Origin of the sequence: Actinomadura miaoliensis, assembly GCF_039536785.1 — a bacterium.
Lineage (GTDB): Bacteria > Actinomycetota > Actinomycetes > Streptosporangiales > Streptosporangiaceae > Spirillospora > Spirillospora miaoliensis.
The window spans coordinates 57,672-113,809 of record NZ_BAAAZG010000055.1 but is presented as its reverse complement, the minus strand read 5'-3'; the positions used below and the strand labels follow the sequence as shown (position 1 = coordinate 113,809).

56 protein-coding genes (2 of these 56 cut by a window edge) are annotated in these 56,138 nt (G+C 69.2%); 28 read left to right on the top strand and 28 right to left on the bottom strand.

Going from position 1 to position 56,138, the window contains the following annotated elements; all coding sequences use genetic code 11:
* On the top strand, window positions 1–538 hold the 3' portion of the coding sequence (locus ABD811_RS34865) for a response regulator transcription factor (RefSeq protein WP_344956291.1). It extends 173 nt beyond the left edge of the window; only the last 538 of its 711 coding nucleotides appear in the window; its start codon lies beyond the left edge, outside the window; its stop codon occupies window positions 536–538.
* Here the strand turns inward: ABD811_RS34865 and ABD811_RS34860 are convergent.
* Together ABD811_RS34860 and ABD811_RS34855 are read right to left on the bottom strand one after the other, a co-directional pair.
* Window positions 495–1,250, bottom strand: coding sequence for a hypothetical protein (locus ABD811_RS34860; protein ID WP_344956289.1), 756 nt, complete (start codon window positions 1,248–1,250; stop codon window positions 495–497). The two genes, ABD811_RS34865 and ABD811_RS34860, sit on opposite strands and share 44 nt — an antisense overlap.
* 11 nt (window positions 1,251–1,261) lie before the next feature.
* Window positions 1,262–2,038: a hypothetical protein gene (locus ABD811_RS34855; protein WP_344956287.1), complete on the bottom strand. Its 777-nt coding sequence runs from the start codon at window positions 2,036–2,038 to the stop codon at window positions 1,262–1,264.
* A gap of 439 nt (window positions 2,039–2,477) precedes the next feature.
* On the opposite strand from ABD811_RS34855, the gene ABD811_RS34850 reads away from it, so the two are divergent.
* Window positions 2,478–3,407, top strand: a complete 930-nt coding sequence (locus ABD811_RS34850; RefSeq protein ID WP_344956285.1) for a sigma-70 family RNA polymerase sigma factor — start codon at window positions 2,478–2,480, stop codon at window positions 3,405–3,407.
* The gene (locus ABD811_RS34845) at window positions 3,404–4,060 is read left to right on the top strand and encodes a hypothetical protein (protein ID WP_344956283.1); all 657 of its coding nucleotides are present in this window, start codon (window positions 3,404–3,406) and stop codon (window positions 4,058–4,060) included. The genes ABD811_RS34850 and ABD811_RS34845 overlap by 4 nt, the downstream gene beginning before the upstream one ends.
* A gap of 141 nt (window positions 4,061–4,201) precedes the next feature.
* On the opposite strand, the gene ABD811_RS34840 is transcribed toward ABD811_RS34845, so the two are convergent.
* The 5 genes from ABD811_RS34840 to ABD811_RS34820 form a co-directional block, all read right to left on the bottom strand.
* Window positions 4,202–4,864 (bottom strand): hypothetical protein, encoded by a 663-nt coding sequence (locus ABD811_RS34840; RefSeq protein ID WP_344956281.1) that lies wholly within the window; start codon window positions 4,862–4,864, stop codon window positions 4,202–4,204.
* Window positions 4,861–6,759, bottom strand: a complete 1,899-nt coding sequence (locus tag ABD811_RS34835; RefSeq protein WP_344956279.1) for a type IV secretory system conjugative DNA transfer family protein — start codon at window positions 6,757–6,759, stop codon at window positions 4,861–4,863. The genes ABD811_RS34840 and ABD811_RS34835 overlap by 4 nt, the downstream gene beginning before the upstream one ends.
* 28 nt (window positions 6,760–6,787) lie before the next feature.
* Window positions 6,788–7,057 carry a hypothetical protein gene (locus ABD811_RS34830; RefSeq protein ID WP_344956277.1) on the bottom strand — a complete coding sequence of 90 codons (270 nt, stop codon included), beginning with the start codon at window positions 7,055–7,057 and terminating at the stop codon, window positions 6,788–6,790.
* Between the two features lie 91 nt (window positions 7,058–7,148).
* Window positions 7,149–8,336, bottom strand: coding sequence for a hypothetical protein (locus tag ABD811_RS34825; protein WP_344956275.1), 1,188 nt, complete (start codon window positions 8,334–8,336; stop codon window positions 7,149–7,151).
* Window positions 8,337–8,438: 102 nt separating this feature from the next.
* The gene (locus ABD811_RS34820) at window positions 8,439–9,011 is read right to left on the bottom strand and encodes a hypothetical protein (RefSeq protein WP_344956273.1); all 573 of its coding nucleotides are present in this window, start codon (window positions 9,009–9,011) and stop codon (window positions 8,439–8,441) included.
* 101 nt (window positions 9,012–9,112) lie between these two features.
* Between ABD811_RS34820 and ABD811_RS34815 the strand changes: the two genes are divergently transcribed.
* From ABD811_RS34815 to ABD811_RS34805, 3 genes are all read left to right on the top strand, one after another.
* Complete coding sequence (locus ABD811_RS34815) at window positions 9,113–9,769, top strand: hypothetical protein (RefSeq protein WP_344956271.1); 657 nt, start codon at window positions 9,113–9,115, stop codon at window positions 9,767–9,769.
* A 349-nt stretch (window positions 9,770–10,118) separates the two neighbouring features.
* Window positions 10,119–13,628, top strand: a complete 3,510-nt coding sequence (locus ABD811_RS34810) for a hypothetical protein (RefSeq protein WP_344956268.1) — start codon at window positions 10,119–10,121, stop codon at window positions 13,626–13,628.
* A gap of 211 nt (window positions 13,629–13,839) precedes the next feature.
* Window positions 13,840–14,409, top strand: a complete 570-nt coding sequence (locus ABD811_RS34805) for a hypothetical protein (protein WP_344956266.1) — start codon at window positions 13,840–13,842, stop codon at window positions 14,407–14,409.
* Between the two features lie 120 nt (window positions 14,410–14,529).
* On the opposite strand, the gene ABD811_RS34800 is transcribed toward ABD811_RS34805, so the two are convergent.
* The gene (locus tag ABD811_RS34800; RefSeq protein WP_344956264.1) at window positions 14,530–18,414 is read right to left on the bottom strand and encodes a hypothetical protein; all 3,885 of its coding nucleotides are present in this window, start codon (window positions 18,412–18,414) and stop codon (window positions 14,530–14,532) included.
* Window positions 18,415–18,566: 152 nt separating this feature from the next.
* Entirely contained in the window at window positions 18,567–21,095 is a 2,529-nt protein-coding gene (locus ABD811_RS34795; protein ID WP_344956262.1) for an ATP-binding protein, read from the bottom strand.
* Window positions 21,096–21,242: 147 nt separating this feature from the next.
* On the opposite strand from ABD811_RS34795, the gene ABD811_RS34790 reads away from it, so the two are divergent.
* Both ABD811_RS34790 and ABD811_RS34785 read left to right on the top strand, forming a co-directional pair.
* Window positions 21,243–22,856 carry a CpaE/TadZ family protein gene (locus tag ABD811_RS34790; RefSeq protein WP_344956261.1) on the top strand — a complete coding sequence of 538 codons (1,614 nt, stop codon included), beginning with the start codon at window positions 21,243–21,245 and terminating at the stop codon, window positions 22,854–22,856.
* A gap of 579 nt (window positions 22,857–23,435) precedes the next feature.
* Window positions 23,436–24,251, top strand: coding sequence for a hypothetical protein (locus tag ABD811_RS34785; protein ID WP_344956259.1), 816 nt, complete (start codon window positions 23,436–23,438; stop codon window positions 24,249–24,251).
* Between the two features lie 146 nt (window positions 24,252–24,397).
* Here the strand turns inward: ABD811_RS34785 and ABD811_RS34780 are convergent, their stop codons facing one another.
* Both ABD811_RS34780 and ABD811_RS34775 read right to left on the bottom strand, forming a co-directional pair.
* Complete coding sequence (locus ABD811_RS34780) at window positions 24,398–24,901, bottom strand: hypothetical protein (protein ID WP_344956257.1); 504 nt, start codon at window positions 24,899–24,901, stop codon at window positions 24,398–24,400.
* A gap of 42 nt (window positions 24,902–24,943) precedes the next feature.
* Window positions 24,944–25,951, bottom strand: coding sequence for a hypothetical protein (locus ABD811_RS34775; protein ID WP_344956255.1), 1,008 nt, complete (start codon window positions 25,949–25,951; stop codon window positions 24,944–24,946).
* A gap of 224 nt (window positions 25,952–26,175) precedes the next feature.
* Between ABD811_RS34775 and ABD811_RS34770 the strand changes: the two genes are divergently transcribed.
* Window positions 26,176–27,336 carry a hypothetical protein gene (locus ABD811_RS34770; RefSeq protein ID WP_344956254.1) on the top strand — a complete coding sequence of 387 codons (1,161 nt, stop codon included), beginning with the start codon at window positions 26,176–26,178 and terminating at the stop codon, window positions 27,334–27,336.
* A 96-nt stretch (window positions 27,337–27,432) separates the two neighbouring features.
* On the opposite strand, the gene ABD811_RS34765 is transcribed toward ABD811_RS34770, so the two are convergent.
* Both ABD811_RS34765 and ABD811_RS34760 read right to left on the bottom strand, forming a co-directional pair.
* The gene (locus tag ABD811_RS34765) at window positions 27,433–27,927 is read right to left on the bottom strand and encodes a hypothetical protein (RefSeq protein ID WP_344956252.1); all 495 of its coding nucleotides are present in this window, start codon (window positions 27,925–27,927) and stop codon (window positions 27,433–27,435) included.
* Window positions 27,928–28,354: 427 nt separating this feature from the next.
* A complete protein-coding gene (locus ABD811_RS34760) occupies window positions 28,355–29,413 on the bottom strand; it encodes a DNA polymerase domain-containing protein (protein ID WP_344956250.1) in 1,059 nt (352 codons plus the stop codon).
* 104 nt (window positions 29,414–29,517) lie between these two features.
* Here ABD811_RS34760 and msrB point away from each other — a divergent pair, with 104 nt between their 5' ends.
* Window positions 29,518–29,919, top strand: coding sequence for a peptide-methionine (R)-S-oxide reductase MsrB (gene msrB / locus ABD811_RS34755; RefSeq protein WP_344956249.1), 402 nt, complete (start codon window positions 29,518–29,520; stop codon window positions 29,917–29,919).
* Between the two features lie 57 nt (window positions 29,920–29,976).
* On the opposite strand, the gene ABD811_RS34750 is transcribed toward msrB, so the two are convergent.
* From ABD811_RS34750 to ABD811_RS34730, 5 genes are all read right to left on the bottom strand, one after another.
* Entirely contained in the window at window positions 29,977–30,606 is a 630-nt protein-coding gene (locus ABD811_RS34750; RefSeq protein WP_344956247.1) for a hypothetical protein, read from the bottom strand.
* Window positions 30,607–30,716: 110 nt separating this feature from the next.
* On the bottom strand, window positions 30,717–31,421 hold the full coding sequence (gene hemQ / locus ABD811_RS34745) for a hydrogen peroxide-dependent heme synthase (protein WP_344956245.1): 705 nt from the start codon (window positions 31,419–31,421) through the stop codon (window positions 30,717–30,719).
* A complete protein-coding gene (gene hemG, locus ABD811_RS34740; RefSeq protein ID WP_344956243.1) occupies window positions 31,321–32,856 on the bottom strand; it encodes a protoporphyrinogen oxidase in 1,536 nt (511 codons plus the stop codon). Before hemG ends, hemQ begins: the two co-directional genes overlap by 101 nt.
* Before the next feature lie 76 nt (window positions 32,857–32,932).
* Window positions 32,933–33,958 carry a uroporphyrinogen decarboxylase gene (gene hemE / locus ABD811_RS34735; protein ID WP_344956462.1) on the bottom strand — a complete coding sequence of 342 codons (1,026 nt, stop codon included), beginning with the start codon at window positions 33,956–33,958 and terminating at the stop codon, window positions 32,933–32,935.
* A gap of 204 nt (window positions 33,959–34,162) precedes the next feature.
* Window positions 34,163–34,486, bottom strand: coding sequence for a hypothetical protein (locus tag ABD811_RS34730; protein ID WP_344956241.1), 324 nt, complete (start codon window positions 34,484–34,486; stop codon window positions 34,163–34,165).
* Between the two features lie 167 nt (window positions 34,487–34,653).
* Here ABD811_RS34730 and ABD811_RS34725 point away from each other — a divergent pair, with 167 nt between their 5' ends.
* Window positions 34,654–35,235, top strand: coding sequence for a DUF3000 domain-containing protein (locus ABD811_RS34725; RefSeq protein ID WP_344956239.1), 582 nt, complete (start codon window positions 34,654–34,656; stop codon window positions 35,233–35,235).
* A gap of 175 nt (window positions 35,236–35,410) precedes the next feature.
* Window positions 35,411–36,652: a ribonuclease D gene (locus ABD811_RS34720; protein WP_344956460.1), complete on the top strand. Its 1,242-nt coding sequence runs from the start codon at window positions 35,411–35,413 to the stop codon at window positions 36,650–36,652.
* 69 nt (window positions 36,653–36,721) lie between these two features.
* Here the strand turns inward: ABD811_RS34720 and ABD811_RS34715 are convergent, their stop codons facing one another.
* From ABD811_RS34715 to ABD811_RS34690, 6 genes are all read right to left on the bottom strand, one after another.
* Window positions 36,722–37,051: a tetratricopeptide repeat protein gene (locus ABD811_RS34715; RefSeq protein WP_344956237.1), complete on the bottom strand. Its 330-nt coding sequence runs from the start codon at window positions 37,049–37,051 to the stop codon at window positions 36,722–36,724.
* Window positions 37,052–37,149: 98 nt separating this feature from the next.
* Window positions 37,150–37,512 carry a hypothetical protein gene (locus ABD811_RS34710; RefSeq protein ID WP_344956236.1) on the bottom strand — a complete coding sequence of 121 codons (363 nt, stop codon included), beginning with the start codon at window positions 37,510–37,512 and terminating at the stop codon, window positions 37,150–37,152.
* 58 nt (window positions 37,513–37,570) lie between these two features.
* Window positions 37,571–38,788: an ABC transporter permease gene (locus ABD811_RS34705; protein WP_344956234.1), complete on the bottom strand. Its 1,218-nt coding sequence runs from the start codon at window positions 38,786–38,788 to the stop codon at window positions 37,571–37,573.
* Complete coding sequence (locus ABD811_RS34700) at window positions 38,785–39,474, bottom strand: ABC transporter ATP-binding protein (RefSeq protein WP_344956232.1); 690 nt, start codon at window positions 39,472–39,474, stop codon at window positions 38,785–38,787. Before ABD811_RS34700 ends, ABD811_RS34705 begins: the two co-directional genes overlap by 4 nt.
* A complete protein-coding gene (locus ABD811_RS34695; protein WP_344956230.1) occupies window positions 39,471–40,520 on the bottom strand; it encodes a peptidoglycan-binding protein in 1,050 nt (349 codons plus the stop codon). The genes ABD811_RS34700 and ABD811_RS34695 overlap by 4 nt, the downstream gene beginning before the upstream one ends.
* Entirely contained in the window at window positions 40,517–41,026 is a 510-nt protein-coding gene (locus ABD811_RS34690; protein WP_344956228.1) for a hypothetical protein, read from the bottom strand. The genes ABD811_RS34695 and ABD811_RS34690 overlap by 4 nt, the downstream gene beginning before the upstream one ends.
* A 239-nt stretch (window positions 41,027–41,265) precedes the next feature.
* Here ABD811_RS34690 and ABD811_RS34685 point away from each other — a divergent pair, with 239 nt between their 5' ends.
* The 3 genes from ABD811_RS34685 (at window position 41,266) to ABD811_RS34675 (ending at window position 43,151) form a co-directional block, all read left to right on the top strand.
* A complete protein-coding gene (locus tag ABD811_RS34685) occupies window positions 41,266–41,487 on the top strand; it encodes a hypothetical protein (protein WP_344956226.1) in 222 nt (73 codons plus the stop codon).
* Window positions 41,480–42,070 carry a DUF2637 domain-containing protein gene (locus ABD811_RS34680; protein WP_344956224.1) on the top strand — a complete coding sequence of 197 codons (591 nt, stop codon included), beginning with the start codon at window positions 41,480–41,482 and terminating at the stop codon, window positions 42,068–42,070. The genes ABD811_RS34685 and ABD811_RS34680 overlap by 8 nt, the downstream gene beginning before the upstream one ends.
* Before the next feature lie 550 nt (window positions 42,071–42,620).
* The gene (locus ABD811_RS34675; RefSeq protein WP_344956222.1) at window positions 42,621–43,151 is read left to right on the top strand and encodes a GIY-YIG nuclease family protein; all 531 of its coding nucleotides are present in this window, start codon (window positions 42,621–42,623) and stop codon (window positions 43,149–43,151) included.
* Between the two features lie 81 nt (window positions 43,152–43,232).
* Here the strand turns inward: ABD811_RS34675 and ABD811_RS34670 are convergent, their stop codons facing one another.
* On the bottom strand, window positions 43,233–43,964 hold the full coding sequence (locus ABD811_RS34670) for a helix-turn-helix domain-containing protein (RefSeq protein ID WP_344956220.1): 732 nt from the start codon (window positions 43,962–43,964) through the stop codon (window positions 43,233–43,235).
* 170 nt (window positions 43,965–44,134) lie between these two features.
* On the opposite strand from ABD811_RS34670, the gene ABD811_RS34665 reads away from it, so the two are divergent.
* From ABD811_RS34665 to ABD811_RS34645, 5 genes are all read left to right on the top strand, one after another.
* Complete coding sequence (locus ABD811_RS34665) at window positions 44,135–44,428, top strand: hypothetical protein (protein WP_344956218.1); 294 nt, start codon at window positions 44,135–44,137, stop codon at window positions 44,426–44,428.
* A gap of 447 nt (window positions 44,429–44,875) precedes the next feature.
* Window positions 44,876–45,343, top strand: a complete 468-nt coding sequence (locus ABD811_RS34660; protein ID WP_344956216.1) for a GntR family transcriptional regulator — start codon at window positions 44,876–44,878, stop codon at window positions 45,341–45,343.
* A gap of 49 nt (window positions 45,344–45,392) precedes the next feature.
* Window positions 45,393–45,968, top strand: coding sequence for an HD domain-containing protein (locus ABD811_RS34655; protein ID WP_344956214.1), 576 nt, complete (start codon window positions 45,393–45,395; stop codon window positions 45,966–45,968).
* A 301-nt stretch (window positions 45,969–46,269) separates the two neighbouring features.
* Complete coding sequence (locus tag ABD811_RS34650) at window positions 46,270–47,490, top strand: hypothetical protein (RefSeq protein ID WP_344956212.1); 1,221 nt, start codon at window positions 46,270–46,272, stop codon at window positions 47,488–47,490.
* Window positions 47,487–49,256: an ATP-binding protein gene (locus tag ABD811_RS34645; RefSeq protein WP_344956210.1), complete on the top strand. Its 1,770-nt coding sequence runs from the start codon at window positions 47,487–47,489 to the stop codon at window positions 49,254–49,256. Before ABD811_RS34650 ends, ABD811_RS34645 begins: the two co-directional genes overlap by 4 nt.
* Before the next feature lie 23 nt (window positions 49,257–49,279).
* On the opposite strand, the gene ABD811_RS34640 is transcribed toward ABD811_RS34645, so the two are convergent.
* Both ABD811_RS34640 and ABD811_RS34635 read right to left on the bottom strand, forming a co-directional pair.
* A complete protein-coding gene (locus ABD811_RS34640; protein WP_344956208.1) occupies window positions 49,280–49,756 on the bottom strand; it encodes an NUDIX domain-containing protein in 477 nt (158 codons plus the stop codon).
* A 3-nt stretch (window positions 49,757–49,759) separates the two neighbouring features.
* The gene (locus ABD811_RS34635; protein WP_344956206.1) at window positions 49,760–50,503 is read right to left on the bottom strand and encodes a helix-turn-helix domain-containing protein; all 744 of its coding nucleotides are present in this window, start codon (window positions 50,501–50,503) and stop codon (window positions 49,760–49,762) included.
* Window positions 50,504–50,679: 176 nt separating this feature from the next.
* Here ABD811_RS34635 and ABD811_RS34630 point away from each other — a divergent pair, with 176 nt between their 5' ends.
* The 8 genes from ABD811_RS34630 to ABD811_RS34595 all read left to right on the top strand — a co-directional run bounded on the left by ABD811_RS34630 (window position 50,680) and on the right by ABD811_RS34595 (window position 55,213).
* Complete coding sequence (locus ABD811_RS34630; protein ID WP_344956204.1) at window positions 50,680–50,889, top strand: hypothetical protein; 210 nt, start codon at window positions 50,680–50,682, stop codon at window positions 50,887–50,889.
* Window positions 50,890–51,061: 172 nt separating this feature from the next.
* On the top strand, window positions 51,062–51,250 hold the full coding sequence (locus tag ABD811_RS34625; RefSeq protein ID WP_344956202.1) for a hypothetical protein: 189 nt from the start codon (window positions 51,062–51,064) through the stop codon (window positions 51,248–51,250).
* 29 nt (window positions 51,251–51,279) lie between these two features.
* Window positions 51,280–51,624, top strand: coding sequence for a hypothetical protein (locus ABD811_RS34620; protein ID WP_344956200.1), 345 nt, complete (start codon window positions 51,280–51,282; stop codon window positions 51,622–51,624).
* Window positions 51,621–52,946 (top strand): cell division protein FtsK, encoded by a 1,326-nt coding sequence (locus ABD811_RS34615; protein ID WP_344956198.1) that lies wholly within the window; start codon window positions 51,621–51,623, stop codon window positions 52,944–52,946. The genes ABD811_RS34620 and ABD811_RS34615 overlap by 4 nt, the downstream gene beginning before the upstream one ends.
* A 28-nt stretch (window positions 52,947–52,974) precedes the next feature.
* Complete coding sequence (locus ABD811_RS34610) at window positions 52,975–53,421, top strand: hypothetical protein (RefSeq protein WP_344956196.1); 447 nt, start codon at window positions 52,975–52,977, stop codon at window positions 53,419–53,421.
* Between the two features lie 154 nt (window positions 53,422–53,575).
* Window positions 53,576–53,755 (top strand): helix-turn-helix domain-containing protein, encoded by a 180-nt coding sequence (locus tag ABD811_RS34605; RefSeq protein WP_344956194.1) that lies wholly within the window; start codon window positions 53,576–53,578, stop codon window positions 53,753–53,755.
* A gap of 155 nt (window positions 53,756–53,910) precedes the next feature.
* Complete coding sequence (locus ABD811_RS34600; RefSeq protein WP_344956192.1) at window positions 53,911–54,090, top strand: CopG family ribbon-helix-helix protein; 180 nt, start codon at window positions 53,911–53,913, stop codon at window positions 54,088–54,090.
* Window positions 54,068–55,213 (top strand): site-specific integrase, encoded by a 1,146-nt coding sequence (locus ABD811_RS34595; protein WP_344956190.1) that lies wholly within the window; start codon window positions 54,068–54,070, stop codon window positions 55,211–55,213. The genes ABD811_RS34600 and ABD811_RS34595 overlap by 23 nt, the downstream gene beginning before the upstream one ends.
* 82 nt (window positions 55,214–55,295) lie before the next feature.
* Here ABD811_RS34595 and ABD811_RS34590 read toward each other — a convergent pair whose 3' ends face one another.
* Window positions 55,296–56,138 carry the 3' portion of an ABC transporter substrate-binding protein gene (locus tag ABD811_RS34590; RefSeq protein ID WP_344956188.1) on the bottom strand. It continues 159 nt past the right edge of the window, so 843 of the gene's 1,002 nt are visible here — the last part of the coding sequence; its start codon lies off the right edge, out of view; its stop codon occupies window positions 55,296–55,298.

The following is a 56,138-nucleotide window of genomic DNA, read 5'->3' as shown; positions in this document are numbered from 1 at the left end:
CGACGGGCTGTCCCTCGTCGACCAGTTGCGCGACGGGGGGAACACCACGCCGCTGATCCTGCTGACCGTCCGCGGCGAGCCGCACGAGCAGGCGCTCGGACTGCGGCTCGGCGCCGACGACTACGTCGCCAAGCCGTTCGAGCCGGAGGTTCTGCTCGCCCGGATCCAGGCGGTGCTGCGGCGCAGCGCGACCCCCACCGCCGGACGGACCGACGACACCCGCGGTGCCCTGCTGGACATTCCGCCGGTGCGGGTCGATCTCGCCGCGCGGCAGGTCTTCCGGGACGGGACAGTGGTGCGGCTGGCCCCCATGGAGTACGCCCTGCTGGAGTTCCTGGCCACCAACCGTGGCCGGGCGATCTCCAAGGAGGAGCTCATGCTGCATGTGTGGGGCACCAGCCAAGGCGTGTCCCGGACGCTCACCGAGCACGTCTCCCGGCTGCGCCGCAAACTCGGCGAGGACGTGATCGTGACCGTGACCGGGTTCGGATACCTCATTCCGGCGGCTCCCGAGAGTTCCGCAGCCACAACTCCGTGACGAGGGTGTGCTCCCCTTCCACCCGGCACCACATCTGGTCGCCGTTGGCCTGCATGGTCGCACGCCACCGGGCCAGCCCCACATGGTCGCCGAGCCCGTTGTCGACCCTGGTCGGCCAGGGCAGCCCGATCCGGGTTCGCGCCCGCTCCAACTCCGGCCGTGTCAGGTCCTCGGAGAAAGAACGCACGGTGCGGACCGTGAAGTCACCCCGCCGGCGCACCGTCACCCGCTGACGGGTCAGCCCGCCCAGCAGCGCGCCATGGGTACGGATGGTGTCGGCCACGATCCGGTCCGCCCGCTCGCCGCTGATCTGGGGCTCCTGCATGGCGACGAGCAGCCCGGCGAGCCCCTCGACCGCCGAGCCGAACAGTTCCACGTCCTCGTCCCGCCTTCGTCCGGCCGTCTCGGCGAGCAGCCCGGCCGTCACCGACAGAATGGTGAGCTCGCCCGCCATCCGATGCACCGCGCCCCGGGCGAACCTGTCGTGCCACTGCTCCGGCTCCCTGCCCGCGACGGCGTCGACGAGCACCGCGGTCGCCGCGGTCAGCGGGATCGCGGCGACCGGACCGCAGGCGAAGGCCGCCCGCCAGGTCAGCGCCTGGCCGGCGGCGACGAGCGAATCCCGGTCCAGGCACGTCCCGCCGGGGCCGCTGAGATCCTCCACGCCGCGCGGCGGGATCCCCGCCCGGGCGTACACGACCACGGGTTGCAACGCGGCGGACCTCAGCCGCTCACCGCGGTGCCCGCGCTGGACACGAGCTCGTCGAGCGCCGCGCGCAGGTCGGTGCCGGCCCTGACCACCCGGACGTAGTGCCCGGTCAGCCGCCCGGCGAGCTGGGCGTTCAGCCCGCCCTCGCCGATCCCGCCGGAGATCTGGTGCTCCTCGACCGCCACGATCGCGTTGTCCCGGTGGACGAGGACGTCGGTGACCTGGATCGGGTTCATGGCGTTGGTCAGGAAGGTCACCGGGTCGGCGGAGTACTCGATGATCTCCAGTCGTTCCTTGCCGAAGCCGCGGTTCAGCAGGCTCTCGGCCCCCCGGAGCCGGCTCGCCCCCCGGCCGATACAGGCTCCCCGTGCGTCGACTCCCCTGGTGGTGGGCGCCACGGCGATCTTCGTCTTGGTACCGGCGACACGCGCCACGGCCTTGATGACGACCTTGCCGGTGAGCAGTTCTTCGACGAAGCCCGCCAGGACGCGCTCGACCAGCTCCGGCGCGGTGGCCGACAGCAGAAGCCGCTCACCGCCCTGCCGGCCCTCGCCGGACACGCCGACGACCAGCGCGATGACGCTGTCCCCCACCGCCAACTCGGGAGCGGTGGCCCCCGCCGGGAGTTCGTAGGCGTCTGCGCGCGGCAACAGCGCGTCGCGGGCCTGGAGGGTGGCGACGTCGTACACGGTGCAGCGGAACCCGTCGGGATCGCTCGAATTGATGTGCGCCGTCACCGTCGTCCCGACGACCGCAGGTTCGAGACCGAAGTCGCTCAGGATCGTTCGCACCGCTGCTGGTCCTTTCGTTTGTGAAGCGGGGCCAGGCGGCCGGTCTCACTCCGCGCCGGGTCGCCTGCCCCTGACCTTTACAGTCCGCGCGTTCCAGAATCCGCAACCCAGCGTTTGCCGGGTCACGTGAGATTACCTCGGGCGCGTGCACCGAGAGCGCACCGGACGACCACCGCCGATTCGACGTGCGCACCACGGGCGATCAATTCTGTGTCAACGCGGCCGCCGGGTCCCCGCGGTCAGACGGATTCGCGACCTCGCGCGGGCACGGCGCTCATCTAGGGCTTTGCCGCGCGGTTCATCCGATCGACGCGAACCCGCGTGTATCCGCGGCCGGTTCAGGAGGGTCATGGGCATGTCAACGATCTTGATTGGTCCGAGCATTCCCGGCATCGTGCGCGTCTAATCTCGCATCAGCCACCAACGGCGAGGGAGACGTATGGAGAACGTGCAGCCGCTCGGCGGCGGGCGCCCCACCGCCGAGGAGTTCCGCAGCCGCAACGACATGCTCTTCGCGCGTCGCAAGGAGCTACAGCAACAGCTCACCGGCCTGCGCGCCAGGGCCGACGCAGACGAGTTGGACATGCTCTCGGAACTGGCGTTGCGCCGAGCCGAACGTGAACTCGAGGACGTGACCCACGAAATACTGAACATGAACTTCGGTCTCGTTCGCAGATACGTCGCCATGTTCACGTCGAGGTCCAGTGAGCACATCGAGGATTTCGAAAGCGCCGGCAAGGTCGGGCTTTTGTGGGCGATCTCCTCCTATGACCCGGACCGTGGGCCGTTCGCCAGCTGGGCGTTCAAACCGATCCAGCGGGAGGTGCTGCGCGCGGTGCGGGACGCCGACCACCCCAACCTCAATCCCGGGGACTTCGAGAAACGCCCCGCCATCCTGGCCGCGGAGCGGGCGTATCTGGAGGAGGCCGGGCCGGACGCCCCGGTGGACCACGCCGTCATCGCCCGGCGTGCCGGGGTGACCGAGGCCCAGGTGCGGCGGGTTCTGGACGCGCCACGGCTCGACAGCCTGCACGCGCCCGCGGGGGGCCAGGCCGAGGACGAGGCTCCGTGGGAGGAGCGGCTGGCCGACTCCTCCCCGAGCATCGAGACGGAGGTGCTGCTGCGGTTGGATCTGCGCGCCATCAGCAGCCGCGGCCTGCCCAACCTCGACTCCCGCGAACGGTACGTGCTGACGCGCCGATTCGGGCTGGACGGCGATCCGGAGCAGTCGCTGCGCGTCATCGGCGAACGGCTGGGGCTGTCGCGCGAAGGGGTCCGGCAGATCCAGCAGAAGGCGCTGGCCAAGCTCGTCGAGCCCATCATGGAGGCGTCGGACGATCCGGGAACGTTCCAGGGACGGGCGGGATGAACGACGAGCGGGAGCCGAGGCCGGTCGACGGGAACTGGGCACAGAACCCGTGGATCATCATCGACGACACCGCGGACGCCGCGGAGGAGCCGGCGCCGGCCGGCGCCGACGAGCCGCCGGTGGCGCCGCGCGGCGGAGCCGGCCCCGGTGGCGCGAGCACGGATGCGGCCGACGGTCGTCCCTCTTCCGTTGGCCCTGCGCAGAGCAACGGCTGGGAGTCTTCCGGGACGTCGCAGACCTGGAACGGCATGAACATGGCGCCTCCGGGGGCCGAACCGAGGACGACGATCGCCTTCGAGGCCGCGCCCGGGGCAGGCGGCGGGGGCCAGAGCGGCGCGGGCCAGAGCGGCGCGGCGGCAGCCTGGGAGGCTCCTTCCGGCGACGCCGTCCAGGCCCCTCCCACCGGTGGCGCGCAGACCGCCTGGTACACCGACGACCTCGCGAACGAGGGCTACGCCTCTCGGCCCGTCCTCGACGACCGACCCGCTCATGATGACGATGCCCCCCGACGGCCGGCCCGCCGTGCACTGGTGAACCGGCTGCCACGACCCGGCGGCATCGCCCTGGGGCCGGCCCTCGTCACCTTCGTCATCACCTGCCTGAGTGTCCTGCTGGTGGTCTCGTCGATCATCTGGCGTCCGCACACGCCCTGACCCGCCCGCCGCCGATCCGGGACGACCGTCGCCGCGGCCATGACTCTCCTGGGCTTGACGTCTCGGCCCGATCCGGCACGGCGCGCATGGACCCGGATCAGACCCTGGTCAGACCCGGATCGGACCCGGGCCGGGTGTGGGTCAGGTGCGGCTGCGCAGTCGCGTGCGACGGGCGCGTTCGGCGTCGGCGCGGCGGGGTGTCGGCCGCCCCTTCGGTTCCCGCGGGTCGCGTCGCGGCCCGTCCGGCCTCCGCCGGCCGACGCGCACGGCCCGGCGCCGCCGCGCGCCGCCCAGCGTCCTGATCCAGATGACGCCCTGCGCAGTCCCGTCACTGATCACCCCCCAGACCGCTCCCGGGAGCGCCCGCACCAGCCGCACGAACGCCAGCGTGAGCCCGGCGGCCCCGAAGTTGACGACCGCCCCCAGTCCGGCCACCTGTCCCCAGGCCGCCGCCTCACGCACCCCGCACCGGCCCGTACTGAACAGGCCGCCGGGGCACTCGCTCGGAATCAGGACCACGAGCGCCCCCACGACCCCGGCCAGGGCGCACAGCGCGGCGGCCGCCGTGAACCGGCCGATCGATTTCTTCCAGCGGCGGTGCAGCCGCACGGTCACCCGCACCACCGAGGCGGCCGCGACACCCGCCGCGGCGGCGATGAGCAGGTCCGTCGTCCCGAACCGGAGCGCCCCGCCGTACTGGAGGACGAGCAGCCCCAGCGAAACGCCCGCCAGCGCCACCCCGAGGGACACGACGATCGCGACCTCGACCGCCACCGCCCGTGGTCTCACCCGGATCGCGGTCATGACACTCGCTCCTCGTACCAGCGCAGTTCCTGCGTCCGCATCGGCACGACCACGTACTCGACCCTGCTCTCGGGCTTGTTGACCCGCAGGTACGCCTCACCGGTGCCCAGGTCCCGCAGTTCCTGGGTGGAGACGATGAATTCCTCCTCCTCCATGAGGTTGAACTGCTGGGGATGCCCGGAACGGCCGAGGCGCTCGGAGAACTTGTTGTTGTCCCGCATGCCGAGGAACTCGGCGCACTTCTCGGCGGACTCGGGCGACGACTGGGCCATGGCGATCAGCCAGTTGATGTTCTGCGTCAGCCGGGACCAGTCGTCGCCGTCCTTGTCGATCCAGTCCGTCGGCCCCTGGGTGCACAGGATCATGTTGAACAACGCCGACCGGACCCGGGAGAGCATGTTCATGGCGATGGTCCGGTCGATGAAGTTCGCCTCGTCCACGACGATCAGCCGAGGCCGGTCCTTGGGAGCGCGGCCCTGGATGCGCTGCGCGGCGTACACCGACAGGCGCTGCAGCGCCGAGGAGGAAAGGATCTTGGCCATGTCGGGCTGCCCGAGCGAATTGAGCCCGACATAGGTCAGCCCGTCGCGCCGGACGTCGATCATCTGCCGGTCGCCGCCGGGGACGAGGACGCGCCGCCCCACGCCGGAGTCGTACAGTCCGGTCAGCTTGGTGCCGAAACTGGCCGCCGAGTTGGCCTCGTCGCGGGACGGCCGCAGCACGTTGGGGTAGCGTTCCACGCAGTAACCGGCACCGTGCACCCGGTCGATCGCGAGGACCCGCTCCTTGACCGCGCCCCTCATGTGCTCGCCCTGCTCCATGATCTTGCCGATGTCCAGCATGGTCGGCGGGGGGAACCGGTCCGGCGCCACCTCGCCGGCCTGGTAGCACATCTGGACGACCTGCTGCAGAACCTTGCGGTTCAGTGCCTGCCAGTACGCGTCGTCGAACTCGACCATCGTCATGATGGTGTCGAACGCCTCGTCGGCGGACATGCCGGCGAGCGCGTTGAACCAGTAGCCCGGCCGCTCGTCGCCCAGGGCGATCTCCTGCATGGGCACGCGATGCATCCGCGCGTAGGCGCGCAGGAAGTCGCGCAGGCCGCCCGGCTCGGTGTCCTCCTTCATGTCGATGACGGTGACGTCGAACCCCATGTCGAGCGCCGCCCCGATGATCCACATCAGGGTGACCGTCTTTCCGCTGCCGGTGGAGCCGACGACGGCGCCGTGCATGCCCAGTTCCTGGACGCTGAGGAACACCGGCCGGTCGCGGCGCCCCAGTCCGATCGGGAGGGCCTTGGCCTTGAGTGGCGTCCTTCTGGCCTTCTCCGTCGCGTGCGGACCGCGCACCGCGGGGATCTCGCTCAGGGGCACCCTGCCGGACACCCGCCGTTTCAGCATGTCCCGCCGGACCTTCGTGGGCGTGATCGGATCGTCGACCGACTCCTTGCGGCGCATCCACGTCCCGTCGAGCACCGCGAGGAACTTGGTCTTCATCCGCAGGAACGAGCTGAGCGCGGCGACCGGTGAGCCGATCGCCCGGCCCATGATCATGCCGGTGCAGCCCGCCAGCACCGCCGCCACGCACAGCACCACGGTGACGGGGACCCGCAGGGGGTCCCCCGGGCCGCGGTCGGCGAAGCTGAGCAGCCAGTAGCCGTAGCTCAGCGCGTTCGCCCTGGCGTACACGGCGAATCCGGCCACGCCCGCCAGCGTCAGGATGGCCCAGTCCCGGCGCGCCAGGACCCGGCGCAGCACGAGGAAGACGACCGCCGCGCAGACGGCCGGGACGAAGGCCACGAGCAGGAACGCGAGTGCCACCATGACCACGGTCGTGAACAGGTAGCCGCCACTGTCGTCTCCGGCCCCGGACCCCGACCCTCCGCTGTACGCCATATTCACTCCCTGCGCTGCGGCAACGGCGTCAGTTGTCGTTGTTGCTGTTGCTGACGGTGGTGATGCTCTCGAAGACCTTGCCGACGATGTCGCCCATGGCCCTCACCCCAGAGGTGGTGAGGTTGAGATTGAACAGCAGCCCGCCGATCAGCAGACCGAACGTGAGCGACCTGAACGCCTCGCCCGGCCTGCCCCGGCCGATGCCGTTGACCATCCGGAACACCGCGAACACCACGATGACGACCGCGAGCGCGCCGCAGATCGCCACGAGCGCCCTGCCCGCCGGCGAGTCTTCCAAGAAGCTGTTGGCACCCTCCTCACCAATCGGCGCCGCAAGTACGTCAAGACCAGGGAGTGACATCGTGATTCCTCCGGTTGTGGGTTCCCGGTCAGTTGGTAAAGGCGTTGTAGTAGGGCTCCAGCTCCGCGGCGGAGCCGGCCGGTCCCCAGGCGAGCACCGGAGGCTGGGCTCCGGTCGCTCCCACCAGCAGGTCGAAATCGGCGAAAGTGGTGAACCGCTGGTCGGCGCCGTTCTGGCCCGGCACGGTTCCGGCGGGCGCCGCTCTGGCGAGCAGGATCCGCACCCGGACGATGACCTGGCCGTTCCCGGATTTGATCGCCGACAGGATCTGCACGGCCTGGGGGGAATCGGCCAGGGAGAACCCCGACAGCCCCGCATAGCGGTGGGAGTCGTTCTGGTCACCGGTGACGGCGAGCAGGCCCGCCGAATCACCCGTGGAGTAGGCCCCCGCCCACCGCAGGATCTGGTTCTTGGTCGCGTTGCCGACCTGTGTGGTCAGGCCGCTGAAGTTGGTGTAGTCGGCCCTTCCCCCGACCTTGCCGACCCCGTTCTTCCAGACTGACAAGGAGGGCGAGGCCGCCAGAAGCGGTCCCTTGGGGTCGAGCAGTACGGGGACGTCCAACTGGAGCACGTTCGATGCCGGCGCCGCCGCTTCCGCACCCCCGCTCGCGGTCGCGGTCGCGGTCGCGGTGGGACTGGCGGAGACCGGAGGGCCGGTCTGTGGGGAGACCGTCGAGCTCGCAGATGGCGAGCCGGCGGTCCCCGGTACGGACGTCTGCCCGCTCGGCGCCGTGGCCGGTCGGCCGCCCGGCTGCGTGGACGGCCGGCCACTCGGCGCTCCGGACGAAGCCTTCGGGGTCTGTGAAGGCTGTTCCCCGGGGCTTCCCAGGACGACGAGGAAGTGGTGCACTTCGAAATCGGTGTAGCCGAGCTTCTCCGAGCCGAAATGCTGGGGGCTGAACCCCACCCAGCTCAGCGACCGGTAGTCGAGCGGAGTGCTGCGCCCGTCAGCGGTCTGGTTGACGGCCGTCTCCGGCTTGAAGGACTCGGCATGGGGCACGTTCTGCCGGGTGCCGGCCAGGAAGTTCACCGCCGCCGTGTAGGCCAGGTCGCGGCCTTGCGGGTCGACCGATGACAGATCGGGCTTGGTGCTCCCCTTGGCGAGGGCGACGACCGTGGCGACGACGCTGAGTCCCGCCGCGAGGAAGAGCGCACCCAGGATTCTCCTGGCCCGCCTGCGAGCGGTCGGCTCGCTGGAACGCCGGGCGGGCACCATGGTGAAGCGGGTGGGTGACTGTTCCGGCATCGTCCTCTCCCCATTTGTCACGTCGCAGGCAGGACCGTGCGGCCGTACCGCCGATGCGCAAGTAGCGGAGGCTCAGTCGCGCCGGACGCGCCTGCGGCGGGCGGGTTTCCGGGAGGACGCGGTCGACTCACGGCCCTTGCGCGGGCGGCCGGGCAGCCGGCCTTCGCCGGGCATCTCCTGCTGCGGGTAACCGCGCGGGTCCCAGCGGACGGCGTCCATCGGAACGCCGCCCGGCAGCATCCGGATGGTTCCCGCGGCGGTGCGGCGCAGTGGAGCGATGCCGACGTAGAGGCGGACGGGCCGGCCGTCGAGAACGAGCTTTCGGTTGCGGGTCTCGTTGATCTGCAACCCCAGCCACTTGGCGAGCGACTCCCCCGGCAACGGTGAGAAGTTGACGACCCCCCAGCCGACCGCCCCGCCGAGCGTCGGACCGTACATCAGCGCCTTCAGGCCTGGACCAGCGATGAGGAAGGCGGCCAGGAAACCGAGCGTCGCTCCGGCGAGCATCCCGATGAGCGTGGTGAGCCTGACCGTACGGGGCAGTGTGACCTCCTTGTTCACGCTGCCGATCACGGTCGGTGGCGGCTTCAGCATGTTGGTCGCGGCCAGCATCGCCGGTCCTTTGACGGGCTCGTCCTCGCTCATGCCTGGGACCGTGCGCGGTCACGTCCCGGACGCCAGACCGATTCGCGATTGGTCACCGCGCGCCGGTTGCCCGCGCGCGTCCGGCGGCGACGGTCACCGGTATGCCGAAGTTGACCGACTACGTCCGTGCGGGCTACCGGCGGCGGCAACGTCCGTGGGACCGCACCGAACTGCCCGAATGGTGGGATGTCGCGGTCTGGGTCGCCGTCGGCGGCATCGTCATGATGCTGGCGGTCGGCGCGGTGGTGGGGCGCGGCGAATCCTCCGGCGGCGCCACCACCGGGAGCAAGCCGCCACCGTATGCCGTCGAGACGCTGAACCCCCGCGGTTCCGGCACCACGCCCGGCGCGGCGAGCGCGCCGTCCACCACGTCCACGGCTCCCTCTCAGACGCCTCCCGCGGGAGTCTCCGCCAAGGACTTCACCGCCTCCGCCGCGATGAGCGTCCCGGTGACCGGTGGCGGCACGACGGTCGTCCCGGCCGGTGCCCGGAATGTGGCCATGGCCGCCGCCAAGGCCACGGCGACCGGAGACTGGACCGGAATCCCCTTTGTCGGCGCGGCGCGGCCCACCCCGGCCAGGACACCGGCACCGCCGGGATCGGTGGTGGGAGAGATCACCGTCACGGACCCCTCGGTGACCGGAAACAGCCAGTACCGGTTCAGCGCGACGATCAGACATGGCGGAACGGCGAAAACCCACGTCGTGGAGATCCTTGTAGAGCGGGACGAGTCCGGTTACGCGATCCGCGCACGCTAGCGCGGCGCCCTCTCTGGTATCCCCCCCGGCGTCCCGTCTCCTTGCCCTCTCGGCGCAGCGGCGGACGGTCATTGGCGATCACCCCGATCCAGGGAAGCCGCAGAGCTGAGCGAGGTACCGCGTGGACGAGCCGGACAGGAGCCCTCGGCAGCCGTCCGACCCGGCTGGCGCCCCCGAGCCGCTGGACGATCCGGACCTGCTGGACGATCTGGAGCCCCCGGACGACCCCACCCGCCATCCGCCCGTAGTCGTCCCCCTGTCGGAGGCCGATCCCCGTGCGCTCTCGGCGGCTCAGCGGCCCCCACACGTCGACGACATCCTCGCCGCGCAAGCGGTCGCCGACCGGGGCGTGGACGGACTGGGCAAGGCCCCGTACGGCGAGGCCGGGCTGATGGGCGGAGCCGTCGAGCTTCCGTCCACGGCCAACCCTTTCGCCACGCAACAGGCGCTGGACGCGGCCGCGAAGGCGGCCCAGGGGCCCGCCGCGGGTGACGAGCCTGAAAAGGGCCTGACGCGGCGGATGGCGGATCAGGTCGTCGACGAGGCGACCCAGGCCGCCGACGCGACTGTGACCCGAGCCGCCGAACAGCACCTCGGGGCGCCGCTGAAGGGCGACACCCTGGGAGACAAGGCCCTCGACGCTGGGGGGCAGGGAGTGGGTCAGGCGCTCGCCAGGGGCCTCAGCTTGTCCACGCGCGGTGTCTCCGACAGGGTCAAGCGTTCCGCCCCGGCCCAGGGATTTCTGGACAGAGCGCAAGGGTCTCGCCTCGGGAAGCTGGCGCCGGAATCGGCCTGGCGCGGTTTCCGGGCCGGGGGCGGGGGGACCGGCAGGGGCGGCACACAGGACAAGAGCAAGCAGAACAAGAGCGAACAGAACAAGAAGGCCGGCGGCTCGGGGAAGGGCTCGGGGTCGAGCCACGGGAAGCTCCGGGTGTTGATGACCGCCGCCCTGCCGGTGCTGGCTCTGCCCCTGGTCATCATCCTGCTCCTCGCGATGATCCTGGGCATCGGAGTCACGTCCGATGACGAGCAGGTCCAGCCTGAGGAGGCCTCGGACCGTAAGGTCGCCGAGTACTTCCCCGAGGGATGGCAGAAGATCCTCAAGAACGCCGCGGACCGGGCCGCCGAGGGCGGGGCGGAGGACTACGCCAAACCGCCGTGGACCATCCTGGCCGGCATCGCCAAGACGCAGACCGACTTCGCCCGCTACAGCCCGTACGACAACATCGACCGCGACCCCGGGCGCAAGGCGTCGGAGGTCCCTTCAGGGGAGGGCGGCGGTGGCGCCGTGGAGGTCGGCAACACCAGCGGCGCGGGGCCGGGGCCCGTCCGAGGCGTCGAAGGCCCCGGTTCGACCGCCGCCGTACGCGGTTCCGGCGGCCATTCCACACCGCCGGCCGGCGACCTCAGCCACCAGCTCGGCTGGTTCCTGTACGCGCTGCGCAAGCACGAGTCGAACGGCGACTACAAGGCCCGGGCCGGGACGAGCGAAAGCGACGCCTGCGGCGCCTACCAGGTCATCTCCAGCACCTGGAACAAATTCGGCGGCTACCAGACCGCGTGCGAGGCGCCGCCGAGCGTGCAGGACCGCTGGGCGACCACGAACATCCTGGCGAAGTGGAAAACGTACAGGAAGTGGCAGCAGGTCGCAGCTGCCCACTTCTATCCTGTGTGGGCGAATTCGCCGAGGATGTGGGACGAGTGTCCGGCAGCCTGCTCCTTCAACCCGACGGTGTGGGAGTACGTCGACGACGTGATGTCGAAGATGCGGGATGCCGCCAGGAAGTACCCGCCCAGAGGCGGCGGGGCGCAGCCCGCCTCGTTCCGTGCCGGGGCCGACGGGACCATGGGGCGGCCCGCCACGTCCCGTGCGGAGGCCGGTCCGCCCGCCACCGGCATGGACCCCGCCGACATGGGCGCCGCCGAGGGCACCGGCCTGTACGCCGACGGTTGCGCGGTCGGCAATCCCACCCCCGGCATCGGCGGCAAGGACAACCAGGGGTCGGGACCGTACCTGATCAGCCCCGCGGCGGCGGCCCAGATGCGGATGGACGGCCTCGATCCCCAGAATCCGTGCGACTCCTCGCTCTTCGTCGCCCGCGAGCTCACCAAGACGGCCGAGCGGGTCCACGCCGATCCCGAGAGCCCGGAGTGGAAGCCCAACGGGTCGGCCAAGGACCAGGAGAACGCCCGGAAGTACTGGGGCAAGATCATCGAAGTCGCCGGGATCTTCGTGGACCGCTCCGCCGATCCCGACCGGCCGTGCACCGTGCCCCCGCCGGACGACCCCGACAAGCCCTGGTCGATCAGTTTCAAGATCATCTCCGTCTGGCGTTGTGAGGCCACCCGCTTGCAGGACCTCTATCTGGTCACCGGCGGCAGGTACAAGGGGAAGGAGTTCGCGTACTCCGTCGAGACCGACCGGGCCACCGCCGTCAAGACCCTCGTCAACGAGGCGATGTCGGTCAGCTACGGAGCCGGCAAGTGGAAGACCAAGGGCTGTGACGACGACAAGGACAAACGCCAGGGCATCTTCCCGATGACCAAGAAGGAGGCGAAGGCGGCCGGGGTCAGGGACCGGTGCGATGTGGACGAGAACATCGCGGGCGCCGCCAAACTCGTGCTCTCCGTCGAGAGGATCGAGCCGAAGAAGCGCCCGCAGGACCTCGGCGTCTTCCAGCCCATGGTCGGCGGCTGGGCGAAGCTCGGCATCGCCATGGGCACCGACCTGCGGCTGTTCTCGACGATCGGACCGGGAACCGAGTTCACCACGTCTGAAGAGTGCACCCAGGTGATGACCGGCTTCCTGACCGCGATCGCCCCGCATGCCAAGGACTTCGCGGACCTCGAGGATCCCCCGAGCAGGGAGAAGGTCTACAGCGAGTGGGAGCCGAAGCTGTCGGATCTGGCAGCGGCCAATGGCCTGACCGACCCGAGTTCGGACAGGGCCTGTGTCATCGGATCCTGGGCTCCCGGATTCAACACCGCGCTCGCGCAGATCGCCACCGGTCTGGCCGCAAGCGACAGTGCGAACGGGGACAATCTCAACGGCCTGGCCAACTACTACCAGGGCAGGGAGGACGCCAACGAGGCGACGCCCCCGGTCGTCGGTCAGGACACCCTGGTCATTCCACGGCTGGCGCTGCGCCCGCTGACGGCGATCGGCGCCCCCATCGCTCCGGACGCCACCAAGGCGTGGAGCTGGCTCGGCAGCACGGAGGGGGTGACCATCCCGCTGGAGCAACGCGCCGTCGAGTACGCCTGGTTCTTCGGCGGCGTCATCCCCCCGTTCGACAGCGCCGGCAAGCCGATCGGCTCCCTCGCCGAGGGTTCGGAGGCGGGCTCCGCCCCCGGTGCCACGCAGGTCGAGGTCGGTCCGGACGGCTGCCCCAAGAAGGCCCCGAAGAACACCCTCCGGCAGGGCGCCGCGGAGATCGGCGTCCACAAGCTGTGCGTCGACTCGGTGGCCAAGGCCCGCACTCCAGAGGCGGCGAAGGCCATCAAATGGGCGCTGACCCATCTGGGCCTCCCTTACTGCATGTGCGATCCACAACGTAACTGGGAAAACTACGCCGACTGTTCGAGCTTCGTTTCCCGTGCCTACCGGAGCGCGGTTCCGAACCTCTACCGGGGCAACGCTCCAACCACCCACACTCTGCGGGCGGTTCCCTGGATGCGGAAGATTCCGCTCAGCCAGGCCAAGCCGGGAGACCTGGTGGAGCCGAATGACGGTCACGTGGCGATGCAGCTGGCCGACGGCTACAAGGTGCACACCAATACCAGCAAGGACGTCTCCCGGGTCGAGCGCGACTACGGCAAGGCCACCTGGGTCGGCTGGTTCGATCGCAGCAAGGTGTGACCCCGGCAGACAGGCGGCACCGCGCGTATCCAAGCAGATTGAATCTGAAGATGCCGCGGACCGATTGCGAGAGCGAGGCGGTCTGGGCGAGAATTGACCGGCACACACAAACAGAGCCGAACCCGGCCCTGTAGACGTCTTGTCAGGCGGCGCACAGGGGTCGGGTTCAAGGATCCGGTCCCGCGCGCCTTCGTAGCGGAAGGAACTGACCGTGAAACTGCGCGCGAAGCCGGAAACGCGACGGCGAATCCTGACCGTCCTCGGCCCCGTCGTGACGGTACTGGGCGTGGTCGTGGCCCTGCTGGCCGGGGCCTTGACCAGTGGTCAGGACGACCCCACGGGAGGTACTCCTGGGAAGAACCAGGCCTCCTCTCAGACGTACATCTTCACCCTCATACGTGAAGAGGAGCACAGGAAGCTTCGGCTGACCGTCTCCGGCTCCTCGGGGTACATCGATGGCCAGTACATTCTGGTCGCCTTCTCCGAGGAGTCCGGGAAGCCGGGCGGCCTGCCTCGTCCAGGTGTCAGGGACAGGAGGCATTTTACCGGCCGGAGCAGCGGCAACTGGTTCCGGTTCGACGGCCTTGACCAGGACGGGCCCATCACGGGCATTCTCAACGAAGGTGTTCTCACTGTGGACCGCGCCTTCGCCGCAACCGAGTCGAAGAAGTGGACGCAGAGCTCCGAAAAGGCCTTCAAGCAGGCGCTCACGGACTACGCCGAGGACCATCCGCTGGGCACCTGCCCGACGGACCCGGAATACGTGGTCTGCCCGGAATAGCGAGTCCTCCCGGAAGACTCGTTCGATCCGGCCGGCCTCCACCCCACACCGGGGTGGAGGCCGGTTTCATATCCGGTTCTCTGTCCGGATCACCGGGTCCGGCTCACCGGATTCCGCACGCTAGTTCCTGGTGACCTCACGCTCGTACATCTCCCTCAACAACTGACGGATGTCGACCGGACGGCTCGACGTCAGCCGGGGGTCGATCTGGGTCATCCGCCGGCTGCTCTCAAGGGACTGCCGCATGTCCTCCAACCTGTCGAACACCTCCCTGTTGTCCCGTTCCTCGCTGTCGACGCGCCGCCTGATCGTGTCCCTGAACTCGTCGAGGGCGTCGATGAGGGCATCGGTGTCGGCTGTGGTGTGGGGCGTCCGCGTGATGGAGCCGGCCAGCCTCTCGATCGTCTCGTGCCAGTCCTGCTGTGCCCGCCGCGTCTGTGCGGTGATCTGCTCGGCGACCCGTTCCAGCTCCTCGGTGTCCATGACGGTGCTCGGATCGGCGAGTCGTACCCGCAGATCGCAGACGCCGCGCGCCGACGCGGACGCGTCGACCGCGTCGCGCAGTTGCGCGCTCAGCCGGTCGATGTTCGCGGCGACCTCCTGCTGCAGGCCGGTCAGCCGTTCGAACTCCGCCGGGAAGTCGCCCGCGAACCCCGCGGCATTCGCATCATGAAGATCCTGCACCTCCGCAACGACGCTCATCAGTCTGGTGAGGTCCTGCTCAAGCCGAAGATGGAGTTCTTCGGCCGTCCCGGAACTGCCGTCCGGCATCTCCACCCGGATCTTCCGGAAGTCACCGATCTCGCGCTGCGCGGCCTCCGCCACTCTGTGCACCGCCTCCATGTCACGCTGCCGGCGGATATCGGTGCCCGGCAGCTCCGCCTGGGCCCATTCTTCCCGGGCCGTCCTTACGGCGGTGTCCTCCGACCGGCGAGCGGTGATGGTGATCCTGGAAATCTCCTCGTCCGTGCCCCCGCTGATGAAGTGCGCCACCCGCTCCCGCACCTCGGGACGGCTCGTGTCGATTCCGTGGGCGGCCAGTACGTTGATGTACTCGCCATTGTCGTTGATGTAGCCGCGTTCCCGCGCCTGCGCGGCGAGCCGGGCGATGAACTGGTCGTCGTTCTCTGGGACTCCGTTTACCATCTTGCGCTGCAGGGTGTACGGGTCGAAGAAGTTGTACGGGTTGGTGGCGAAGTCATCGACGGTCATGTCTTCCGGGTACACCACCCGTCCGGTCGTCCGGTCGAACCGCGGTGGAACGGGGATGGCCAGGCCATGGTCGCCGATCATGATCTGGTCGGGCTTCAGCCCCATCCTCCTCGCCATTTCGGCGCGCGCCCGCATCTTCTCCTCGTCGTTGGCGAATCCGGTGAACTCCGGGTTGAGGCCATCGGCGTGCGCGGCACCCCATTGCCGGGCGCGCAGCATGTTCAGCCCGTCCAGGGTGTGCTCCCTGATCAGCCTCTCGCGCTCCTCGTCATCGCTGACCCGGATGATGTTGCGGTGCCAGTCATCGGCCTGTCGCTGGCCCGCCCGCCAGCTCTTGGCCACCGGCATCCCCGCCGCCGCACCCGGTTTCAGGCCCGCCCCCCCGCCTCCCGCACCGGATCCGCGGCGCCCGCCGCCGAACATGGCCTGGCCGCCGCGCAGGGCCGCTGCACCGCCGGTGAAGGCCATCAGCGGCAGCGTCGCCAGCACGGCGGGCGGCGCCAGCATCGTCAGCCCGGCCATGCCCGCGGTCAGCCCGGTGTACGCCGCGGCGCGCTGTGCGGGCGATCCCGACACAGCTCCGCGTTGCAGGGCCATGGTGCCCCTTCGCAAGCCCGCGCGACTGGCGTCGTACCTGTCCCGCACCCAGTCGGTGAGCGGCCGGGTGGCCCTCCGCACGCCTCGTCCCGTGGCTCTGGTCATCCCACGCGTCGCCCGGTTGTTGATCATTCGCCGCTGCAGCGACCGCTCGTCCAGGGCGCCCAGCCGCATCCGGCCCATCCCGAGCCGGCCGAGTCCGCGGGACAACTGCCGGTCCGAGTTGCGCGCCAGCCTCCGGTCGCCGCTGCTCTTCAGCACCGCTGCCGCGGCGAACCCCACGGCCCCGGTCGTGGTGGAGATGTCGCCGATGCCGAGGATCCTGCTGATCTTCCGGAACAGGAACAGTGCCACCAGCGGAGCCGCCCCCTGCGCGATCTGCTCGAAGAAGTTCGGAGTGGAATCGCCGAAGGTCGCATGAATGGCCTGATAAGTGGTGTCGGTGAACATCGTCAGGAATGTCAGGCCCATGGTGAAGAGAAAGTCACCGGCCGCCGCCGCACCGGTGAGCCGGAGCAGTCTCATGCCCTGCGGCAGGCCCATGCCCAGCAACAGCAACGTCATGGGAAGAATCATCACAAGACCCGCCAGTCCCACGCCGGAGACCGTCATACCGATCGCCATCGGACCGAGGACGAACAGGAAGACAAAGGCGACGATCAACGACATCAGGCCCTGGGTGAGCCGATCGACCTGATTGGCCCCCAGCCAGGCACTGACGAATTTATAACTGTAACGGCAGGCTTCCTCGGACGTGTAGCACTCGCCGAACTTGTCGTCGAGCTCATCACCGCCGTTGAAATAGAAGGTGTCGACCCCGTCATGCAGTCGGCTCAACGACCAGATGTCGCCGGTATCGACCGTGGGTGCGCTGCTGTAGAGGTGCCCGCATGATTCCGACTTGTCATCCAGGTCGTCGTCTTTGGCCTTGTCCCATTGCGGGATCGTGTGGTTGCTGCCGCGCCCGTCGTCGTTCCCTTTGCAGGCACCCCAGGCGACCATGATGATCTTCTCGTCCCCGGGCGGATCGAGGTAGAACCCGCGCGGCATCTCGGTCGTGGTGGTGCCGATCTCGTTGCCGGTCGACAGGTCGTAGGCCGCCAGTTTCTGCAACGTGTGCACACTGGAGTTGGCTTCGAGCTGACGGCAGGACGCATGGGCCGGAGAGGGATATTTCTCGGTTCCCTCACCGAACTGCGCGGTCTGCCAGGAACGGATGAGCGACATCTCCCAGATCTTGCTCACCTGCACCATCGCCTGGCTGCCCGACAGGCCCAGCGAAGTTTTGTCCCCGTTGTCGGACATATACCGGTCGTACAGTGCCTTGTCGAGAGCCGCACAGGTGACTTTGCCCGCCCATTTCGGCTTGGTGTCATAGAAGACCGGGTTCGTCTCCGCGCCGTCGTCGAACCGTCCGATCTTCTGCAGGTCGTACAGCGAGTCCGACGCGCTGCCGAACCAGCCCTGCACCGTCTTGGCCATCCACGGCACCGTGTACGCCGCCGTCGGGTCGTCCCGGTGCTGGTCGGACTGGTCGCCGATGAAGAAGATCGTCCCCGTCGCCAGCAGAAACCCCATGATCATGCGCATCGCGGACGCGGGCCCCTTCCGCTGGTTTCCGGTCCACCGTTTGACCGCCGCCATCAGAACGAACAGCCATGCCGGGATCAGGAACCAGGACGCGTACAGGGAGAAGCTCCGTACGACGGAGTTGATCGGATCGGCCGCCCTGCAGATCATGTCGAACGAGTAACCGAACCCCATGAGCGTGCCGATGATCCGCCAGGCCAGCCCCGCCGCCATGAACATCAGGCTGGCGATCATCGAGATGAACAGCCGGGTCTTGAGGATCCAGGCGTTGTCCACCGTGTGCAGGCTGAGGGAGGTCCACCGGTTCAGCGGCAGGAAGTCCCGCTTCTCGTTGTACGCGGCACAGCCATTCTCTTCGACCTCGAGCTCTTCCCAGCCGTTGTCGGTCGACTCGCCGTCGGGAGGGGCCATGGGGGCCGCGACCACGTGGCCCCCCGTATCCGTGGTGGCCGGGGAGCCCGTGACCGTCGAACCGGGAGCCGCCGATACCGGCGTGGCCGCTCCGGCGGCTCCGGAGGCCGTCTTCTCGGATCCGGACCCGGATCCGACGGTGTGCCCGGAGAGCACGGCCAGCCCGCAGAACACCGTCAGCGCGAGCGCCCACACCAGCAGTTGAAGCCCACGCCGCGGTCCCGAAGGCCGCGGTCTCGAAGGTCGCGGGCCCGAGGGCCGCGGCCGTGTGGAGCCGGACGGGGCGCCGGTGCGGAGCCGCGCGGAGCGCGGCGTACGCGCGGGCGCCGGACGCCGCGTCGGTCGCCTCAGTCGACGAGCCATGAATCCGTTCCCTCCTGGCCCGAGGCCGCGGCGAACACCGCCGCGTCGTGCTCGGCCCGTTCGGCGCGTTCCAGGGCCAGGCGCCGTTCCTCACGCCTGCGGCGGTCCTCGGGGTTGGTGCTGTAGGCCGCCGCGGCGGCGGGGGGTGTGGGGCCCAGCACGACCTGGGCGTGCTGGCCGACCAGATCACGGAAGATGCCGCGCGCCCAGCGGGCCGGCCGGTCGCCCTCCGGCGGCAGCGGGCCGAACTCGCGGATCTCGGCGAGCCGCCGGGGAGTCGGCTCCAGGCCGCACAGCCTCAACGCCGTCTCCGCCTCCCTGGCTTCGTTCAACTTGAGCACCAGGACCCGGCTGAGGTAGGACTCCAGGTCCTTGGTCACCACGTCGGCGATCCGCTGGGTGAGGAACACCGGCAGGATGTTCAGCGACCGGCCCTCCCGGGAGATGCGCTGCAACGAGGCCAGGCCCTCGGCCTGCGACAGGAACGTCCACGCCTCGTCCACGATCAGCACGCCGGACCGGTTGGCGATGAGGATCTCCAGTGACGCCCGGATGACCAGGCGGACGGCCGCCAGCGCGATCCGCTCCGAGGCCGAGTACTCGCTCGGGGTCTTGCCCTCGGGCAGCCCCAGGTCGCGGTCGAAGTCGACCAGCGTCAGCCGCTGCTGGACGTCGAGGCGGGGCAGCGGCCGGAGCGCGATGCCGAGGGAGAACATGCTGGACGCCTCCATCTGCTGCTCGATCAGGCCGCGCAGCCGCTCCGCCTCGTCACCGGGGACGTACTGCAGGGCTTCCCAGACGCAGCGGGCGCCGTTGAGGGCACCGCGTTTCAGGCCCGAGCCGAGGGCCAGCCGCTCCGGCAGCGACAGGCCGTCCCGGTAGTCGTCCAGCGCGGACAGGATGTGCACGTTGGCGATCTCCGCCGCGATGGTCGGCGGCGCGTACCGGAACGGGTCGAAGGCGCCGGGGGTGTCCTCCAGTGCCGACATGGACACCCGCCCGCTGGGCACGCCCAGCCCCTGGGCGTAGTCCACCATTCCGTACAGCGAGTCGCCGCCCTTGGGGTTGACGAAGATCACCGGCAGGTCGTTGAGGGCGGACTGCACGGCGACGGACTGGGCGAAGAACGTCTTTCCGCTGCCGGGATCACCGAAGATCCCGAAGACGGGCGGGAGGTTCTTGCGTGGGGCGCCGAGCGGGTCGACGAAGAAGGGGGTGCCGTCCGGGTCGATGAGCCCGCCGAAGACCCCGGTGTCGTCGCCCAGATGGGAGAACGACTGCAGTCCGGCGTGCGAGACCATCGGCACGTTCACGTCCTGCAGGAACGGGTTGACCCGTACCGAGGAGCACGGCAGGGTCTCCTCCAGCGCCTGGATCTGCCGGTGCTCCAGGGGCTTCATCTGGATCCCGTAGTTCTGGGAGAGGAAGTCCAGGTAGGTCTCGGTGGCGTCGGTGACCTCCCGCGCCATGACGAAGCTGCAGTTGGCCAGCATGGGCTGCCTGGAGCCCGCCAGGTAGTCCTCGACCTCCTTGGCCTGCTGGTAGGTCTCCGACAGCTCCACCTTCTCCAGGTCCTGGGTCTTGCGCTCCTCCTCCATGTTCGACATGATCCGCCGCTGCGCCCGGCGGGCCCGCGCCCGCGTCAGGTTCGGCGGCTCCAGCTCGGCGCGGATCGAGACGACGTGCGGGGCGTCGCCGGGGTGGCTGATCGCCTCCAGCGCCCACTGGGCGTACGGGGACGGCATGATCGGCTGCTCGAAGCGCATGACGGCGGACATCTCCAGCTCCCCGACGCCGGACACGGCCAGCCGGGTGGGCAGTTCCTCGATCACCGCGTCCGGGCCGCGCCCGAGGTTGTACCAGGACTCCAGCTGGTCGAGCTCCTGCCGCGTGGGCGGCTGCGCGTCGGCGCGGTCGAACAGGGACGTGACGAGTTCGAGATCCCGCTGGTAGGGGGCCAGGTCCGGGACGTCCTCGGCGATGGACTCCTTGACCAGCTCGGTCAGCGACCTGAACATCGACATGCCGCCGCCGGAGCGCCGGTCGGCCTTCGCCGCCTGGTCCCGCAGCGACGACCGCAGCTGCACGCCGACGAACAGAACCCGCTTGGGCGCCAGGAACCCGAAGGCACCCGCCTGGTAGGCGCGCAGCATCTCGGTGTTGTCCCTCGGCGGCGTGACGAGGTCGTCCCAGGTGATCGACACCAGGTGGACACGCCGGTTGTTGGACAGGGTCGCCAGGCCGCCGATGGGCTGGCGCGAGGTCCCGCCGAGGTCGTCCAGGAGCCGGGCGAGCGGCGCGGCCAGCGACAGCTGCTGCTCGGGGTCCTCCCACTTCATCGGTGACAGCCGCACGGTGCGGTACATCCACACCTCGCCGTTGTGGCCGACGTAGACGCCGTCGGCGGTCCGCCATGCGTACGGGGTCGTCCACATGGTGGCGGTGTCGGCCTCGGAACGACCTGCGCGGCTGGCCCCGGTGAGCCGCCCGAACGTGGCCCTCAGGTTGACCATGCGTGTCATCTCCCAGGTTGTGTGAGCTCTCCGGGAGACAGTCCGGCATTCATGGCTGGCGGCAGCCGCCGTTGTCCGCACAGTCGGACTAGGAGACTCCGGTCGCCTCGTCGGCCGGTCGACAACCAGAGCTCTGAGGACACTGTGATGGCAACTGCCCCGAACCTCGTCGTGGCGGGGGCCCCGGGCGTCGCGCTGAAGTTGCGGGAGACCGGCCGGTTCCCCGCGGTGTTCGACGCCGCCTCCGCGGCGGAACTTCGCGCCCTGTCCAAGAGCGGGCGGGTCAGTCCCCCCGCCGCGTTCCTGTTCGCGCCGGGGTTCGTCGAGGACGTCCCCGGTGCCGGGGTGACGGTCCTGGCCAACGGACTGGCCGGCAGCGGGTTCACCGTGCTGGTGCACGGTTTCTTCGCCGAGCGCGGTGATGTCTTCGACCCGAGGGTGCGGGTCACCGGCCGGCAACTGAGGCTGTCGGAACTGCTGGCGATGTTCGGTGTCCCCGAATCGGCGCCACCCCAGGCCACGGCCCCGCCCGCCGCGGCAGCCCCCGCCCCCGCCGCGGCCCCGGCCCCAGAGCCCGCCGAACACGCCCAGCCGTCCCCAGGGCCTCAACCCGAATCGGGGGCCCAGCCCACGTCCTGGTCCCAAATCGCGCCATGGCCCCAGCACGAACGAGGGCGCCGGGACACGTCAGCCCCCCGGCAAGGGACGAGCCTCCACGCCGCACCGGATGGCCCGCGGTCCCAGCCAGGGCCACACCCCCCGGCAACGCCCCATTCGGGGCAGGAGCCGCACTCCGCGCCCGTGTCCGAACCGAACACGGGTGCGGCGTCCTCCCCGGCCTCCTCGAACGGCTGGCCGGGCCCGCCGGCGGCGCCCGTTCGGCCGCCGGCCGCGACGGCGGCACCGGCGGCCGGCCGCGTCATCGCCGTCGCGTCGGCGAAGGGCGGCGTGGGCAAGACCAGCACGACCGTGAGCCTGGCGGTCCATGCGGCCGAGCACCTTCAGACGGTCGGCCGCGGCGGAACAGTGGTGGTGATGGACACCAACTTCCAGCAGGCCGACGTCGCCCGCTACCTCAACCTGGAGTCCCCCACGATCCTGGACCTGCTCCGGGAGAGCGGAACGCTCTCGGCACAGACGGTGCGCAACCATCTCGCGCACGTCCCCGACATCGGCCTGTACGCGTTGCTCGGGCCACCGGACGTCGTCAACGCCGACCCCGCCTTGATCAACTCGGCGCTGTACCGGCGGATCCTGGCGGTGCTGCGAACGGCGTTCGACTTCGTGTTCGTCGACACGCCGGTCGCCGAGCTCTACCACACCACGTTCACCGACCTGATCCTGCCCGAGGCCGACGCGATCCTGGTTCCCGTCGAACCCAACCGGGTGACGCTGGAGGCCGCCCGTTCCTGGCTGCGAGCGATCACCCTCCCGCAGCACTCCCGGGGCGGCGGCGTCGCCCCGGAGAAGCTGTCGCTGATCCTCAACCGGGCCCGCGCCGACGTCGGCTGCGGCCCGGAGGACGTCATGGACCTGCTGCCCGGATGGCGGTTCGTCGGGCTGATCCCGGACGACCGGGAATGGACGCAGGCGGCGAACGATCGCCGGCTGGGCGCGCTGCGCGCCGCTCCGGAGCTGGCGGCGACGCTTCGCGAGATCCTGCGGGTCGTCACCGCGGACCCGGTGTTCGAAACGGCCCCGGCGCCGGCGGACGGTCAGAACGGCCGGTTGCGGAGACTGCTCGGCCTGGGGTCCCGATGATCGACGCCCCTGACCGGCACATCTCTCACCAGTCGCACGGATCGCACGATCGTACGGAAGGAAATGATCAAAATGGCGGCTGATCAGGCCCCCGCCGCGGGGTGGGATTTCTGGGCGGCCCTGGGCGTCACCCCGGAGGTCGAGTACCCGCCGGACGCCGAGGCCTCGCAGGACAAGCCCCCCGCCCCGGCCGAGCGGAAGGCGGTGGCCGGGGCGGCGGCCTCCTCTTCACCCGAGCCGAAGGCCGCGCAGCCGGGGGCAGAGGACGAATGGGCTTCGCTGTTCTCGTCCTGGGACTCGGTCGCAGGAACCGCCCCTGGTCAGGCCACCGGAGCCACGCCACCACAGGGCAAGACGGCACCCGAGGCGCCCCCAGCGCAGCAGCCTTCCCCGCCTTCCGCTCAGCCCATCGCACAGGGCCCAGCACAACCTCCGGCGCAGCCCTCAGCACAGGGCCCCGTACAAGCCCACGTACAAGCCCACGTACAGACCCGGCCCCCGGCGCAGATTCCAACGCAGGCGCCCCCGCCGTCCCCGGCACAGGCTCCGGCACAGGCCGGGGCACCGGCGGACGTGGCGATGCCGAAGGCGCAGGAGCCCGCGGATCCGGACGGGCCGGGACTCCCGCCTGCGACGGAGCCGGTATGGGTCGCCGCGGAGCGGATCGCGCAGTCCCTCCGGCCGCGGATGGCCGCGATCTGGATGGAGGTCCTCACCCACTACACCGACGGGGACCGGGCGATGGCCGGCCGGGTCTACGACGTGCTCAGCGGCAGCCACATGCTCGGTGAGCTGTGGCGCGACGAGCGCGTCGACGAGGTGCACATCCAGGGCACCGAGGTGACCGTCTGCGGCAGGCACGGCGTGTACCAGGTCCCCGGGTTCCCCAACCTGGCCACGGCCCGCCGGGCCATCGAGACGATCAAGGCGTCACGGGAGCGGACGGGTGCGGTCGTCTCGCGGATCGGCGGCTCGGTGGTGGTGAGCCGCCGCAGCGGCACGGGCCTCGACGCGACCGCGCTCCTCGCCGGCGGGATTCTCACTGAGGAGCAGCTCGCACAGGTCAGGCGGACACTCGAGGGCATGGGAGCGGTGACCGTGACGGGACCGGCCGCGCGGATCGTGGTGCGTGCGCTCGCCTCGCTCATACCGGTCGGCAGCCGGGTCTACCTGGGGGCGTACGCGACGCTGCCCACGGGGTGCGTCACCGCGGCGAACGCCATGGAGGCCGACTACGTGGTGGGCGTCCGCCCCGGGGCGGTGGCGGAGGGGATGGCGGCGGCGGGCCAGGTCGGCGCCCTCATCGCCAACCCGGAGACGCGGATTCCGACGGCACTGGGGTTCGCCGTCTCCGGGCCGTCCGCGGCCCCTGGCAGGCTCACGCCGCTGACCTGACCACCCGGGCCGCGGCGGCGGCCCGCTCGCGAAAGGCGCCGGGCGCCGCCCGCCACATTTCCGGCGAGCGGCGCCCGCACCCGTGCCCACCTCCGACGAGACGTTCGGTGTCCGCGCCCGCACAGCCGCTCGGCACACGCGTCCGCTCAGGTGTTCAGCGCCCGGTGCTCCCGCTGGTGCACCTCCAGCACCTGGGCGCGGGCCGCCGCCTCGGCCAGTGGTGTGATGAGACGGGCCAGCGGGGTTCGCCGAGCGGTCCCGCGCGGCTCGGCCAGTTCGGTGACCCGCCGCACGCCGTCGGCCCCGTGCAGTTCGAACCCGCGGACAGGATGCGCCCAGAGCCTGCCCTGGGGCGTGTCCAGCACCGGCTCCGGCTGCTCACCGGGGGCCACGGCGATGTCTCCCAGCGTCCAGCCGGTGCGCCGGGCGGCGTCCGCGAAGGCGATGACCTGGTCCAGGTCACGCCGCAGTCGCGCCACGTCGGCGCCGGCGAAAGAGGCCGGCGGGCCGCCCAGCGCCATGGCGCCGCGGCAGCCCAGCCGGTCGGCGATCTCGGCCACCCGGTCCAGCACGCTGCGGTGGATCAGGCCCATGTCCCGCCCGTTCACGGTCAGCAGGACCATGTTCGGGCGGTCCTGTGATCGCGTCATCGGATCTCCTCACCGGGTAGCCCGCCGATCGGCGGCGTTCGCTCAGGCGGCACGCGGGTCGACCACGCGATCGGAGTCCAGGATGAAGCTCGCGGCCTCGTCGGGGGTGACTCCGAGCACGTCGACGGCCAGGCGGACCGGCCCGATCCGCTCGGCGTCGCAGCGGTGACATCTGGCCCTGCCGTTCTCGTACACCTTCATCGACGGGCGCTCGTCACCGTTACTGTGCCGGCGCGGACGCGGGCAGTGCCACATGTCCTCCTCGTCGGCGGAGGAACCGAGCCGACGGAGCAGCGTCCGGACGTCCACCCCGTTGGCTTCGGCGATCCGCCGGTCGTGCGGCGAGAGGGGGACCGGCGGGACGATGTCGGCGCCTCTGCGCGCGATGCGCAGTTCCTGCCGGTACCGCACCGCCTCCTGCCGGAGCCTTTCCAGGTCGATCCCCTGGTCCGGAGCGTTCTTGCCGACCGGGACAGGCTCGGTTCCGGTGGACAGGAAGGGGAACCGGTCGTCCGCCCGCCGCCGCAGAGCCGCGACGAGTACGAACATCGCCAGCGCGTCCCTGGCCGAGTCCGGCGGGACCATGCGCAGCCGCGCCGCGTACCGGATCACCGTGGCGGCCTGCGGGCTGACCATTTCCTGCCCGGCCGAGCCGAGGTGCACGGTGGGGATCCCGTCCGCGACCGGACCCCCGACCTGGGCCCACAGCAGGAACTCGGACGGACGTCCGGCATCCGGGAAGGACGCACCGTCGTCGCCCAGCCGGGAGAACGCCAGAACGGTACCTCCCGCATAGGCGTCGACGCGCCGGCCGGAGAACCCGCACAGCGCCGCGTACGTCACCAGGCCGGCGGGGCCGTCGGGCGCGAGGAAGATCGCCCGGGAGCGGAAGTCGGCGGCCGTCAGCCCGCTCGCGCGCAGGCCGCCGAGCGTCGCGGAGATCACGTCGTCGCTCCCGGTCGGGACCAGGTCGACGGTCTTGACTCCCGCGGGCGCCGGCGGCGAGCCGGTGGTGCGGATGGCGAGCAGGTAGTCGGTCAGCTTGTACATCGATCTCCCCAATGGTCGGCCGCCGTCCTATCACGCATGACTGTCCCAGCCGACGGGCGACCCGCAGGTGTCTTCCGTTACTTGCCGATCAGGCCCGCCCCGAAACGGTAACGCAGGAAGCAGCACCGGCCTGGGCGACCGGTGCCACGCCTGGGCCGGACGCGGCCAGGCGACGACGTTGCCGCCGGCCGCCCAGCCGGCGGCCGGATGCGGAAGAGGCGCACGTGACTTCCAGCACGCAGGTGAAGGAAGAGTTCTATCTCCGGCGCGAATTCGGCGACGACGTCCCGGTCTTCGTGGATGCGACGCGATACGTCAGGCAGGCCATCCCCTATCCGCTCAGCGCCAAGAAGGCGCTGAAGGCCACCTGTGGCGTGCGGACGGACGAGGAGGTGGTGGCGTTCAGCCTGCGCGACTACACCGCCAGGCAGGCCGAGCGGGAGGTCGAGCACATCGAATCCGGCTTCGGCGGCCAGACCACCACACAGAACGTGCTGCGGCCGCGAATGCCCCGCAGGACCCTGCACGAGCTGAGCGAGACCGCCCGCGCGCTGTCGGCCGTGCTCGGCGACGACGTGATCGCCGAACTGGACGGCGAACTGTACGTGCTGACGCTGACCCGCGCGCACAACGAGGGCGGCCTGAGCCTGGCCGGGAAGCTGACCAGGACCGAGGACGGATACGCCCGGTCCGAGATCACCGACACGGACGCCGAGTTCGCACTGCCGGTCGCGGGCCTGCGGCTGCGTGTGTTCATGCGCTCCCCCGTCCGGGAGCGCGTCATCGCCTACGGCTTCGGCGGGTACCTGGCCCGCAAGCCCGGCGAACCGGAGACGGTGACCCGGGCGACGGCTTTGGCCCTCAACCGCGTGCTCGACCTGGCGACCTTCCGGATGCTGTCCGGGCTCGACCACGTCGAGGTCCCGCCCCCGCCGGGAGGCATCGCCACGCCCCGGCCGCGCGAGGCGGCCGATCGCGTGACCTTCACGGTTCCGGTGCTGCTGTTCACCGACGACGGGACCCCGGCGGCCCGGGGTCACCTTGCCGGGGAGATCGATCTGGACCATGTGGACCCGGTGACCGGCGGGTTGCGGATCCATCTCGGCGGAGGCGACGGGCTGGAGTGGAACCCGGCGGTGGCCGGCTCGGTGCGATTCGAGACCTACGAGCGGGTGCTGATCGAGACCATCGCCGGGATGATGCACTCGTCTCTCGGCCCGGCCGCCATGCGCGACATCGCCTACGACATCATGCTGGGCGACCTCGGGCGGGTCCACGTCGCCGGCCTGCGCGCCGCCGCCGGCGGCCTGCCGGGCCTGGCCGCCATGCCCGACCGGGCCGAACCCCGCCCGCGGCAACCGGAGGGCGCCCGGCCGACCCCCTGAGCTCGCTGACGGCGACAGTATCCGGCAGGTCAGCCGGCTTCCTCTGCGAAGCCGGCTGACCTCTGTGCCGGTCGTGCGAGACGGCGCCGGGCCGTCTCAGACGTTCCCGCTGCGGCGCCGTGCTCCGCCACCCGCACGCAACCGTGACAGCTCGCCGGTGGACGCCTCGAACGTGAGAGTGAGCGGGGGGACACCGGCGCACGAGAGATCTGGTTCGGTGAGCTTGCGGATGACCGCCTTCCGCAGCAGCAGAGTGCCGTGCCGCATCTGATACCGGTCGTCACCCGGGCCGGCGAGTACGGCGAGCCCGCCGCCGGTCTGGTAGACCGTCGCGTCATCGTTGAGGATCTCGTCGAGGCGGCCGACGAGAAGACGCAGCACCTTCACGGCATGCTCGTCGTCGAGCCTCGCGAGTTCCACCACGTGCACGGTCACCAAAGCCCAATGGCCCGCGCGGCCGGATGCCAGCACCCGGTGGAGGGCTCGCCCGTCCGGCAGGCCGATGTACCTGCCGCCCACAGGCTTCGGTGCGGTCCTCTTCGGGAACAGGACGTCCAGCAGGGAAGTCCCGGCTCTATCGAGTTCCAGCATCGGCTTCTCCACGTCTCTGGGGGTTCGACAGTGTGCGCCGCCGCGGATCGACGAGTCGATCCGTCGGATAAGCCCGCCGCGTCGCAGACCTCCCAGCCCCGGGTTTCCACCCCGCTGTGCTCCTCTCCTGGCCACGCCTGTGTCCAGCGAGGCGGGGGGCCTGAGGTTCAGGGAGAACCGTCCTGCCGATGCGCCGCTCCGCAACAACATCGGGACACCGGATTGCCGGGCCCGCCGACCGCCGGACGAATTCAGGACATGGCACACTCCGGCTTCACCCGCGACAGGCCTCTACCGGCGCCGCCCCCTCTACTGGCACCGCCCCCTCTCCCGCCGCCGTCCCGCGACCACCGCCACTGACCACTCAATCCACCTGACGAGTCAAAGCCGCCGCCCTTGACGTTGTAAGGCGTGGGCGGGACGCGGGTCAGGAGCGCAGGTCGGTGTCCTTGCTGGGCTGGACGCGCTTGGGCTCGCCGGGCATCTTCGGGTAGTTGGGCGGGTACGGCATGTCGCCCAGGCCGTGGTCCTTCTCGTCCCGGTCGGCCATCTCCAGCAGCGGCTCCAGGGAGAAGGCGCGGTCGTCGATGGCCGCGTGCAGGTCGCCGACCTCGGCGAACCGGGCGGGCATCGTGGCGATCGTGAAGTCCTCGGGCGCCACGTCGGCCAGCTCGTCCCAGGTGACCGGCGCCGAGACCGGGGCGTGCGGCAGCGGCCGGACGCTGTAGGCCGAGGCGATGGTGCGGTCGCGGGCGTTCTGGTTGAAGTCGATGAAGATCTGCTCGCCCCGCTCCTCCTTCCACCACTTGGTGGTGACCAGGTCGGGGACGCGGCGTTCCACCTCGCGGCCGAACGCCAGCGCCGCCCGGCGGACGTCGGTGAACGTCCAGCGCGGCTCGATGCGCACGTAGATGTGCACGCCCGCCTTGCCGGAGGTCTTGACGAAGCCGGTGTAGCCGAGCTCGTCCAGCAGGTCGCGGGCCGGGCCCAGCGCCACCCGCACCGCGTCGGCGAACCCGGTGCCGGGCTGGGGGTCCAGGTCGATGCGCAGCTCGTCGGGGTGGTCGACGTCGGCGCCGCGCACCGGCCAGGGGTGGAAGGTCAGCGTGCCCAGGTTGGCGGCCCAGGCGATCACGGCGACCTCGGTGGGGCACACCTCGTCGGCGGACCGGCCGCTGGGGAAGTCGATGCGCGCCGACTCCACCCAGTCGGGCGCCCCCTTGGGCAGCCGCTTCTGGTAGAACGCGTCGGCGCCGCGCGGGTTGTCGCGGGTGGCCAGCCGGGCCCCCTCGAACACCCCGCCGGGCCAGCGCTCCAGCGTGGTGGGCCGGTTGCGCGTGGCGCGCAGGATGCCCTCCCCGACGGAGACGAAGTACTCCACCAGCCGCCGCTTGGTGTAGCCGGGCTGCGGGAAGTAGACCTTGTCGGGATTGCTCACCTTGACGAGACGATCCCCCACCGGGATCTGGATGCTTGGCGCGGCCATGCTGGCACGCTAACCCACGCCACCGACAACCCCCAGGCCAGGCACCGCCTCACCCGGACGAACGCGGCGTGTCACCCCATGCCGCGCCCGGGTACCGTCGAAGCATGGAGAAGATCCGCAAGAGCGACGAGGAATGGCGGGCGCAGCTGTCGCCGGAGGAGTACCACGTGCTCCGCGAGGGCGGGACGGAACGGCCGTTCACCGGCGAGTACACCGACACCAAGACGGTGGGCGTGTACCGCTGCCGCGCCTGCGGCACCGAACTGTTCCGCTCGGAGACCAAGTTCGAGTCCCACTGCGGCTGGCCGTCGTTCTTCGAGCCCGCCAAGTCGGAGGCGGTCACCCTGCTGGAGGACCGGTCCCTGGGCATGGTGCGCACCGAGGTGCGCTGCGCGACGTGCGACTCCCACCTCGGCCACGTCTTCCACGGCGAGGGCTACCCCACCCCGACCGACGACCGGTACTGCATCAACAGCATCAGCCTCACGCTCGAACCCGCCGAGTGATCTCCCGCCCCTGCCCGGCGGCCCGGGCGGGGGCACGCCGCCGCGTCCGGGCCGGGGTCAGCGGGTCTCGCCCACCTTGCAGTCGTCCTTGTCGTTCTGCTTGTTGGCCAGCACGACGCTGCCGTTGTCCTCGCTCTTGCCGTGGACGAACACGCGGGGCTCCTCGTCCCCGCCCTCCTCGAGGAACTCGGTGGTCCACTCGCACAGCGACACGGCGGGGTCGGAGTTCTCGTCGCCCTCCTCCAGGTCGGTGTAGACCCGCAGGAACTCGCCGCTGCGCCGGACGTCCTCGACATGCTTGGTGATCTTCTTGTCGGGGTCCTTGCGCTGCAGGTACGGCAGCGCGTCGGGCACCTCGTCGGGGTCGCCCGCCGACGCCGTGGCCGAGGAGCCGGCCGACGCGGACGCGCCGGGCGTCCTGGCGCGCGTCGCGCCGTGGGCGCCCGTCCCGCGCTCGGCGGCGACGGCGGCCCGGGGCGCCTCCTCGCCGCCGCCGGTGGCCGACATCACGACCACGGCCGCCACGCCCATCAGCGCCAGTGAGGCCGTCCCGGCCCCCGCCGCCCGCAGCTTGCGTCTGCCCGACTCCCCCAGCGCCTCCTTGACCATCCGGTCCCATCGGACGGCCAGCTCGGACGGTGGTTTGGCGTGCCTGCCACGGGCGTGCTTCGGGGGAGCCTTGGTCACGGGCCGCACTCTACAGGCACTTCGCCGAACGTTCCGTCCAGACGGGACAACGGGGGATCCTCCGGTCGTCGCCTCCGATCACGGCCGCGCCGCCCCGGGGCGCACGAGGATTACGGAAGGCCGGCGACCAGCTCGGTCAGCGGCTTGCGGCGGCCGGTGTAGAAGGGGACCTCCTCGCGGACGTGCAGCCGGGCCCTGGAGCCCCGCAGGTGCCGCATGAGGTCGACGATGCGGTGCAGCTCGTCGGCCTCGAACGCCAGGATCCACTCGTAGTCGCCCAGGGCGAACGAGGAGACGGTGTTGGCGCGCACGTCCGGGTAGCCGCGGGCCATCTGGCCGTGCTCGGCGAGCATGGCGCGGCGCTCCTCGTCCGGCAGCAGGTACCAGTCGTAGGAGCGGACGAACGGGTAGACGCACACGTACCCGCGCGGCTCCTCCTCGGCCAGGAACGCCGGGATGTGGCTCTTGTTGAACTCGGCGGGGCGGTGCAGCGCCATCACTGACCACACCGGCTCGCTGGCGCGGCCCAGCGCGGTGCGCCGGAACCGGGCGTAGACCTCCTGCAGGTCGTCGGAGCTAGGGGCGTGCCACCAGAACATGTAGTCGGCGTCGGCCCGCAGGCCCGCCACGTCGTACACCCCGCGGGTGGTCACGTCCTTCTGCGCGGCCTGGTCGAGCAGGTCCTGCACCTCGGCGGCGTGGCCCTCGGCGACCTCACCGGGGGTCCTCACCCGGAATACCGACCACATCGTGTAGCGGATCACCTGGTTCAGGTCCCGCGCCTTGGGCCTGCTCGCCTTCTCCGTCGCTGCCATGACTCAATTCTCCCCGACTGTCGAGATGCTCCAGCACCCGGGTCGCCGCCGCGCGGGCGGTGGCGATGCAGGCCGGGATGCCCAAACCGTCGTACGCGGCGCCCGCCACGGCCAGCCCCGGCTGACCTGCGACGGCGGCGCGGATCCGGGCCACCACGTCGGCGTGGCCCACGTTGTACTGGGGCAGCCCCCCGCCCCAGCGCGTCACGCGGCAGGCGATGGGCAGCTCGTCCAGCCCGCAGGTGACGGCCAGTTCGGTGACGGCCGCGGCCCGCAGGTCGTCGTCGGAGCGCTGGAGCGTGTGCTCCTCTCCGTACCGTCCTATGGAGCAGCGTACGGCGATCAGGTCCGGTGCGCTTTCGCGCAGGTGCGGCCATTTGACCGAGCTGAACGTGACGGCCTTCACCTCGCGGCCTTCGACCGCCGGGACGAGGTAGCCGCTGACGCGCGGCAGGCGCGGGAACGCGCTCACCGGGTAGACCAGCGTGACGATCGCCATGCTGGCGTAGTCGATGCGGGCCAGCTCCCGGGACGCGGCGGGCACCTCGTCGGCGAGCAGCCGGGCGGCCGGCGCCGCGGGCACGGCCACCACGACCGCGTCGGCGTCGAGGTACTCGGGCGAGCGCGCCGGGCCGACGGTGAGCCGCCACCCGGTGGGCGTGCGGCGCAGCCCGCGCACCATGGCCCCGGTGCGGACCGTCCCGCCCCCGGCGGTGATCGCGTCGGCCACCAGGTGCGGCAGGGAACCCAGCCCGCCGGCCAGGGTGGCGAACACCGGGCCCGGGTTGCCGGGCGCGGCCTGCCGGATGCCGCGGACGGCGGAGATCAGGGACCGGTGGCTGCGGGAGGCGACCGCGACCGACGCCATCGTCGCCTCGAACGACAGCTCCTCCACCCGCCCGGCGTACACGCCGCCCAGCAGCGGCTCGACGAGCCGGTCCACCACCTCGCGGCCGAGGCGGGCGCCGACGTAGTCGGCCACGGACACGTCGGAGGCGCCGCGCGGCGTGGCCGGGAGCACCAGGTCGAGCGGCACGCGGGCCAGCCCCATCGGGGACAGCACCTGCGCGCGGGCCAGCGCCGCCAGGTCCGACGGCACGCCCATGACCTGCCCGGACGGCAGGGGACGCAGCGCCCCGTGGCTGAAGATCGCCGACGAGGTCGTCCCCGGGTGCACCAGGTCGCCGGCCCGGCCGAGGTCGCGCACCAGCTCCAGGCCCTCGGGACGGCGCGCGAGCATGGCCTCGGCACCCTCGTCCACGGGGATCCCGCCGACCTCGCTGACCCGCAGCTTGCCGCCGATGTCGGGCGAGCCCTCCAGGACCGTCACCCGCGCCCCGCCGCGCAGCAACTGCCGTGCGGCCGTCAGGCCCGCGATTCCGCCGCCGATCACGACGGCGTGCGGCCGCCCCCCGTTTGCCTCCCGCTCGGTCATGCCTCCACGATTCCAGATGGTCTCCGCGAACCGGCAGCAGGGTCGTCCCAGGGATCACCCTGGGACGCACCTCGGGTCAGGACGCGGACGCCTCGTGGACCAGGTCGGCCAGGCGCGCCAGCACGTCCGGGTCGGTGGAGGGCAGCACGCCGTGGCCCAGGTTGAACACGTGGCCCTCGGCGGTGCGGCCCCGGGCCAGCACGTCGCGGGCCCGCGCCTCGATCACGTCCCACGGCGCGAACAGCAGCGCCGGGTCGAGGTTGCCCTGCAGCGCCTTGCCCGGCTCGACGCGGTGGACGGCCTCGTCCAGCGGAACCCGCCAGTCGACGCCCACCACGTCGGCCCCGGCCTCGCCCATCAGCCCGAGCAGCTCGCCGGTGCCGACGCCGAAGTGGATGCGCGGCACGCCCAGGCCCTCCAGGGCCTGGAAGATGCGGCGGGTGTGCGGCAGCACCGAGGCCCGGTAGTCCTGCGGGCCGACCGCGCCCACCCAGGAGTCGAACAGCTGCACCGCGCTGGCCCCGGCCTCGACCTGCACCTTCAGGTAGTCGATGGTGATGTCGGCCAGCCGTCCCAGCAGCCGGTCCCACAGCTGCGGCTCGCCGTACATCATGGCCTTGGTGTGCTCGTGGTTCTTCGACGGGCCGCCCTCGATCAGGTACGAGGCCAGCGTGAACGGCCCGCCCGCGAACCCGATCAGCGGGGTGGCGCCCAGCTCGCCGACCAGGCCCCGCACCGCCTCGGTGACGAACGGCACGTCGTCCGGCGTCAGCCGGCGCAGCGCGTCCACCCCGGCGGGGCTGCGGATCGGGTCGGCGATCACCGGGCCGACGCCCGGCTTGAGGTCCAGGTCCACCCCGACCGCCCGGAGCGGGACGACGATGTCGCTGAAGAAGATCGCCGCGTCCACCGCGTACCGGCGCAGCGGCTGCAGGGTGATCTCGATGATCATGTCCGGCCGGGCGCACGCCTCCAGCATCGGCACGCCCTCGCGCACCCGCAGGTACTCGGGCAGCGACCGGCCCGCCTGGCGCATGAACCACACCGGCGTGTACGGCACGGGCTGGCGGCGGCAGGCCCTCAGGAAGGGGCTGTCCTGCAGCCCGGAAGGAGCGTCCTTGGATCCAACGGCGTCTACGACCACAGGTGAGATGCTCCCACGAACACCCCCGCCCGGACGCACCACCCCGTGCTTCTCGCCTGCGGTCCGCCCGTTCTGAGCACTTTGGAAGATCGGGCACGATCAAGGACGTCGCCGTGGCGGCGCACGAAGTTCCGGACACGCCGAGCGAAGTCCCGCATTCTGTCACCGCCGCATGCGAACGTGATCCGTGTCATAGCCGAGGGAGGTCCCCTTGTACTGCTCCACCTGCGGTGACGACCGCCTCTTCGAGCAGCCGCCCTGCCGTGACGGGCACGGCGCGGACTGCCCCGAGAGGGTCTGCACCGAGTGCGGGGCCGCGGTCCTGATCGGCCTGCCGCCCGGATCCGACGGCGTCCCCGCCTCGTCGACGGTCTTTTCGACGGCCCAGTCGACCGCCCCGTCCGCCGCCGCGCGCGGCGGGTCGAGCAGCCCGGCCGCGGGCGGGTCCCCGGCCGCTCCCGGCTCCGCCCCCGGCGTATCCGCCACCGGCCGCGCCGCGTACCAGCGGGCCGTAGCCTGACGGCGCGCGCCCCCGAGACGAAACCTGTGCTGTGCCTCTGTCTCCGCCTCAACCCCCCGTCGCCGCGCCCGGCGCCGCGACGAGCCACCCGCACCGCGCGCCGGTGCGGGGCCGCCACCTCGGCGGTCCGATCATGACCGTCCCCGCGCCGTTCCGGCGGGCCCGCGACACGCTGCGGGCGATCCTGGAGGGCGAGCCCATCCGGCCCGAGCTCGACCTTGAGGACATGCCCGCGCCGCAGCGGCTGGCGCCCTACGCGGCGGCCCTGTCCGGCAGCGTCTACCGCGACGCCGGCACCGACGCCGAGACCGAGGTCGCCACGGGCCGCCTGATCGTGCTGTACGACCCCGAGGGCCGCGCCGGCTGGACCGGCGGCTTCCGCGTGGTCGCCTACATCCGCGCCGACCTGGAGCCCGAGATCGCCGCCGACGAGCTGATCGGCTCGGTGGCCTGGAGCTGGCTGCTGGAGGCGCTGGAGCCCGCGGGGTACGCGGGCGTGTCCGGCACCGTCACCCGGGCGGTGTCGGAGAGCTTCGGCGACAAGCGCGGCGAGCCGTCCACGACCGAGCTGGAGCTGCGCGCCTCCTGGTCCCCGACCGGCGACGATCTCACCGGGCACGTGCTGGCGTGGTGCGAGGTGATGTGCACCACGGCGGGCCTGCCGCCGTCCGGTGTGAGCACGCTGCCGGATCGTCCCGGCGGATCCGGACACTGAGCGACGTACGGTAGGGGACGTGGGAAGCACAGCGTCCGAGACCGAAGCCGCCGACGAGGGCGCGGCGGGGGCGCAGTCCGCCGCGGTACCCGCCGCGGCGGCCGCCTCACAGCAGGAGTCCACCCTCGACCCGTCCACCGTTGAACGGCCGGCCGCCGGCACCGCCGAGCGGGCGGTGCACGCCGCCGGCACCGCGCCTCCCCCGGGCGCCGTACCGCTGCTGGAGCCCCGGGACGGCGTGCCCCCGGTGATCACCACCGCCTCCGGTTTGGAACGTGTCATCGACGCGTTCGCGGCCGGCACCGGCCCGGTCGCGGTGGACGCCGAGCGCGCGTCCGGCTACCGGTACGGCCAGCGCGCCTACCTGATCCAGCTGCGCCGCCGCGGCGCGGGCACCGCGCTGATCGACCCGGTGGCGCTGCCGGACCTGTCCGGGCTGGACGCCGCGCTGGACGGCGCCGAGATCGTGCTGCACGCCGCCACCCAGGACCTGCCCTGCCTGGGCGAGGTCGGCATCCGGCCGCACCGCCTGTTCGACACCGAGCTGGCCGGGCGGCTGCTGGGCTATCCGCGGGTGGGGCTCGGCTCGATGGTGGAGAACATCCTCGGCTTCACCCTGGAGAAGGGGCACTCGGCGGCCGACTGGTCGACGCGTCCGCTGCCGGAGGACTGGCTGCGGTACGCGGCGCTGGACGTCGAGCTGCTGGTGGAGCTGCGCGACGCCCTGCACGAGAAGCTGCACGCGGCGGGCAAGCTGGAGTGGGCGCTGGAGGAGTTCGCGGCGATCCTGGCCACGCCGCCCAAGCCGCCGCGTCCCGACCCGTGGCGCCGCACGTCCGGCATCCACCGCGTGCGCAACCGGCGGGCCCTGGCGGTGGTGCGCGAGGTGTGGAACGCCCGCGACCGCATCGCCCGGGAACGCGACCTGTCGCCGGGCCGCGTGCTGCAGGACTCGGCGATCATCGAGCTGGCGCAGCAGCTGCCCAAGAGCCCGGCGGACCTGCAGGCGCTGCCGACGATGCGGGGCCGCGGCGCCCGCCGCCACCAGACGGCGTGGCTGCGCGCGGTGTCGCGGGCGCGGGCCCTGCCCGACCGGGCACTGCCGGAGGCCAACGTCCCCGGCGACGGCCCCCCGCCGGCGCACCGCTGGGCCGAGCGCGACCCGGAGGCCGCCAAGCGGCTGACCGCCGCCCGCGCGGTGGTGGCGGCGCTGGCCGACGAGCACACCATGCCGACCGAGAACCTGGTCCAGCCGGACTACGTGCGGCGGCTGGCGTGGTCGCCGCCCGCCGAGCCGACCCCCGAGGCGATCGGCGCGGCGCTGCGCGAGCTGGGCGCCCGCGGATGGCAGGTGAAGCTGGTGGCCAAGCCGCTGGCCAAGGCGTTCCAGCGGCTGGAGGCCAAGGGCGAGCTGTAGCCGGCGCCGGACGCGCGAAGGCGCCCGCGAGGCCGGTGCGGCCTGGCGGGCGCCTGCGTCTCGGCGGGGTCAGAAGCCGGTCTTGCCGCCCATGGCCAGGGCGAGCTTGCGGTACGGCGCGGCCTCGCTGGAGCGGCTCTGCCGCTCCAGCGTCCGGGCCATCGCCTCGTGCGCCCAGGCGTCGTCCGGCGCCAGCTCCAGCAGCCGCCGGAACGCCTGCTCGGCCCGTCCCAGCTGGGCGGAGTGGAAGTAGGAACGCGCCAGCAGCTCCACCACGGCCCGGTTGCCGGGCTGCTCCTCGGCCAGCGGCTCCAGGATCCGGGCCGCCGCGGCCGGGTCGCGCAGGTCGAAGTACATGCGGGCCCGCTCGTAGGTCTCGTACTGCCCGAACCAGTCCATGGCGACGTCAACGGCGCGCCGCCCGCCGCTATTCCGGGGGCCGTCGCGGGCGCGGCGCCGTCGCGGACGGAGGCCGACGCGGGGGCTGAACGCGCGGGCTACAGGTCGGGCAGCGGGTCGCGCGGGAGGTTGTCGCGGTCGAAGACCTCGGCGTCGGCGGCGTTGATGACGGGCACGTACTCGTCGTCCACCTCGAACCAGGCGCCCCCGAACTCGAACGCGGCACCCGCGCCGGTCTCCACCGGGCCGATGCGGGTGCCGCGCGGGTAGCTTCCCCAGACGCTCCTCAGCTTGCCCCGCCCGGTGGCGCCGGTGCTGATGACCGTGATCTGGTCGTCGGTGACGACGAAGAAGAACCCGGTGCCGCCGCCGGCCGTCAGCGCCGGGAATATGTACCGGATGTCCGTGTCGAGGCCGAGGAACTCCCGGCAGCGGTCGCGGACCGGACGGGGCACGGGCATGGCGGCGCAACACCTCCGGGGGGCGATCATCGGCTCGTCCCCATGATGCACCGGTCCCTCAGACCGTGGCCAGGGCCGCGGTCGGCGAGAGCCGCGCCGCCCGCGTCGCCGGGTACAGGCCGGCCGCCGTGCCGATCGCCAGGGTCGCGATGACCGCCCCGGCGGGCGCCCACAGCGGCACGACCGGCGGCCATCCCCGGTACAGGGCGAATCCCACGGTCACCGCCGCGCCCAGCACCGCCCCGGCCGCGCCGCCGAACGCCGACAGCAGCAGCGACTCGGCCAGGAACTGCAGGCGCACCTGCCCGCGGGTGGCGCCCAGCGACCGGCGCAGCCCGATCTCCCGGCGCCGCTCCAGCACCGAGATCACCATCGTGTTGGCGACGCCGACCCCGCCGACCAGCAGCGCCACCGCGCCGAGGCCGAGCAGCAGCCCGGTGAACGCGCCCGAGGCGGCGGCCCTGGCCGCCAGCGCGTCGGAGGGCCGGCTCACCTGCACCTCCTCCGGGTTCTCCGGGTTGACGGTGCGGGCCAGCACGGCCCGCACGTCCTCCACCGCCGCGTCCGCCGACCGTTCGTAGATCGTCGTCGGGTGGCCGTCGAAGCCCAGGTACCGTTCGGCCGCGTCCCACCCGACCAGCGCGGACCGGTCGATCTCGGGCGCCAGCTCGGCGGAGTCCAGGACGCCGAGGACGGTGAACCAGCGGCCGCCGATCCACACCTGGACCCCGACGCGCTCGACGCCGAGCCGCCCGGCCGCCTCCGCGCCCAGCACCACGCCGGGGTAGCGCCCGGTGCCCGCGTTCAGCCACGTGCCCGTGCGCATGCCGATCCGCAGGGTGCGGGGCAGTTCGGCGGACGCGGCGCGCACCGCGATGCCGCCGGTGATCTCGTCGGGGATGCGGTCGGTGCGCCGCACCGACGCGTCGACGGTGCCGGTCGCGGCGACCGACGTGACCGGGCCGATCCGCGCCACCATCGCCGGCGCCGACCGCGGCAGCCGGGCCCGCTCGCCGAACAGCGTGTCGCCGGGCTGGACGGTCAGCAGGTTGGTGCCGAGCCGGTCGAGCCGGCGCAGCAGGTCCTCCCGGCCGGAGGAGGAGATGCCGAGCACCGCGACCATCGTGGCGATGCCGATCGCGATGCCCAGCGCCGACAGCAGCACCCGGGTCCGCCGCGAGCGGAGCCCGGCCAGCCCGACCCGCACCACGTCCGGCCCGCTCAGCCGGGCCGCCACCAGCCGGTCCGGCGCGGCGGTGTCCCCCGCCCGCCTCATCGGGCGGTCACCTCCTCCGCCCGCTCGTCGGCGACGACCGTCCCGTCGCGCATCCCGACCCGCCGGGGCGTCCACGCCGCGACGTCCCGGTCATGGGTGATGATCACGACGGTGGTCCCGGCGTCGTGCAGGGCGCCCAGCAGGCGCAGCACCTCGCCGCCCGCCGCCGTGTCCAGGTTGCCGGTGGGCTCGTCGGCCAGCAGCAGGTCGGGCTCCCCGACGACGGCGCGCGCCACCGCGACCCGCTGCCGCTCGCCGCCCGACAGCTGGTGCGGCCGGTGGCCGGCGCGCGCGCCGAGCCCGACGCGTTCCAGCGCCTCGGCGGCGCGTCTCCTGCGCTCGCGCAGCGGGACGCCGCTGTAGAGCAGCCCGTCGGCGACGTTGTCCAGGGCGCTCACCCCGTCCGCCAGGTGGAACGACTGGAACACGAACCCGATGTGCCGCGCGCGCAGCGCCGACAGCCGCCGGTCGTCCAGCTCGGCGACCTCGTGCCCGGCGATCCGCACGCGCCCGCCGGTGGGCCGGTCCAGTGTGCCGATCATGTGCAGCAGCGTGGACTTGCCCGATCCCGACGGCCCGACGATGGCGGTCAGCTCGCCCCGGTCGATCGCCAGGTCGACCCCGCGCAGCGCCGTGACACCGCCCGGGTACCGCTTGGTGACCCCCTCCAGCTCCACGACCCTCATGTCACGGGCACCCCGACCTTCACGCCCTCCCGGAGCCCGGCCCCGGTGACCTCCACCCGTCCGCCGCCGAAGGCCCCGGTCCGGACGGGCACGATCCGCCGCGCCGCGCCCTCGACGACCTCCACGCCGAAGCCGCCCTCGCGCAGCGCCAGCAGCGCCTCGACCGGCACCGACAGCACGTTCGCGCGCCGCTCGCTCTCCAGTTCCACCGTCACCGGCGCCCGGTCGAGCCCTCCGGTGCGGGCGTTCCCGTCCAGGGTGATCTCCACGTCGACGGTGGTCTTCGGGTCCTGCTGGGTGCCGGACTGCTCGGCGACGGAGCCGACGTGCGACACCGTGCCCTTGGCGCGGTGCCCGCCGGGCAGTTCGACCGTGACGCGGGCGCCCTTCTTCGCCAGGTCCTGCTTGCCGGCGTCCAGGTCGACGTGGACGACCCGACGCGTCCCGGTGACGGTCAGCGCGGGCTGCCCCGGGCTCGTCCGCGCGCCCTTGGGCGCCTTGACCTCCTTGACGCGGACGGCTCCCGGCAGGAACACCGCCTGCGACGGGTCCACCCGGCCGGTCTCCGGCAGGCCCCGGTCGTCCTGCCACCGCCGGACCGCCTCCGCCGTGGCGGAGGTGAACTCCTCGTCGACGGTGACGTCGTAGCCGAGGGCGTCGAGGTTGCGTTCGAGCTGCCGGACGTCCGTGCCCTCGGCTCCCACCGACAGCGTCCGGTACATCGGCAGGTTCCCGTACATCAGTGTCACGGGCCGGTCGTCGACGCGCAGCAGGCTTCTGCCGCGGCCGATCGACCGCCCCTCCTCCGGCGCGGCCGTGACGACCCCGGACGCCCCCGTCCGCACGGTCTCCTCGCCCGCGAACGTGAGGGTGCCGTCCACCTCCTCGGTGTCCACGAGGTCTCCCCGGGTGACCTGCGCGGTGCCGAGGGCGGCGGCGCCCTGGGCCCGCGCACTGCCGTCGCCGCCGCCGAGGGCCAGCGCGGCGGCGCCGCCCGCGGCGACGGTCGCCGCCACCGCACCGGCGACGATCTTCTTGGCGTTCACCGGCCCGTCCCCGGCAGCAGGTGGCGGCACGCCTCACGCGCCTTGTCCATCTTCTGGCGGTCGATCCCCTTGGACGGCATGCGGAACGTCCCGTCGGGGTCGGGATCGGGGATGTCGACGCCCTGCTGCCGCATGCACTGCGCGTACCTGGTGTACCGGTCGCGCACCTCGGGGTCTTTCAGGTCGGGCATCTTGCCGCCGGCCACCAGGTACGGCCGGCACTTCTCCATGGCGTCCTGGAGCTTGTCCCGGTCGGCGCCCTTGCCGCCGATCCGCATCGTCTGCGGGTCGCCGTCCTTGGGGTCCGGCACGTCGACGCCGTTGGCCCGCATGCACTGGGCGAACTTGAGCATCGCGTCCTCGGGGCTCAGCGACCGCGACGGCGACGCCGACGCCTTCGCCGCCGCTCCCCCGGCACTGGCCACCCCGCTCCCGCCGTCCCGGCTCCCGCACGCCGCCGCCCCGGCCAGCACCGCGAGCGCGGCGATCCACACTCGGCCTCTCATCACGATGACCTCCCCGCCGGGAACCCACGCCCCGGCGAGGAGCCATCCCAGCCGCCCCGGGGTTAAACCCGCATTAGCCGCGTGACCTCTCGCTGGGTCGGACGAAGTCTGAGGGAGTCGCCAAGGAGCCCTCTCACCAGCAGAAACGTCCGGATGAGTCGCGGCGAGTCGGAGCGGATCGAACCTCGTTGGCTCCCCGCTCTGGCTCCCGTGGCTCCCCGGGCAGAGAGGAGGCGATCATGGCCCTCACCATCACCGAAAACACAATGTCCGTCACCCTGGACGGCAGGACCATCGCCACGGCCACCCGCTCCTCCGCCGGTTGGCACGTCAGCACATGGCCGGTACCGCTCTCGTACAACTCGGCGATCACAGCACTAACCCTCGCCGAACGCCTCGCCACGCACGGCGAGAACGACCCGTTCGTGCTGGCCTGGCGCGAGGAGTTGGCGCATGGCTGATCGCGTGATCCGCCTCACCACGGCTCTCGCTGTGCTGGCCGTGGCCGCAGTAGCCGCCGTCATCTCGTACCGCCACGCGTACGAACTGGTGAACTCGCACGGCGAGTCCGGCATCACGGCGCGCCTCGTCCCGTTCACCGTGGACGGCCTCATCTGGGCCGCCTCCATGGTGATCCTGGACGCCAGCCGCCGTAAGCAACCCGCACCACCGTTGGCCAAGTGGAGCCTCGCCGTGGGCATCGTGGCAACGGTAGGCGCCAACGTGGCGCACGGCGCGTCCCACGGCCCCATAGGCGCCATCGTCAGCGCATGGCCAGCCCTCGCCCTCGTCGGCTCATTCGAACTCCTGATGACGCTCACCCGAAACGCGGCATCGCACCCGTCTCCCCTACCGAAGCAACCTGCTCCAGAACGCACCGAAGTGGAGCAGACCCCGGAAGACGCAGTGTTGGCCGAGTACCTCGCGAGCCTGACCGGTCCGGGCCGCCCGCTCTCTCAGCGGTACCTCGCCGAGAAGCACGGCATCGACCGGCGCAAGGTCAAGCAGATCATCACCAACGCGGCGCACCCCGCACCACACTGAACCAGGAAGCCCCAGCCACGCCCCACCTGGGCCGTGGCTGGGGCTTTCGCATGCCCGCTACTCCAGTGGTGCCGCGTTGGACCACACCCGCTCGAAGCTCTCCAGGTACGTGCTGGCCATGCCCCCGTCTTCCGCTCTCCGCAGGTGCAGCGCAGGGCATGCGATGCCGCGATGCGGAACAATGCGGGTTGATCAGGAGATCGTCACCTCCCGGTAGATCGAGTTGAAGAGCACCGTGTCATGCAGGCGGATCTCAACGTCGTCCACCCTCTAGGGCCTGGTAGTGGACGAGAGCCGCGCGGCTCCTCGTCGCCATGGACTCGCCCACCCTCGCCCCAACCGCATTCGGCGACGCATGCCGCGTCCGGGGCTCCGAACTGGCGCACAGCTGACGACGATGTCGCAACGGGAGCCCCTGCCAAGCTCAAGCAGGCGATATAGCTCACAATGTCACAACCAGCCGATTTTCGCCCCAGAACCGACCCGAGACTATAGGCTCCACAGCAACCAGAGCACAGAGCACCCTACTATCAACACAAGGATTGTTTCAATGAACTTCGATGGCATCGTAAACGTGAGCGTTAGACTTTCCTGGCAATTTGTGGGGGACATAACACTGGACCACGAAGGGAATTTGAACTTCCCTCCAACGGGACACCTTGCAGACCGCGGCCACGTATATCGCCTCACAGGGAGGAGGTCCATCAAATTGCAAGGTTCCCATGACCAGCAATCTCGCTGGTGGCTATACATTGGACAGACTCGAAATATCCAGACCCGCATGAATAAGTACCGCAATCCAGGGCCAGGTCAGGCGACAAACCTTCGAGTAAACAATGCACTGCGCCGCGAACTAGAACAGAGAACACAAGTAGCCCTGTTCATCGCACGCGACATAGAGATCAAGATCGGCAGCCAATGGACAGGCATCGACACCGACAGCACGGTACAAAGAACGCTAGCAGAAAGTGCTGCTCTAACCCATTACTACAAGACTGAAAATTTGCTCGACGTTGACAGTCTGAACAAAGGCCTGGATGATTCGGTCGATCGCGAATTCAAGGATATCCCGTGGCCATAAGGTCGCAGATTCCTTCTGAGTCGTGGAGCGATGCTGCCCTACCGGCCTTACCGATCATCGGCCGGACATCCTCCTCCCCACCTAAACAAGCGGAACCGCCTTGGACCATACGCGCTCGAAGCTCTCCAGGTACGTGCTGGCCATGTCCCCGTCTTCCGCTCTCCGCAGGTGCAGCACGGGAGCATGGGACGCAGCGATGCCGTAGGCGTGCGGATTGACCAACAGGTCATCATCGGCGCGATAGATCGAGTTGTAGAGCACCGTGTCATGGAGCCGAATCTCCACACCGTCCACTCCGCGAAGCGCCCGGTAGTGAACGAGGGCGTTGCGGATCTTCGCCGCCATCGACTCGCCCACACCCTCATCACTGCCGCGCTCGGCGACGCGCGAGCCGTCCGGATCCCCAAGCAGAATCCTCACCCCCACACCCGCACGCGCCCTCCCAGCGAGCGTGCGCAGCATCCCCGCATCCTCAGCGACGAAGAGCCCCGCATAGGCCAGCACGCCGATCTCGACGCGGGCGCCGTTGAACAGTTGTTGCCAGACGTGACGAGGGACCGCCCAGCGGTGCGGATAGGTCGCGAGGATCTCAACCGCCGGCGGTTGCGTCCGAACGGCAGGCACAGCGACTTGCGGCCACAACTCTGCTTCCTCGCGCCCCACCAGGTCAGCGATGCTCGACCGGTGACGCGGGTAGGGCACCCGCCCGGCAAGCCACCGGCGAACTGTCTTGGGATCTACGCCCACCTGCCCCGCGACGTCGGCTTCGGTGAGGTGGGCATCGGCAAGGGCACGCCTCAACAAGTCGTTCACCGGACCTCCCGGAGATACAAGTGCCAACGACGCTAACAGAAGACGTCCCAAGACGTCCCTAGATGCCGATGGAGAGGTCCCCGTTCGGACGCGAGGCTCAAACCACGCGGCGAAGCCAGACCTTCCCGCAGAAGAAAGGCACCCACTTACGCCCCTGCCAAGGAGTCGTCATGCCCCTGGACCGACCCCGGAAGGCCGCCGTGCCCCCCGAGCACAGCCGCACGACCAGCCTCTCGGCGGCTTTGGCCGATCAAGCGCTGGCCGACCTCCGCCAGGACTTCACCGGTCACCGGATCTGGCGTTCGGTGCGTTGGGACGGATCGCTTGGGGACTGGGTCGCGACCTTGCATGACCCGACCGCCGGAATCGACGCAACGGTGATCCGCTCCAACCCCAACGCGTTGCGCAAAGCCCTCGGCCAGCAGGCGGAGCAGGCTAAGGCCAGGCGCGCGGAGACCCGGTGATGGGACGGCACCGACGACGCCCATCACCGGACGAGGCCACGAGGGAGAGCGTGGCCTCGTCGGGGGAGGCGGAGGCGGCGCGGCCCGTGCGCATGCCCCCGAGTGCACCGGCCGCGCCTCCTCTGCCCAAACCCTGTCCGCCCTGGCGAACACGCCGACACCTCAACCGACTCGCCCGCGTGCTGCGTCGCCACGGCTGGACCGCCCAACTCCGCCACGCCGAGCCGCGCCCGCTCCTCCGCGTCTTCTCCGAGTCGGTTCCGACCATCGGCGAGAGCGTGACCGTAGCCCAGGCTCACGGCGTCTGCTGGTACCGAGCCAGCACCGGTAAGTGGCTGGCGCCATGCACCGAGGTGGAACGCGCCGCCAACGCGCTCGGCGCTTTGCTCACCCCATGGGTGTCAGCCGCTCTCACCGCACGCACGCGCAAGGCAGAGTGACCAGAGGATGGCCCGCCGCACGGCATGGGGCGCGTACGCCCACATCACCAGCGTCGTACGCCAACGCATCACAGACGGCACCTACGCTCCGGGCTCCCAACTCCCGGCCGAGGTTGCCCTATGCGCCGAGTTCGACGTCGCCCGCAACACCGTGCGGCGGGCTCTATCGGCCCTGCAAGCCGAAGGACTGGTCAGGCTCCGCCCAGGCGTGGGCCGCTTCGTCCACGACCCCACCACCGAGCCAGCCACGCTCACCCGTCCCCGGTACCTGAACATCGCCGCAGACCTCCGCCGTCAGATCGAGAACGGCGACTACACCCGTGGGGACCTCTTGCCGAGCGAGGCGCAGATCCGCGAACGCTACGGCGTATCCCGCTACACAGCCCGGTGCGCCCTCATCGCGCTGCAAGACGCCGGCCTAGTCACCTGCGTCCACGGCAAAGGGCGCTACGTCCGTCAAGACGTCCCCAGATGATCCACTCGCGCCCGTGGACGTCCACTGACGTCCCCGTAGCGTCACAACCATGAAGAACACCGCAGCATGGGCACGCGAGCTCGCACGCAAGCACCTCGAAACCCCACTCCCCCGCCGCTGGGCCCACACCCAAGGCGTAGCCCGCCAAGCCCGAACCCTCGCCCCCATCCTCGGCGATCAGGCCGACCTGCTAGAAGCCGCCGCCTGGCTCCACGACATCGGCTACGCCCCGAACCTCGTCAACACGGGCTTCCACCCCCTAGACGGCGCCCGCTACCTCCGCGACACCCACCACGCCGACAACCACCTATGCCGCCTCGTAGCCCACCACTCCTGTGCTCTGATTGAGGCGCAGGAACGAGGTCTGGCGGACGAGCTAACAAACGAGTTCGAGGGACAGGCCCCGAAATTCAGCGACTTCCTGATCTACTGCGACATGACGACGGCTCCAAACGGCGACCAACTGCCCGTCGAGCAGCGCCTCTCCGAGATTCTTGGCCGATACGGGCCCGAGCACGTCGTCGGCAGGTCGATCACTAAGGCGTCTCCAGAGCTACTCAATACGGCACATCTGGTTCGATACAAGATTTCTATCGCTTACCGGATCACTGCCCGCCCCCGGTAGACGCCTCACCAACCCCTGGGACGAACCGAACAGAGACCAAAAGCACACCAAGCAGAATGTGAAAGAGATTCACATCTTGCTCTCACCTGCATGTTCGGCTTGCTTGGCGTTCCGGACCTGTGGCGACACGCCACAGGAGTGACATGTGATGCCTCTGGTCAACCCGTTGCTAAGATTTGAAGGTCGCAGACCGCGTGCCTCTACCTGATCGTCATGGCGGCTTCCCAGTAGGCTCAGCACTTCCAGCCACTCAAAACGATCACCCTAGAGGCCCTGGAATCCAACGGGGATCTTCGCGTCGATGACCGCTACACGGGTCGCCGGCCCAACCATCAAGGGCTACGCCTACCAGTTTGATCAAACAATCATTGCCATCTTGGATGCGGAGACCACTAACGGGACTGTAGTCATCGAAGGATGCGAAGACATTGACATCCATACCGATGGCGGCATTGAGGCCGTTCAGTGCAAATATCACGAGGAAAGATCTTTTTCTCTTGTTGGGTTGCGCAAGGTGTTGCTACCCATGCTTCATTCCTTGACGGAGGGCAAGGACTATGACTATCGACTCTATGCACACTACTCCGATAATGTCGACGTCCCTCACCGTCTGAATGTCGAGCAGATAAAACAGGCACTTACCGAAAAGAAACGGAACCCACCTGAAGTTGTGAGGCATTTTCTTCAGTTCACGCCTGAGATACTAGAGAAATTCTCGCAACAGTTCTCTATCAACTGCGGACCTTCCTTTGAAGAGCAGCGAAGAGCGCTAATATCAGCGCTAGCGAAAAGATTTCGCGGCACATTGGACGATGCCCGAGATCTATACTACGGCAATGCTCTTTCATTGGTCATGGAGCTAGCCATTGCGAAGGATCCAAAGGATCGCATAGTTTCACCTCGAAGCTTTTTGGACCAAATCAATAAACGCGATCCTCTATTCTCGCGCTGGCAAGAGGAGATTCTGGGTAGAGCGCAAGTTCTTCAAGCGATCAAAAAGAAGCTCAAGGCCACCGCAGCACTGAAAACAACTAAGTGGAGGGCACTGGCTCTCTCTGCCAGCTCATTTGACGTTAATGAGCTTTCCGAGATGGCATACTTTCTGGCCACAGAACAATTTGGACAAGGCTACCTAGCAAATGCGCAGCCCTGGACGTTGATCATTGATGGTTCATCTCAGCAAGTTGAAGCCGTAAAGACTGCTCTGATAGAAGAGAACATTTGGTTCAATGATGGCTACGAACACCTAGTCTTCAATCCTGCGATTTTTAACCAGAGGCCAGTAATCAATCTGGACCCGAAGCGGCGAGACCATATAGGTCTACACTCCTACGGAATTCGCGTTATTAGTGCAGAAACATACGCCAAATTCGCCTCGGACATAGAGAACCTCCACACGCTTCTCAGTGTTGGTAATTTGTATTCGTTTGACCACGCCCAAGTTGGCGGGCAAAGGTTTCATCTACATACAGCGGACGTTAGCGATCTCAAGCAACTCCTGATTGAGGGGAGGCCCCGGTGACAGACCTTAGCTCGGTCGCCAAAGTGGTCAGCGTTGCACCGGACCTCATTCAAATTGAGGTTCGTTCGTCAATCGATTATCAGAACCTCGATGTGCAGCTGGAACTAGGGAGCTACCTCAAGATCTCTGATGACAACGGTTTGTCGGTCGTAGCTATTGTCAAAAGCTACCGAATCAAGGACAGCGTGAGCGACATATTGGGGCAGCATCCCAGCGACACACAGTTCATCGTGGACGCTCAACCAGTCGGCCGGCTGCGCGACGGTAAATTCTCACGCGGTGGAAAGCAGATTGCTATTCCCCCTACAAGAGTAGAGATAGCAGAAAAGGGAGTACTAGACGAAATCTATAGTGGCATTCAAAGCGAGAAGCAGTTTAGTTTTGGTTCATTGGCCCAAAATGATCAGGTTCGGCTGATCATTGATGGTGACAAATTTTTCGGCAAGCACATCGGAGTAGTTGGTTCAACCGGCGCCGGAAAATCATGCACAGTAGCGAAAATCCTTCAAGAAGGCACCCGACGTTCAGAAGGCCAGCAAGAAAAGGGCATCCTGAACAACTCGCATGTGATCATTTTTGATTTGCATGGAGAGTACAGCACCGCCTTCCCTCATGCAAATCTGATCGACACCGGAAATCTCAGCCTACCGTACTGGCTAATGAACTCCGAAGAATTGGAGGAAATGTTTATTGAAAGTGCGGAACATAATTCTCACAACCAAATATCTCAATTCAGGCAGGCCGTGATTGCCAACAAGAACAGACACTATGGAAATGAGGGAAAGATCGCGTCTTACGACTCGCCAGTATATTTTAGCCTGCGTGAGGTGATCAATTTTCTAGGCAATTTGAACTCGGAAACCATCGGCAAGAACCCAAACGAAGGCGTCCCCAAGCTAGCGGACGGCACCCTCGTCCATAAGCGCGAGGATCGCTATTTTGCTGAGCAACTTTCGTTTGCTCCAAGCAGTATAAAATCAGGCGAAAAGGCCACCAATGGGCCATTTCATGGCGAATTCAATCGCTTCCTCATGCGGCTGGAAGCTCGCCTTAACGACAAGAGGCTGGGCTTCCTGTTGGAGCCGAAGAACGCTCATGGAGAAGAAGCTCGAACAGAAGATCTCCCTGAAATTTTGGGACAGTTCACAGGATACGGAAAAAATAAAGAAGAGAACAGAAATATCACGATCATCGATCTAAGTGGAGTCCCTTTTGAGGTACTGAGTGTTGTTGTCTCGCTGATCAGTCGAGCCATCTTCACATTCGCGTTTCACTTCAAGAAACATAAGCTCTCTCAGGGACGGGACCTGCCTTATCTCCTCGTTTACGAGGAAGCGCATAACTATGTCCCTCGGAGCGAGGGGGCGAAGTACGGGTCAGTAAAGAAGTCCATCGAGCGCATCGCTAAGGAGGGACGCAAGTATGGCGTGTCACTAATGATCGTCAGTCAGCGCCCTTCGGAAATTTCCGAGACCGTATTCTCCCAATGCAATAACTTCGTTGCTATGAGGCTGACCAACCCGGCAGATCAAAACTACGTAAAGCGCCTCCTTCCCGACACAGTCAGCGCTATCACGGACACCCTCCCAACTCTTGAGAAGCAAGAAGTCATTGTGATTGGCGACTCTGTGTCAATTCCTTCTCTGATTAGAGTAGATGATATCGAAGATCGTCCCGATTCTCGCGATATAGACTTCCACACTGAATGGAAGATGGATTGGCTAGATGTAGCCGTACCTCGCATTATCGCCAAGTGGCAGGCTTGAGCCAAGCAATCGGGAGTCGGTACCTACGTAAGGACGGGCCGCGTCGTCCGTTCAAAATAGTTAGCCAAGCGCAGGCTCATCGAGCGATCCATCGTCACGCCTGATAGCATTTCAGCAGGTATCCATTTAACTTCACTCGACTCGCTACTTGTAGTTGGTCGCCCCTCTATAACCCTTCCGATGAGCACGATCGAGAATTCTTGGCGGACCTCGTCGTTGCTGGTGTAGTGGATGACGTGTTTGGGGTCGCTGTAGATGCCTACTAGGCCGGTGATCTCTACGTCGATGCCGGTTTCTTCTTTGGTTTCACGGACTGCGGCTTGAGAGACGGATTCGCCTAGGTCGATGGCGCCGCCGGGGAGGGCCCAGTTGTCGTTGTCGGTTCGGCGGATCATGAGGATCTCGCCCTTGTCGTTCTCTACGACGACGTTGACTGAGGGGACGAGGCTGTTGGCCTTGGGGGCGTTGGGGTCGTCGTAGTAGTCGATCCTGCGGCCCATGGGTCACTCCCCCGGTATCGGCGTGGCGCCTTCCCAGACGCGTTCGAAGCTCTCGATGTAGGTGTTTACCAGGTCTCCGCCGGCTATGCGGCGCAGGTGCCAGACAGGCGCGTGCGCGGCTGTGATGCCGTAGACGTGGGTGTTGACGAGGAGCTGATCATCCGCGCGGTAGATCGAGTTGTAGAGGACCGTGCGGTGAAAGCGGAACTCGACGCCGTCTTGTTTGCGGAGCGGCCTGTAGAGGACGAGGGCGTTGCGGATCTTCGCGGCCATCGCGTCGTCTACGCCCTCGTCCGTGCCTCGTTCGGCTACCTGTGGGCTGTCTGGGTCACCTAGGAGGATGCGGACGCGGACTCCGGCGCGTGCCTTCTCGGTGAAGGTGCGTTGGATGCCTGCGTCTTCGGAGAGGAAGAGCCCGGCGTAGACCAGGACGCCGATCTCTTCTTTGGCTGTGGCGAAGAGACGCCCCCATGCGTCCCTTGGGATGGTCGTGCGGTGAGGGTAGACCGTGACGAGTTCGCTGCCGGACGCTGCGGTGACTTGCTCGCTGGTGAGCGCGTCGGGCCAGAGGAAGGTCTCATCGACGCCCAAGCGCGAAGCCACTGCGTAGCGGTGCCGCCGGTACGGGGTCCGGTCCTTGGTGATCCACCGTTCTACGGTCTTCTGGTCAACGCCGATTGACTCGGCGAGGGCGGCGACCGTCAAGCCCTGTTCGAGCAGGGCGGCGCGTAGGCGTTCGTTCGGCATGCACCTGTCCGGATCCGGGACGTCCTAGGACGCGGTCAACACTATGAGGACGTCGTGAACACGTCCAGTCATGTAGTGATCTCGTCCCACAGGTCAAGCGCACTCTCTTTCTCGTAAGGCACGCCGACCGCCCGAGCCGCCCCCGCCGGACCGGGCCTTACGAGAGGAGTGATCACATGATCCTCGTCCTGGCCTCGATCATCGCCGTCTTCCTCGCCGGCTCTACCTGCGGCATCTTCGCCATGCTCGTCATCGGCATTCACGCCGAAGAGCGTCGGGCGATGCGCGGAGGTGGCGCCTCCTCGCGGGCCGGTGCCGCATCCCGGCGTCTGCTCAGCACGCGGACGTGTGACGACGTCCCGGCCCGAGTCACGGCGGGACGGTGACGCCGTTGCGTATGTCGCGCGTCATCACTGGCCACACCTGCGCCTGCGGCGCGCGTGTCGATCCCGGGAACCGCAGGTGTCGCAAGTGCCGGGCCCGTGCCCGTTGGGAACGGCGCAGGTGCGGCTCGCGGTTCCCGGACCTGTGGCTTTGAGAAGGGAGGTGAGACAAGAGGTGACCGTCTCGGTTCCGCTGGTGGTGATCCTGGGCGCCGTCGTGTGGGTTGCGTGGCGCTACATGGGGCTTCGCGCCTGGCACGTGGTCGTGTGCCTGCTCTTGGGGTTCTCTCTCGCCGCGACAAGCGCTGCCCCCGAGATCCGGCGGCTGGTGACCGTACTCGTCCAGACCTTCAGCCAGCACTGACGTTCCCGACCGAAGGGAGGGATGCCCGAGTGCCTGATACCCCCGAGCACGTCAAGATCGACCTTCAGGAGGTTCGTACCCGTAACCTCGCCGCCCGAGAGATCGTCTCCGCTCTGTCCGATGCCATGCCGAGCATCGCGGACCTGTGGCTTCGTCTCAACGCCGCACTTGCCGACGTCCCCGCGCTCAACTCCGAGATCATTCGGCTTCTCGCCGCACTGGCCAAGGTGCGGCGCGATCACGCGAACCTGGTGGCCGCCGGCCGCGCCACCGTCAACGCCGACCAGGACGCCGAGCCGGATCCGCTGTACTACCTGCGCGACGAGCTTCGCGCACAAGGTCACCTTCCGCCGGACTCGTGGGGACGCCCATGAGCCGATCACGGCAGATGCGGCGGCATGCGCAGAAAATGCGCCGCAACGGCCTACAACCCATGGTCGTCATCAACAGCGATGACCCGCTCCCGGACGTTGCCGCCGTCCTCATTGGGCGGGCGCTGTGGCGGTACCGGTCCGAACTCGCTCCGTTCTACCTCGCGGTCACGCTGGCACTCGGTGGTGTGGTCCTGCACATCACGCATCCGGAGTGGTGGCCTTACCTGCTCGGCATCGCCACGGTGACCGCGTGGACGTTGGTGATGTTCGGGGACCGGTTCGGGCTGGCTCTGCGCAGCGAGCGTCTGTACGGCGCGGCCGTCGCCTTGGGATCCGGGAGTTGGCTTGCGGCCGTGACCGCTCTCGGTGTCACCTTCCGGCCGCTCCCTCAGTTCCTTGTCGGTGGCGGTGTCGTGCTGGCCCTCCCTTGGTGGACGCATCGGCGACGCCGCGCCAAGGTTCGCGTAGATCGGCAGATAGCCGCATGGCCGGAGATCGCCCAGACGATCGGGCTTGCTGGCTCCCGTGCACAATCCGCGGTGGTGGACGTGTGGGGCTGGCGCGCCCGGTTCGCGCTGGCACGAGGTCAGACGATCGAGGACGTGATCGCGAAGGTTCCGACGATCGAATCGGCGCTCGGCACCTTCCGGGGTGCTGTGCGCGTCTTCCCGACACGCGACGGGAAGGCCAATCGGTTCGAGTTGAGGGTGCTCAACACCGATCCGCACGCCGATGCGATCCCGTGGCCGGGACCGTCCGTCTCGTCGATCTCCGAGCCGATCGACCTGGGCCCGTTCGAGGACGCGACCGGCGCCCGTGTTCTGCTGCTGCGTCGGCACGGCCTGATGGGTGGCGTAGCCGGCTCCGGTAAGAGCGGCGGCATCAACGTCCTGATGGGGAATCTCTCCGCGTGCCGGGATGTGGTCATCTGGGCCATTGACCTCAAGCGCGGCATGGAGCTCCAGCCGTGGGCATCGTGCATCGATCGCCTCGCGATCACGCCTGAGCAAGCCCGCGCTCTCCTCCGGGACGCCGTGACGATCCTGGAGGCACGGGCCGACTCGCTCACGGCAGAGGGCCGGCGCGTGTGGGAGCCGACCCCGGAGTCTCCCGCCCTGGTGATCATCGTGGACGAGTACGCGGAGCTCGCCGATGATGCGCCCGATGCGGCGAGTGACACTGACTCGATCGCTCGGCGCGGACGGGCCGTTGCGGTGACCCTTGTCGCGGCGACTCAGCGCCCGACGCAGAAGGCCATGGGTAAGGGTGCCGTGCGGTCGCAGATGGACGTGCGCGTCAGTTTCCGTGTTCGGGAGGCGTAAGGACGTCGATCTCATCCTCGGGCAAGGGATGCTCGCGGCGGGATGGCACGCCCACACTCTCAACGCTCCCGGCAAGTTCCTCCTGTCCGCGCCTGAGCACGACACGCCGCGACGAGGGCGCGCGTACCTGCTCACCGATGCCGTTGTCAGCGAGACGGCGCGGCGTCATGCCGCTCTCCGTCCCGTGCTGGACGAGATCTCTCGGCGGGCGCTGGACGAGGCGCGCATTAGGCCAGCGCCTGAACTGCCAGAGCCGTCTGTGCGCGTGGAGCCCTCTCGGGAGGAACGGGCCGAGATCGTTCTGAGGGAGGTTCTGGACGGCGCGCCGGACGAAGGGCTCCCGATCGCTCACCTTCTGACGATCACGAAGATGAGTCGTCCCACCCTCTACCGCCGGCTCAATGACCTCGCGAAGAGTGGCCGCGCCGTCCAGGTCGGACGCGGTCGCTACAAGGCTCCCGATCACAGTTCGTAATCGTCTCAACGTCTCGTCTCACGCGCGCGCCTGCACGTAAGGGGCGCGGAGACAACCGTGAGATGAGACGGAGACGAGCACCCACCGTAATCAAGGAGATGATCGCCTACCCGCACCGCGAATGTCCCGGGAAGACCCCGGGCGAGAGGAGGTGGTGACCACGCAGGCGTACACCGTCGAGCAAGTGGCCGAGATCCTCAACGTCGGCCGAGACAAGGTCTACTTCCTGATCCGCACCGGGCAGCTTCGCAGCATCAAGATCGGCAAGCTGCGCCGCATCACCGATCGGCACCTCGCCGAGTTCGTCACCTCCCTGGAAGACGCCAAGCCTTGACGATGGCGTAGCGCATCGTGCTACGTTGCGCTACAGACGTCCCGGGGCGCGCCCCTCGCGGGAAGGCCCCGGGACTACGCCTCTTGATAACTGCATCGACGCGAGCGCGCTCTCTCGGCAAGACCAATCGAGATCGACAGGAGAGGACGCTCAACATGACCACAGGCGACAAGACCACGCTCCCGGCTGTCCGGGTGGACAGTGCGTTCAAGGAGCGGCTCGCCAAGTACGCCGCATCGCAGGAACGCGACGTGTCGTGGGTCATCAGGAAGGCGATCAAGGAGTACCTCGACCGGCACGAGGAGGGATCCCTTGGCGAAGATCCTGATCGGTAAGTACGAGGGGTCGATCTACGCGGAGGGCGACGGGTACACCGGCGCCATCTCGCTCGGCTTCGGCCCCGACGGCAAGCGCAAGCGGCTCAAGCGGAAGGGCAGGACCAAGGCACAGGTCAAGGACAAGCTCATCGAAGCGGTGAATGAGCTTGAGGAAGGGATCAAGACAGAGCGCAACCACACGGTAGAGAAGGCGGTGAACGCCTTCCTGATCGCCCTCGCCAAGCAGGGCAAGAGCGAGGCGACCATGAAAACCTACCGTGGCCTCGCGGACAACCACATCGTCACCAAGATCGGCAAGGTCAGGCTCGCGGACCTGACGGCGGACGCGGTCGAAACGTGGCTCGACGAGTGCGCCGAGAACATGACCACGCAGACGCTCAAGATCCTTCACGGCCTGCTCAGGCGGGCGATACGGCTCGCAGAGCGGCGCGGCAAGGTCAAGCGCAACGTGGCTGCGCTGGTGGACACCCCGCAAGGCAAGCGGCCCACGCGGAGGTCTCGGTCCCTGTCCCTCAAGCAGGCGACCAAGCTTCTCCGCACGGCGCAGGATCCACAGCACCGGCTCGGGGCGTACGTCATCCTGGCGATCGTCTCGGGTCTGCGCACGGAGGAACTCCGGGCGCTGACCTGGGCCGACGTGGACCTCAAGAAGAAGGTGGTCTACGTCCTCCGTTCCGACAGGGAGGGAGGCGACACGAAGACCAAAAAGAGCCGCCGTGGTGTCGCGGTCGCAGACATGGCCGTTGACGCGCTCACGGCCCTACGCAAGCGTCAGGCCGCCGAGAAGCTCCAGGCGGGCGACGCGTGGCAGGGACACAATCTCGTCTTCTGCAAGGAGGACGGGACGCCTTACACGGACGGCGATGTACTCCGACGCTTCCAGAAGATCACGGCGGCGGCCGGTCTCGGCTCCGCCTGGGTGCCGCGCGAGTTGCGGCACACGTTCGTGTCCATCATGAGCGACCAGGGCGTTGCCCTGGAGAAGATCAGTGACCTGGTGGGGCACACCAGCACGCACACCACGCAGGCCGTCTACCGGCATGGACTCCGTCCTGTGATCACCACGGGCGCCGAGAAGATGAACGCCATCTTCAAGGACGAGAAGAGCAAGTCAGCCTAGGGAGTGGCTCCCGAATCGGCTCCCCTGACCTCGTCCGACCACGCTGAGCAGGCACATCGCACTAATGCGGGCGAAACCCGCATTAGCCGCCGACGACCTGGGGGCCGGTGGGCGTCCAGTGGACGAGGACGGGCTCGTGGGCGGTCTGGGCGCCGGTGGACGGGTCGATGGCGAAGGCCCCGAACATGGTGCTGGTGCGCAAGCGCGTGGCGACGGCCCATACCGATCGGCGGGCCGGGCTTCCGGCGGCGCGAAGGCAGTGCGCGGCGATCACCGCCGCGGCGTACGCCTGCGCCGCCGGGTAGTCGGGCTGGATGCCCGTGCGTCGCCGGAACGCGGCGATGAAGGCGGTCTCTTCCAGGCCGAGTTCCGGTTCGTGCGCGCGTCCCGGAGACCACTGCCCCACCCCGTAGATCCCTCGGGGATCGTCGGTGGCGTCGCCGAACTCGCGGACGCCCGCCGCCACCGCGCACAACGTCCCCGGTGGGTTGGGCAGCGCTTGGGCGGTGGTCACCGTCCGCACGTCCTCCTCGAAGGACGCGGCGCACAGCAGGTTCCATCGGACCGATTCGTCCAGCTCTGGGAGCCCGCCGACGCGGGCGACGTCGATGCCCAGGGCGCGTGCCGCGGCTTCGGCGCCGTTCGCGACCTGCCTTCCGAAGCCGCCCTTCCCCTGGACGACGTAGAGCCGGGCGGATCCCCGGACCGTCGCCAGATGCCGCAGGAACGGATCGGCGTACCGGCTCGTGGGGGTCGGCACCGAGACGACATGGCCGGGATGGGCCGTCTCGACGTCGTCGCCGGAGCCGCCGTGGTTCCACACCAGCCGGTCGAGGTCGGCGGCGATGTCGCCCGCGGCCCGCATGAGGTCGGTCGAATAGGGGCCCAGCAGCACGTCGCACCGGCCGGCGAGCCCGCGGAAGGC

What these genes read in the sequence shown, in the direction of transcription:
- ABD811_RS34850 (WP_344956285.1), top strand. Translation starts at nt 2,478, where the DNA reads ATGGAGAACGTGCAGCCGCTCGGCGGCGGGCGCCCCACCGCCGAGGAG.
- ABD811_RS34845 (WP_344956283.1), top strand. Translation starts at nt 3,404, where the DNA reads ATGAACGACGAGCGGGAGCCGAGGCCGGTCGACGGGAACTGGGCACAG.
- ABD811_RS34840 (WP_344956281.1), bottom strand. Translation starts at nt 4,864, where the DNA reads ATGACCGCGATCCGGGTGAGACCACGGGCGGTGGCGGTCGAGGTCGCG.
- ABD811_RS34835 (WP_344956279.1), bottom strand. Translation starts at nt 6,759, where the DNA reads ATGGCGTACAGCGGAGGGTCGGGGTCCGGGGCCGGAGACGACAGTGGC.
- ABD811_RS34825 (WP_344956275.1), bottom strand. Translation starts at nt 8,336, where the DNA reads ATGGTGCCCGCCCGGCGTTCCAGCGAGCCGACCGCTCGCAGGCGGGCC.
- ABD811_RS34820 (WP_344956273.1), bottom strand. Translation starts at nt 9,011, where the DNA reads ATGAGCGAGGACGAGCCCGTCAAAGGACCGGCGATGCTGGCCGCGACC.
- ABD811_RS34815 (WP_344956271.1), top strand. Translation starts at nt 9,113, where the DNA reads ATGCCGAAGTTGACCGACTACGTCCGTGCGGGCTACCGGCGGCGGCAA.
- ABD811_RS34795 (WP_344956262.1), bottom strand. Translation starts at nt 21,095, where the DNA reads ATGGTCAACCTGAGGGCCACGTTCGGGCGGCTCACCGGGGCCAGCCGC.
- ABD811_RS34790 (WP_344956261.1), top strand. Translation starts at nt 21,243, where the DNA reads ATGGCAACTGCCCCGAACCTCGTCGTGGCGGGGGCCCCGGGCGTCGCG.
- ABD811_RS34785 (WP_344956259.1), top strand. Translation starts at nt 23,436, where the DNA reads ATGCCGAAGGCGCAGGAGCCCGCGGATCCGGACGGGCCGGGACTCCCG.
- ABD811_RS34780 (WP_344956257.1), bottom strand. Translation starts at nt 24,901, where the DNA reads ATGACGCGATCACAGGACCGCCCGAACATGGTCCTGCTGACCGTGAAC.
- ABD811_RS34775 (WP_344956255.1), bottom strand. Translation starts at nt 25,951, where the DNA reads ATGTACAAGCTGACCGACTACCTGCTCGCCATCCGCACCACCGGCTCG.
- ABD811_RS34765 (WP_344956252.1), bottom strand. Translation starts at nt 27,927, where the DNA reads ATGCTGGAACTCGATAGAGCCGGGACTTCCCTGCTGGACGTCCTGTTC.
- ABD811_RS34760 (WP_344956250.1), bottom strand. Translation starts at nt 29,413, where the DNA reads ATGGCCGCGCCAAGCATCCAGATCCCGGTGGGGGATCGTCTCGTCAAG.
- msrB (WP_344956249.1), top strand. Translation starts at nt 29,518, where the DNA reads ATGGAGAAGATCCGCAAGAGCGACGAGGAATGGCGGGCGCAGCTGTCG.
- hemQ (WP_344956245.1), bottom strand. Translation starts at nt 31,421, where the DNA reads ATGGCAGCGACGGAGAAGGCGAGCAGGCCCAAGGCGCGGGACCTGAAC.
- hemG (WP_344956243.1), bottom strand. Translation starts at nt 32,856, where the DNA reads ATGACCGAGCGGGAGGCAAACGGGGGGCGGCCGCACGCCGTCGTGATC.
- ABD811_RS34725 (WP_344956239.1), top strand. Translation starts at nt 34,654, where the DNA reads ATGACCGTCCCCGCGCCGTTCCGGCGGGCCCGCGACACGCTGCGGGCG.
- ABD811_RS34715 (WP_344956237.1), bottom strand. Translation starts at nt 37,051, where the DNA reads ATGGACTGGTTCGGGCAGTACGAGACCTACGAGCGGGCCCGCATGTAC.
- ABD811_RS34710 (WP_344956236.1), bottom strand. Translation starts at nt 37,512, where the DNA reads ATGCCCGTGCCCCGTCCGGTCCGCGACCGCTGCCGGGAGTTCCTCGGC.
- ABD811_RS34705 (WP_344956234.1), bottom strand. Translation starts at nt 38,788, where the DNA reads ATGAGGCGGGCGGGGGACACCGCCGCGCCGGACCGGCTGGTGGCGGCC.
- ABD811_RS34700 (WP_344956232.1), bottom strand. Translation starts at nt 39,474, where the DNA reads ATGAGGGTCGTGGAGCTGGAGGGGGTCACCAAGCGGTACCCGGGCGGT.
- ABD811_RS34690 (WP_344956228.1), bottom strand. Translation starts at nt 41,026, where the DNA reads ATGAGAGGCCGAGTGTGGATCGCCGCGCTCGCGGTGCTGGCCGGGGCG.
- ABD811_RS34685 (WP_344956226.1), top strand. Translation starts at nt 41,266, where the DNA reads ATGGCCCTCACCATCACCGAAAACACAATGTCCGTCACCCTGGACGGC.
- ABD811_RS34680 (WP_344956224.1), top strand. Translation starts at nt 41,480, where the DNA reads ATGGCTGATCGCGTGATCCGCCTCACCACGGCTCTCGCTGTGCTGGCC.
- ABD811_RS34675 (WP_344956222.1), top strand. Translation starts at nt 42,621, where the DNA reads ATGAACTTCGATGGCATCGTAAACGTGAGCGTTAGACTTTCCTGGCAA.
- ABD811_RS34665 (WP_344956218.1), top strand. Translation starts at nt 44,135, where the DNA reads ATGCCCCTGGACCGACCCCGGAAGGCCGCCGTGCCCCCCGAGCACAGC.
- ABD811_RS34660 (WP_344956216.1), top strand. Translation starts at nt 44,876, where the DNA reads ATGGCCCGCCGCACGGCATGGGGCGCGTACGCCCACATCACCAGCGTC.
- ABD811_RS34655 (WP_344956214.1), top strand. Translation starts at nt 45,393, where the DNA reads ATGAAGAACACCGCAGCATGGGCACGCGAGCTCGCACGCAAGCACCTC.
- ABD811_RS34650 (WP_344956212.1), top strand. Translation starts at nt 46,270, where the DNA reads ATGACCGCTACACGGGTCGCCGGCCCAACCATCAAGGGCTACGCCTAC.
- ABD811_RS34640 (WP_344956208.1), bottom strand. Translation starts at nt 49,756, where the DNA reads ATGGGCCGCAGGATCGACTACTACGACGACCCCAACGCCCCCAAGGCC.
- ABD811_RS34635 (WP_344956206.1), bottom strand. Translation starts at nt 50,503, where the DNA reads ATGCCGAACGAACGCCTACGCGCCGCCCTGCTCGAACAGGGCTTGACG.
- ABD811_RS34630 (WP_344956204.1), top strand. Translation starts at nt 50,680, where the DNA reads ATGATCCTCGTCCTGGCCTCGATCATCGCCGTCTTCCTCGCCGGCTCT.
- ABD811_RS34615 (WP_344956198.1), top strand. Translation starts at nt 51,621, where the DNA reads ATGAGCCGATCACGGCAGATGCGGCGGCATGCGCAGAAAATGCGCCGC.
- ABD811_RS34610 (WP_344956196.1), top strand. Translation starts at nt 52,975, where the DNA reads ATGCTCGCGGCGGGATGGCACGCCCACACTCTCAACGCTCCCGGCAAG.
- ABD811_RS34600 (WP_344956192.1), top strand. Translation starts at nt 53,911, where the DNA reads ATGACCACAGGCGACAAGACCACGCTCCCGGCTGTCCGGGTGGACAGT.